Origin of the sequence: Enterocloster alcoholdehydrogenati, assembly GCF_013282095.1 — a bacterium.
In the GTDB taxonomy this organism is placed as follows: domain Bacteria; phylum Bacillota; class Clostridia; order Lachnospirales; family Lachnospiraceae; genus Enterocloster; species Enterocloster alcoholdehydrogenati.
Genome location: NZ_BLTJ01000017.1, coordinates 1 through 57,671 on the forward strand (window position 1 = coordinate 1; position 57,671 = coordinate 57,671).

General features: G+C 48.7%; 53 protein-coding genes and 10 pseudogenes (1 of these 63 running past the window's edge). 6 read left to right on the top strand and 57 right to left on the bottom strand.

Annotated elements, in window-relative coordinates; translation table 11 throughout:
* Positions 1-116: 116 nt before the first annotated feature.
* From HW447_RS15875 to HW447_RS15940, 14 genes and pseudogenes are all read right to left on the bottom strand, one after another.
* Positions 117-668: an iron-containing alcohol dehydrogenase gene (locus HW447_RS15875; RefSeq protein ID WP_176256090.1), complete on the bottom strand. Its 552-nt coding sequence runs from the start codon at positions 666-668 to the stop codon at positions 117-119.
* Positions 669-730: 62 nt separating this feature from the next.
* Entirely contained in the window at positions 731-1,276 is a 546-nt protein-coding gene (locus HW447_RS15880) for a flavodoxin family protein (RefSeq protein WP_207714820.1), read from the bottom strand.
* 212 nt (positions 1,277-1,488) lie between these two features.
* Positions 1,489-1,848, bottom strand: a complete 360-nt coding sequence (locus tag HW447_RS15885; RefSeq protein ID WP_176256091.1) for a MarR family winged helix-turn-helix transcriptional regulator — start codon at positions 1,846-1,848, stop codon at positions 1,489-1,491.
* 108 nt (positions 1,849-1,956) lie between these two features.
* On the bottom strand, positions 1,957-2,787 hold the full coding sequence (locus tag HW447_RS15890) for an SDR family oxidoreductase (RefSeq protein ID WP_330589235.1): 831 nt from the start codon (positions 2,785-2,787) through the stop codon (positions 1,957-1,959).
* Positions 2,788-2,922: 135 nt separating this feature from the next.
* Entirely contained in the window at positions 2,923-3,651 is a 729-nt protein-coding gene (locus HW447_RS15895; RefSeq protein ID WP_176256093.1) for a dihydrofolate reductase family protein, read from the bottom strand.
* 12 nt (positions 3,652-3,663) lie between these two features.
* Positions 3,664-4,617 carry an alpha/beta hydrolase gene (locus HW447_RS15900; RefSeq protein ID WP_207714821.1) on the bottom strand — a complete coding sequence of 318 codons (954 nt, stop codon included), beginning with the start codon at positions 4,615-4,617 and terminating at the stop codon, positions 3,664-3,666.
* Positions 4,618-4,641: 24 nt separating this feature from the next.
* Complete coding sequence (locus tag HW447_RS15905; RefSeq protein WP_176256095.1) at positions 4,642-5,568, bottom strand: alpha/beta hydrolase; 927 nt, start codon at positions 5,566-5,568, stop codon at positions 4,642-4,644.
* 174 nt (positions 5,569-5,742) lie between these two features.
* The gene (locus HW447_RS15910; RefSeq protein WP_176256096.1) at positions 5,743-6,753 is read right to left on the bottom strand and encodes an aldo/keto reductase; all 1,011 of its coding nucleotides are present in this window, start codon (positions 6,751-6,753) and stop codon (positions 5,743-5,745) included.
* A gap of 39 nt (positions 6,754-6,792) precedes the next feature.
* A complete protein-coding gene (locus HW447_RS15915; RefSeq protein WP_176256097.1) occupies positions 6,793-7,179 on the bottom strand; it encodes a pyridoxamine 5'-phosphate oxidase family protein in 387 nt (128 codons plus the stop codon).
* Between the two features lie 28 nt (positions 7,180-7,207).
* A pseudogene (locus HW447_RS18505) lies at positions 7,208-8,643 on the bottom strand (glycoside hydrolase family 1 protein).
* On the bottom strand, positions 8,640-10,565 hold the full coding sequence (locus tag HW447_RS15925; RefSeq protein ID WP_176256098.1) for a beta-glucoside-specific PTS transporter subunit IIABC: 1,926 nt from the start codon (positions 10,563-10,565) through the stop codon (positions 8,640-8,642). The pseudogene HW447_RS18505 and the gene HW447_RS15925 overlap by 4 nt, the downstream one beginning before the upstream one ends.
* Positions 10,566-10,591: 26 nt before the next feature.
* Positions 10,592-11,155: a cyclophilin-like fold protein gene (locus tag HW447_RS15930; RefSeq protein ID WP_207714822.1), complete on the bottom strand. Its 564-nt coding sequence runs from the start codon at positions 11,153-11,155 to the stop codon at positions 10,592-10,594.
* Between the two features lie 12 nt (positions 11,156-11,167).
* On the bottom strand, positions 11,168-12,019 hold the full coding sequence (locus HW447_RS15935) for an aldo/keto reductase (RefSeq protein WP_176256099.1): 852 nt from the start codon (positions 12,017-12,019) through the stop codon (positions 11,168-11,170).
* Between the two features lie 3 nt (positions 12,020-12,022).
* Positions 12,023-12,532, bottom strand: coding sequence for a flavodoxin (locus HW447_RS15940; protein ID WP_176256100.1), 510 nt, complete (start codon positions 12,530-12,532; stop codon positions 12,023-12,025).
* 116 nt (positions 12,533-12,648) lie between these two features.
* On the opposite strand from HW447_RS15940, the gene HW447_RS15945 reads away from it, so the two are divergent.
* Positions 12,649-13,536: a LysR family transcriptional regulator gene (locus HW447_RS15945; protein WP_176256101.1), complete on the top strand. Its 888-nt coding sequence runs from the start codon at positions 12,649-12,651 to the stop codon at positions 13,534-13,536.
* Positions 13,537-13,751: 215 nt separating this feature from the next.
* Here the strand turns inward: HW447_RS15945 and HW447_RS18450 are convergent.
* The 11 genes and pseudogenes from HW447_RS18450 to HW447_RS16005 all read right to left on the bottom strand — a co-directional run.
* A pseudogene (locus HW447_RS18450) lies at positions 13,752-13,877 on the bottom strand (relaxase/mobilization nuclease); the annotation flags it as partial.
* A 70-nt stretch (positions 13,878-13,947) separates the two neighbouring features.
* Entirely contained in the window at positions 13,948-14,568 is a 621-nt protein-coding gene (locus HW447_RS15955) for an RloB family protein (protein ID WP_243176327.1), read from the bottom strand.
* Positions 14,569-14,573: 5 nt separating this feature from the next.
* Complete coding sequence (locus HW447_RS15960; protein WP_176256103.1) at positions 14,574-15,743, bottom strand: AAA family ATPase; 1,170 nt, start codon at positions 15,741-15,743, stop codon at positions 14,574-14,576.
* Between the two features lie 141 nt (positions 15,744-15,884).
* On the bottom strand, positions 15,885-17,300 hold the full coding sequence (locus HW447_RS15965) for a relaxase/mobilization nuclease domain-containing protein (RefSeq protein WP_176256104.1): 1,416 nt from the start codon (positions 17,298-17,300) through the stop codon (positions 15,885-15,887).
* A gap of 369 nt (positions 17,301-17,669) precedes the next feature.
* A complete protein-coding gene (locus tag HW447_RS15970) occupies positions 17,670-17,981 on the bottom strand; it encodes a CD1845 family protein (protein ID WP_176256105.1) in 312 nt (103 codons plus the stop codon).
* Complete coding sequence (locus HW447_RS15975) at positions 17,972-18,283, bottom strand: hypothetical protein (protein WP_176256106.1); 312 nt, start codon at positions 18,281-18,283, stop codon at positions 17,972-17,974. The genes HW447_RS15970 and HW447_RS15975 overlap by 10 nt, the downstream gene beginning before the upstream one ends.
* Positions 18,284-18,433: 150 nt before the next feature.
* Positions 18,434-18,772, bottom strand: coding sequence for a plasmid mobilization protein (locus HW447_RS15980; protein WP_176256107.1), 339 nt, complete (start codon positions 18,770-18,772; stop codon positions 18,434-18,436).
* 2 nt (positions 18,773-18,774) lie between these two features.
* The gene (locus tag HW447_RS15985; RefSeq protein ID WP_176256108.1) at positions 18,775-19,581 is read right to left on the bottom strand and encodes a DUF3848 domain-containing protein; all 807 of its coding nucleotides are present in this window, start codon (positions 19,579-19,581) and stop codon (positions 18,775-18,777) included.
* Position 19,582: 1 nt separating this feature from the next.
* A pseudogene (locus tag HW447_RS18320) lies at positions 19,583-26,128 on the bottom strand (SNF2-related protein); the annotation flags it as partial.
* Positions 26,129-26,281: 153 nt separating this feature from the next.
* Positions 26,282-26,920 (bottom strand): annotated as a pseudogene (locus HW447_RS18455) (MutS N-terminal domain-containing protein); the annotation flags it as partial.
* A gap of 722 nt (positions 26,921-27,642) precedes the next feature.
* The gene (locus tag HW447_RS16005; protein WP_330589239.1) at positions 27,643-27,987 is read right to left on the bottom strand and encodes a TnpV protein; all 345 of its coding nucleotides are present in this window, start codon (positions 27,985-27,987) and stop codon (positions 27,643-27,645) included.
* On the opposite strand from HW447_RS16005, the gene HW447_RS16010 reads away from it, so the two are divergent.
* Positions 27,986-28,822 (top strand): hypothetical protein, encoded by an 837-nt coding sequence (locus tag HW447_RS16010; protein ID WP_176256110.1) that lies wholly within the window; start codon positions 27,986-27,988, stop codon positions 28,820-28,822. The genes HW447_RS16005 and HW447_RS16010 overlap by 2 nt on opposite strands.
* 71 nt (positions 28,823-28,893) lie before the next feature.
* Here the strand turns inward: HW447_RS16010 and HW447_RS16015 are convergent, their stop codons facing one another.
* The 20 genes and pseudogenes from HW447_RS16015 to HW447_RS16110 all read right to left on the bottom strand — a co-directional run bounded on the left by HW447_RS16015 (position 28,894) and on the right by HW447_RS16110 (position 46,875).
* Positions 28,894-29,748, bottom strand: a complete 855-nt coding sequence (locus tag HW447_RS16015) for a hypothetical protein (protein ID WP_176256111.1) — start codon at positions 29,746-29,748, stop codon at positions 28,894-28,896.
* Between the two features lie 150 nt (positions 29,749-29,898).
* Positions 29,899-30,114 (bottom strand): transposon-transfer assisting family protein, encoded by a 216-nt coding sequence (locus HW447_RS16020; RefSeq protein WP_176256112.1) that lies wholly within the window; start codon positions 30,112-30,114, stop codon positions 29,899-29,901.
* Between the two features lies 1 nt (position 30,115).
* A pseudogene (locus HW447_RS16025) lies at positions 30,116-32,509 on the bottom strand (YodL domain-containing protein); the annotation flags it as partial.
* 10 nt (positions 32,510-32,519) lie between these two features.
* On the bottom strand, positions 32,520-32,801 hold the full coding sequence (locus tag HW447_RS16030) for an immunoglobulin (protein ID WP_176256113.1): 282 nt from the start codon (positions 32,799-32,801) through the stop codon (positions 32,520-32,522).
* Positions 32,801-34,901, bottom strand: a pseudogene (locus tag HW447_RS16035) (DNA topoisomerase 3). Before HW447_RS16035 ends, HW447_RS16030 begins: the two are co-directional and overlap by 1 nt.
* 186 nt (positions 34,902-35,087) lie before the next feature.
* Complete coding sequence (locus HW447_RS16040; protein WP_176256114.1) at positions 35,088-35,837, bottom strand: DUF4366 domain-containing protein; 750 nt, start codon at positions 35,835-35,837, stop codon at positions 35,088-35,090.
* Positions 35,827-36,084: a DUF4315 family protein gene (locus HW447_RS16045; protein ID WP_176256115.1), complete on the bottom strand. Its 258-nt coding sequence runs from the start codon at positions 36,082-36,084 to the stop codon at positions 35,827-35,829. The genes HW447_RS16040 and HW447_RS16045 overlap by 11 nt, the downstream gene beginning before the upstream one ends.
* Before the next feature lie 29 nt (positions 36,085-36,113).
* Positions 36,114-37,850, bottom strand: a pseudogene (locus tag HW447_RS16050) (CD1108 family mobile element protein).
* The gene (locus tag HW447_RS16055; RefSeq protein WP_176256116.1) at positions 37,843-38,220 is read right to left on the bottom strand and encodes a DUF3851 family protein; all 378 of its coding nucleotides are present in this window, start codon (positions 38,218-38,220) and stop codon (positions 37,843-37,845) included. The pseudogene HW447_RS16050 and the gene HW447_RS16055 overlap by 8 nt, the downstream one beginning before the upstream one ends.
* The gene (locus tag HW447_RS16060; protein WP_176256130.1) at positions 38,217-40,622 is read right to left on the bottom strand and encodes a VirB4-like conjugal transfer ATPase, CD1110 family; all 2,406 of its coding nucleotides are present in this window, start codon (positions 40,620-40,622) and stop codon (positions 38,217-38,219) included. The genes HW447_RS16055 and HW447_RS16060 overlap by 4 nt, the downstream gene beginning before the upstream one ends.
* Positions 40,534-41,034 (bottom strand): PrgI family protein, encoded by a 501-nt coding sequence (locus HW447_RS16065; RefSeq protein WP_176256117.1) that lies wholly within the window; start codon positions 41,032-41,034, stop codon positions 40,534-40,536. Before HW447_RS16065 ends, HW447_RS16060 begins: the two co-directional genes overlap by 89 nt.
* A 20-nt stretch (positions 41,035-41,054) precedes the next feature.
* Positions 41,055-41,923 (bottom strand): annotated as a pseudogene (locus HW447_RS16070) (VirB6/TrbL-like conjugal transfer protein, CD1112 family).
* A 68-nt stretch (positions 41,924-41,991) separates the two neighbouring features.
* Positions 41,992-42,093 (bottom strand): annotated as a pseudogene (locus HW447_RS16075) (Maff2 family mobile element protein); the annotation flags it as partial.
* 742 nt (positions 42,094-42,835) lie between these two features.
* A complete protein-coding gene (locus tag HW447_RS16080; protein ID WP_176256118.1) occupies positions 42,836-42,967 on the bottom strand; it encodes a Maff2 family mobile element protein in 132 nt (43 codons plus the stop codon).
* Positions 42,968-43,174: 207 nt separating this feature from the next.
* Positions 43,175-44,002, bottom strand: a pseudogene (locus tag HW447_RS16085) (VirD4-like conjugal transfer protein, CD1115 family); the annotation flags it as partial.
* An 86-nt stretch (positions 44,003-44,088) separates the two neighbouring features.
* Positions 44,089-44,496, bottom strand: coding sequence for a hypothetical protein (locus HW447_RS16090; protein ID WP_432633984.1), 408 nt, complete (start codon positions 44,494-44,496; stop codon positions 44,089-44,091).
* A 35-nt stretch (positions 44,497-44,531) separates the two neighbouring features.
* The gene (locus tag HW447_RS16095; protein ID WP_428846520.1) at positions 44,532-44,705 is read right to left on the bottom strand and encodes a transposon-encoded TnpW family protein; all 174 of its coding nucleotides are present in this window, start codon (positions 44,703-44,705) and stop codon (positions 44,532-44,534) included.
* Between the two features lie 64 nt (positions 44,706-44,769).
* A complete protein-coding gene (locus tag HW447_RS16100) occupies positions 44,770-45,633 on the bottom strand; it encodes an ATP-binding protein (RefSeq protein WP_107630811.1) in 864 nt (287 codons plus the stop codon).
* A complete protein-coding gene (locus HW447_RS16105) occupies positions 45,630-46,364 on the bottom strand; it encodes a phage replisome organizer N-terminal domain-containing protein (protein ID WP_107630810.1) in 735 nt (244 codons plus the stop codon). The genes HW447_RS16100 and HW447_RS16105 overlap by 4 nt, the downstream gene beginning before the upstream one ends.
* A gap of 112 nt (positions 46,365-46,476) precedes the next feature.
* Positions 46,477-46,875 carry a cysteine-rich VLP domain-containing protein gene (locus tag HW447_RS16110; protein WP_031475896.1) on the bottom strand — a complete coding sequence of 133 codons (399 nt, stop codon included), beginning with the start codon at positions 46,873-46,875 and terminating at the stop codon, positions 46,477-46,479.
* Positions 46,876-47,001: 126 nt separating this feature from the next.
* Here HW447_RS16110 and HW447_RS16115 point away from each other — a divergent pair, with 126 nt between their 5' ends.
* Positions 47,002-47,280, top strand: a complete 279-nt coding sequence (locus HW447_RS16115) for a type II toxin-antitoxin system RelB/DinJ family antitoxin (RefSeq protein ID WP_005924829.1) — start codon at positions 47,002-47,004, stop codon at positions 47,278-47,280.
* Positions 47,277-47,567: a type II toxin-antitoxin system YafQ family toxin gene (locus HW447_RS16120; protein WP_002596328.1), complete on the top strand. Its 291-nt coding sequence runs from the start codon at positions 47,277-47,279 to the stop codon at positions 47,565-47,567. The genes HW447_RS16115 and HW447_RS16120 overlap by 4 nt, the downstream gene beginning before the upstream one ends.
* A 107-nt stretch (positions 47,568-47,674) precedes the next feature.
* Here the strand turns inward: HW447_RS16120 and mobQ are convergent, their stop codons facing one another.
* From mobQ to HW447_RS16165, 9 genes are all read right to left on the bottom strand, one after another.
* On the bottom strand, positions 47,675-49,120 hold the full coding sequence (mobQ, locus tag HW447_RS16125) for a MobQ family relaxase (protein WP_176256119.1): 1,446 nt from the start codon (positions 49,118-49,120) through the stop codon (positions 47,675-47,677).
* 186 nt (positions 49,121-49,306) lie between these two features.
* The gene (locus HW447_RS16130; protein ID WP_107630807.1) at positions 49,307-49,597 is read right to left on the bottom strand and encodes a DUF3847 domain-containing protein; all 291 of its coding nucleotides are present in this window, start codon (positions 49,595-49,597) and stop codon (positions 49,307-49,309) included.
* Between the two features lie 28 nt (positions 49,598-49,625).
* Entirely contained in the window at positions 49,626-50,087 is a 462-nt protein-coding gene (locus tag HW447_RS16135; RefSeq protein WP_118556432.1) for an RNA polymerase sigma factor, read from the bottom strand.
* A 10-nt stretch (positions 50,088-50,097) separates the two neighbouring features.
* A complete protein-coding gene (locus HW447_RS16140) occupies positions 50,098-50,550 on the bottom strand; it encodes an RNA polymerase subunit sigma-24 (protein WP_176256120.1) in 453 nt (150 codons plus the stop codon).
* A gap of 103 nt (positions 50,551-50,653) precedes the next feature.
* On the bottom strand, positions 50,654-51,067 hold the full coding sequence (locus HW447_RS16145; protein ID WP_176256121.1) for an RNA polymerase sigma factor: 414 nt from the start codon (positions 51,065-51,067) through the stop codon (positions 50,654-50,656).
* 523 nt (positions 51,068-51,590) lie between these two features.
* On the bottom strand, positions 51,591-51,776 hold the full coding sequence (locus HW447_RS16150; protein ID WP_117510411.1) for a cysteine-rich KTR domain-containing protein: 186 nt from the start codon (positions 51,774-51,776) through the stop codon (positions 51,591-51,593).
* Between the two features lies 1 nt (position 51,777).
* Positions 51,778-52,200 carry a YjdF family protein gene (locus tag HW447_RS16155; protein ID WP_176256122.1) on the bottom strand — a complete coding sequence of 141 codons (423 nt, stop codon included), beginning with the start codon at positions 52,198-52,200 and terminating at the stop codon, positions 51,778-51,780.
* Positions 52,197-52,721 (bottom strand): PadR family transcriptional regulator, encoded by a 525-nt coding sequence (locus tag HW447_RS16160; RefSeq protein ID WP_176256123.1) that lies wholly within the window; start codon positions 52,719-52,721, stop codon positions 52,197-52,199. Before HW447_RS16160 ends, HW447_RS16155 begins: the two co-directional genes overlap by 4 nt.
* A gap of 69 nt (positions 52,722-52,790) precedes the next feature.
* Positions 52,791-54,167 (bottom strand): MATE family efflux transporter, encoded by a 1,377-nt coding sequence (locus HW447_RS16165; protein WP_176256124.1) that lies wholly within the window; start codon positions 54,165-54,167, stop codon positions 52,791-52,793.
* Between the two features lie 214 nt (positions 54,168-54,381).
* On the opposite strand from HW447_RS16165, the gene HW447_RS16170 reads away from it, so the two are divergent.
* Both HW447_RS16170 and HW447_RS16175 read left to right on the top strand, forming a co-directional pair.
* A complete protein-coding gene (locus tag HW447_RS16170; protein WP_176256125.1) occupies positions 54,382-54,903 on the top strand; it encodes a PadR family transcriptional regulator in 522 nt (173 codons plus the stop codon).
* Between the two features lie 141 nt (positions 54,904-55,044).
* Positions 55,045-55,413, top strand: a complete 369-nt coding sequence (locus HW447_RS16175; protein WP_176256126.1) for a helix-turn-helix transcriptional regulator — start codon at positions 55,045-55,047, stop codon at positions 55,411-55,413.
* A gap of 27 nt (positions 55,414-55,440) precedes the next feature.
* On the opposite strand, the gene HW447_RS16180 is transcribed toward HW447_RS16175, so the two are convergent.
* The 3 genes in view from HW447_RS16180 to HW447_RS16190 are tightly spaced (at most 26 nt apart) and all read right to left on the bottom strand, a layout consistent with a single transcriptional unit that may run on beyond the window.
* On the bottom strand, positions 55,441-55,740 hold the full coding sequence (locus HW447_RS16180) for a hypothetical protein (protein WP_148336331.1): 300 nt from the start codon (positions 55,738-55,740) through the stop codon (positions 55,441-55,443).
* A gap of 16 nt (positions 55,741-55,756) precedes the next feature.
* Positions 55,757-56,110 (bottom strand): TnpV protein, encoded by a 354-nt coding sequence (locus tag HW447_RS16185; RefSeq protein ID WP_012816186.1) that lies wholly within the window; start codon positions 56,108-56,110, stop codon positions 55,757-55,759.
* Positions 56,111-56,136: 26 nt separating this feature from the next.
* A protein-coding gene (locus HW447_RS16190) for a recombinase family protein (protein ID WP_176256127.1) crosses the window boundary here: on the bottom strand, positions 56,137-57,671 show its 3' portion. 346 nt of this gene lie beyond the right edge of the window; 1,535 of the gene's 1,881 nt are visible here — the last part of the coding sequence; its start codon lies off the right edge, out of view; it ends in the stop codon at positions 56,137-56,139.

Genomic DNA, 57,671 nt, shown 5'->3' on the forward strand with positions numbered 1-57,671 from the left:
TGTCATTTCAACTCTGTGAACCGGTTTCTTTTGTCTTGCCATAGTAAAAAGCCCTCCTAATGATATTTATTTTATCATAGAAGGACCTTATCGTAGTTAATTTTACAGAAAAAGTTTCACATTCTCCTTGAGGAAAATGTGTCAACTAATATTGACAATATCACAATCTCCCCAATCGGCAGACAGGGACGGCCTTCCGATGACAATTTCCATGTTAAAAAATCAAGTACATCTTCTTCCTGCAAAGCAGCAAACGCAACAGCCTTCGCCACATCCATGCAAGTGCCGCCTCCTATGCCAATAACACAACGAATCTTCTCTGTGCGGCAAAGCGCCGCACCTTCTCGTACCTTGCTAAGAAGGGGGGCAGTAACTCCCTTGAAATCCACATAGTCAATTTTCTGTTCATCAAATGCTTCTATCAGTTCATCGTAATATCCATTTTTCTGAAAGCTGCTGCCACCCATAACCAGCAGAACCTTTCCTCCAACCTGCTTGATTTCATTTAAAAATTCTTCCTGCCTGTTCTCACCAAAGATCAACTTTGTAGGCGGCGCTGTATAAATAAAGTCATTCATTCCAAATCTTCCTTTCCCAATCGCATGATGTTTTTCGTTCAAAGCAATTATAAATGCAACAACTTGTGTAATTGGCAGCGCTAACCACACACCTGCCATGCAGATAAATGATAAAAGTTATGTATCTAATTATAATAGTTTAGCAAAACATATCAGTTTAGCGTTTTTCCCATTTCAAAGGCTTTCTTAAATGCTGTCATTTCTGTCACATCGCCTTTTTCTGCCGCTCCACATCCGGCAATAATCCCCGCCTCATTCACATTCTCAAAGCAGGAGATAAATCCCCGGAATCCGGCGATTGCAGTCTGGATATATTCTTCCGTTGGAGCTGCGCTGGCTGTAATGAAATAAGCAGCCTTATTCTTCACTTCCTGTTCCCTGGCATAAAAGCGATCTATCGCTGTTTTCATCTGTGCCGTCAGGCTGTAAAAGTAAACCGGTGAAGAAATCACAAGCACATCCGCCGCAATGACCTTCTGGATCATTTCCTCGAAATCATCCTTCTCCTTAAAAACACAGTTCCCCTCATGGCTACGGCAATAATCGCAAGCTACACAGGGATGGATATTTTTATCCTTCAAATAAATCTTTTCCACCTCATGTCCGTTTTCTCTTGCTCCACGAATAAATTCATCACACAGCAGATCGGTATTTCCGTTCTTCCGGGGACTCCCCTGTAAAATCACTATTTTCTTCATAATTTATCACCTTTCTTTTCTTATTTTATCTGAAATTTTCTCCCCATTATGTCAGTTCTGCAAATGGTTTTTCTTCATTAGTAGTATGATTTTTGTATCGTCCATTTGGGGACTATTTGCTTGAAAAATGGATTACCCATTTTTCATATCCTCCCTACAGCTATTGATATAAGTCCTCGTAAGGGAAAGCAGCATTTCTCGCTGTTCCGCTGTCAGTTTTCCCATCGCATTCCGTTCGCTTTCCTGAACGCGAGATATAATTTCTTCTGCTCTTTTTTTCCTTCTTCCGTAAAATCAACCGTCTTTGTACGCCGGTCTTCTGGCAATTCTTCCAATTTTACCCAGTCTCTCCTCAAAAATGAAGTAATCACCGCATTGACTGTCTGTTTAGGTAAAAAGCAATTTTCTGCAATCTCTTTCTGTGTAGCATTCTCATTTCTACACAACTCGCTGAGAATAGAAAGACTGGTATACGATAGCCCTACTGATTTCGCATATTCTTCGTATGCCGCATTCCACTCATGCAAAAGACCGCAGTATTGTGTAATCTGGCTTTGCACGTCTTTTTTCATAATCTGCCTCCAATAAGTCCTTTTTAGTATAGTCCGAAATAAGACTAATTTGAGTATATCATTTTTGCTCATTTGTCAACGCCAAAATTACATTTTTGTAGTCGGCGCTTACTTTTCAGGTGCAAGCGGTCCATAGAAATAGCTGGCAGTCGCACCACCATCAATCAGGAAATCAGCTCCAGTAATAAAAGCTCCTTTATCGCTCATCAAAAGTTCCGCCACATTTGCAATCTCGTCCGCTGTTCCCGGACGTCCTGCCGTACATTTTGCAAACATATTTTTATAGAAATCTCCCCTTGGGCCGTTAAACTCATCAATGGCAAGTGGTGTTACCACGATTCCCGGCGAAATGGAATTGATACGCGCGCCTTTTTCGCCCCATTTCACTGCTTCCGCCATTACGCGTTTTTCATTGCAGCGCTTTGCCATTTGATACGCATGGAGCGTATCCTTGATATTCTCCGGCTGTAAGATATTGAGACTAAGCAGTTCTTCGGCAGGAGTCACCGCCAGCTGCTCATCCTCCTCCGGTGTAAGGGCAGGCATCCGGTGCCCGGACTGGCTGGAGATGGTAACGCCCACGCCGCCTGCCTGAATGACTTTTCCTACTTCCTCCAAAAGCACAGCTGTTCCGTAAAGGTCTACTTTTAGAATTGCTTCGATTGGAGCCTGACTGGGGGATACTCCGGCTGCATTTACCAGCATGGCAATCTCCCCGTATTTCTGTGCCTCTGCAATCAGGTTCTGAATGGACTTTCTGGAAGACAGATCCATCTCCATGGCGGTTACATCAAATCCTGCGTCCGCCATAATTCTTTCAATGGCTCTGGCATTCTCCAGTTTCTTATCCCCGATCACAATCTTTTTTCCATATCCCATACGGCGCGCGATGGCCATGCCAATCTGGCCTGCGCCTACTAAAATCATTACATCTTTCACAAAAATCACTCCTCTTCTGTTTAATAAGCAAAACTTATCTGGAAACGTTCTATCCATCCTTCCCAAACAAACTGTATTCGTCTCTTCCTATGTCTGCTCATTCATCATAAGGTACAAATTCGTTCAAATTTTCTCCTATACTGACTGTTGAGAAACCTTATACCGCAGCCATACACTGCCGCCATCTTTTACCTCGGCACTTTGCAGTTCAAAGCCTACTGCTTTATTGCAGGATAAGCCGTCACGTACTCCAAAAAGGGACGGCGTATCCAAAGATCCATCTGCCGCTGCTGCAATAACAAGACTCACTTCATCACACATTCCTGCCTGAATGAAAGACCAGTTCAAGATTCCACCACCGCCTAACATCAGTGTTTCAATACCAAATAGATTTTTCAGCTTGCTCATTGCCAGTTCGTAGTCCAGCGCTTCGGCTCCGGCGATAATGTAGGAAATTCCCAGTCTCCGCAGAAAATCCTTATATGCATTGGAAGCCTTTTCTGTCAGTACCTCGATCACATGAGCTGTTGTATCCACATAAGTAAGCGTGCTGTTTTTCCATCCAAGCCTGCCGGACGGATCAACGGAAACATAATACATTCCCGCCTGTTTCGCAATATAATCTCCCTCTGGCACCAAAGGTGCCTGTTCATTCAGCTCCGGCTTTTCATAAAAGGTAAAATTATCATCTGTGGTAATACGCCCCGACAGCCATCCTTGATGTTTATAATAGGGATTTTTGCCAAAGGAAATATGATAAAACACATCGCCCGCTGCATTTCCCTCTGGTGTTTCCATATAAGGCCCCATGATTTTCCCATCAAGGGAAGTCATCATGTGACAGAAAATATAAGGTCTGTTCATCCTGCACTCCTCCTACTTCATTCCATCTGTAAAAAAACGTTCCAACTTATCAAAGGGAATTTTATCCACTCTGTCATACAAATCCACATGATTGCTTCCCGGCACTACGAAAAGTTCTTTCGGCTCCGCCGCCTGTTTATAAGCATCTTCACTAAAATAGCGGGAATGTGCCCGCTCTCCAATGATAAACAAAACCGGCCTCGGTGAAATTCTGTCAATCTTACTAAGCAGAGGGAAGTTCATAAAAGACATGGAACTTGTCAATGTAAACTGTGTGATAGAGTTTGGATGATACCCTCTCGGTGTCGAATAAAACTCGCCAAATTCCCTGCCAATGGGGTCTGTATTTTCGTCAAACCCAATGGGAGCACCACGCATTGACATTCGAGGCTCATTCCCTTCAAAATCAGCATACCTTGCCTCTGCCATTGCTTCCAGTGTTTCGGTCCACATTTCCTTTGTCATAGAATCCCCAAAGCCCTGTGACATATTTCGGGAAATATCATACATACTTACCGTGGCTACTGCCTTAATACGAATGTCCACCTGCGCTGCACTCAAGGCAAAACCACCACTGCCGCAGATTCCGATTACTCCAATTTTATCCCGGTCAACAAAGGAACGGGTTCCCATGAAATCCACTGCTGCACTGAAATCTTCCACAAAAAAATCCGGTGAAGAAATATGTCTCGGCATACCGCTGCTATATCCATTAAAAGACGGATCAAATGCCAGAGCAGCAAATCCTCGTTTTGCCATCTCCTGCGCATAGATTCCGGCTCCCTGCTCTTTTACGCCACCATAAGGAGGTCCTACAATAACCGCCGGATGTCTTTTCTCCATGTTTAGATCCTTTGCCAAATACAAATCAGCAGCAATCGTAATTCCATATCGGTTTTTATAGGTAACCGGCTTTCTCAAAACCTGATTATCCAATTCAAAAATGTAATTATCTTTGTTTGTCATATCCACCATCTCCCTTATCCATTTTTATTCATGTTTCATATTCCTTTCCCAAAATGAAACAGCCTGCTCCATCCATCCTTCTGCCGGTGTTCCTGTCCCAACGCCAAAGCCATGCTGTGTATGCTTCAAAATATGACATTCTACGGGGATTCCTGCCTCTTCCATTTCTTCTGCCCGCTCCCTCACATCACGCCATGGAACAATCCAGTCCTCGGTTCCCACAATAAAATACGCCGCCGGATCGCTGGCTGTAAAATCCGGATTGCCTGCATAATAGGTATAGGCGATCATAGCTGCCGCCGGAGACAAAAGCTCCTGCGGACGGCGGATACCACCTTCACCATAGGTCACATTGCTGCACATTCTTGCCCCTGCGGAACCGCCCCACAAGGAATAATTGTCCTTCGCAACTCCTAGTTCCTCTGCGTGAGACTGAATATAATGCACAGCTGCAATTAAATCCCGGCTGGCAACCGTCTCTCCCTGGCCCACACGGTATTTCAAAACAAAGGCATTATAACCGCTTTTATTCAGCTCCATTGCAAGGGGAAAACCTTCATGCAGAGAACCCACATAATAAAAACCGCCGCCCGGACAGATTACAGCAAAAGGCTTTCCCGGCTCCCCTCTCAGGAAAAATAACCCGGTCAGTTCCTTTGATGGATCATCCTCTTTTTCCTTATCTGTATAAATATCATAGAATACCTGAAAGCCTGCATTCCTGTCGTCAATCATGCGGTTTACCCCATCCACCATAGACTGGGCATCTCTGTTTGTATGCCACAAGTGGAGTTCCGGCGCATCCCGCATGGTCATGTTCCGGGAATATCTGCGGTTCCCATCCCACGGAAAAATCAGATGTCCCCAGTTGTCAAAGGCAGGATGATCCATCACATCATAAATCCGGCTGCTAAGTGTAATATGCTCATATGCTTTATGATCTGTTTTCATTACTGATCCCTCCTCTTCTGCTTGGTTTGCTTTCTTCAAAATAGATTTGTCTGTCTGTATTTTGCAACCACCGAAAACAGGCGTTAAAAATATGAGGATTGGTATGCCTATACCTATTGAAAATTTTTTAACCATATAATTATTCTTTCAAGCACAGCAGACTGCATTCTTATTTTACCGAAGCGGTTTTTTCTTTAAAAAACTTTTTCCTTCCATCTCCACATGGCCCCTATGTCCATAGATGGTGCAACCAGCCAACGCAGTTTCCAGAGCGTTAAATTCTTCCTCCGTAAACATAACCTGAACTGCACTAAGATTTTCTAATATACGGGGTTTGTTTTTGGAGCCTGGAATCGGTACTACATTAGGATATTTGTGTAGCATCCATGCAAGGGAAATCTGTGCGTTCGTGGCATCTTTTTTTCCGGCATATTCCTGAATAATATTGAGGATTGGCTGATTGCCGGCAATATTTTCTTTTGTCAGCTGCGGCACCCAGTTTCTCACATCGTCCACCTTTTCAAATTCAGTATGGACGGTAATCTTACCGGAAAGCAGACCGCTGGCAATCGGAGAAAACGGTACAACACCAATCCCCCGTTCCAGGCAGTATGGAAAAATATCATCTTCACAATCCCGTTCCAGAATATTATAAAGGTTTTGTACAGCTGAAACCGGCGTAACCTGATCTGCCCTTTTTAGGGTATCAGCAGATACCTGCGACAATCCCCATCCGCGAATCAGTCCCTCTTCCATCAGCCGTCCCATAGCCTCCGCTACCTCTTCCACCGGAACCCGGTCGCTGACACGATGCAGGTAATACAGATCTACATAATCCGTCTGAAGCCGCTTCAGTGATTTTATCAAGTGGCTTTTTGCCACCCCATAAATATCCTGTCCTTCCTCAGTTTCTTCTGGTTTGAAATGGAACTTTGTAGCAAACACGGCTCCGCTCCGCACATCTTTTAACGCTTCGCCAAGAATCTCCTCGTTGTGGCCTTCATAATACAGCTGTGCACCATAGGCCTCTGCCGTATCAAAGAAAGTACATCCATAATCAAAAGCTGCCCGAATCGCTTCCATGCTGTACTGCCGTTCCGGAATTTTCCCATAACCGTGGGAAAAAGCCATGGTACCCATTCCTATTTTAGAGACTTCAATCGTTCCAAGTTTTCTTTTTTCCATCTGTATCCCTCCATTTTTCCAGCAATTCCCCAACTGCCATCAATCCTCTAATGTGATTGGTTCCGCATCAAAGGAATATACAACCGATTTCATATCCGCAAGATAGTAAGGCGCCATTTCTTCATAAGAATATACGTCTTTCAAAGCCGGTAATGTGTCAAACATCGCTTTCTTTGCCTCATCGGACTCATCCATTACCGCCTTTCCGGTAATGCGGATCCATTTTCCCTCTGCCATGCCGGAAATTGCAACGCTTGGATTTTCAAGCATCTGCCGGTACATCTCCTTTTGGCTGCTAGTTTCAAAATAAACCTTTCCATGATAAGCAATGACGGAATTGATCGGACGTACTCTTGCCTCAGTTCCGTCCACACTGGCATGATAAAATACCTTTGCTTTCTTTAAGAAATCAATCGTCTGACTCATAGTTTTACCTCCATTTTTTTCAAATTTTTTATAATTCTTCTCCATTGGAACGGATGACCCTCTGATACCAGAAGAAAGAATCCTTCCTGCTCCGTTTCAGACTTCCGCTGCCGTCATCATGTTTATCCACATAAATCATTCCATAACGCTTTGCCATCTCTCCGGTAGACGCGCTGATCAGGTCAAGGCAGCCCCAGGGCGTATATCCCATAAGCTCCACACCATCCTCCACTGCCAGCTTCATCTGCTGGATATGACTTCTTAAATAGTCAATCCGGTATGAATCATGGATGGAGCCGTCCGCTTCCACCGTATCTTTTGCTCCAAGTCCATTTTCTACGATCATAAGGGGAATCTGATACCGGTCATAAATTTCATTGAGGGTATACCGCAGTCCCTCCGGATCAATCTGCCAGCCCCACTCGCTGGCCTCCAGATAAGGATTTTTCAGTCCGCCTGCAATGTTTCCTCCAATTTTTTCTCCTTCATTCCCAGCACCGGTGCAGGAGGTCATATAGTAAGAAAATGTATAAAAATCCACTGTGCCATCTCTGAGAATGTCCCTATCCTCCGGCTCCTCCTTTAACTGAATATGGTGCTCCTTCCAAAAGGTCTCCGCATAAGAAGGATACTTCCCTCTTACCTGAACATCAGAACAGTACCAGTTCACCGTCCGCATTGCCTTCTGTGTTTCAAGAATGTCCTCCGGCCTGCAGGTGCGTGGATAAGTAGTCAGAAAGCAGATCATATTTCCCATTTTAAAATGCTTATAGTTCTCATGGGCCAGCTTTACAGCCATGGCAGATGCTACCAGCTGATGATGGAGAGCCTGATACCGGTCCTGCATGGTATTGGAAATCTCATTGACAGGCCCGCTGTAATCTTTCAAAAGACCCGTAGACACCAGATCCCCCACATGGGAAGTGTCCCCGCATTGATCTCATTAAAGGTAATCCAATAGGTTACCAGATGCTGATACCGCTCAAAGATGACCTTCACATAATTCATAAAATAGTCAATACATTTCCTGGACAGCCACCCGTTTCCCTCTTCCACCAGCGCATAGGGAAGTTCATAATGGGAAATGGTTACCAAAGGCTCAATGCCATATTTTCTGCACTCCAAGAATACGTCCTCATAGAATTTCAGCCCTTTTTCGTTGGGCTCTGTCTCCTTTCCCGTAGGAAAAATCCGGGTCCAGTTAATGGAGGTGCGAAAGCACCGAAAGCCCATTTCCGCAAACAGCGCAATGTCCTCTTTATAGTGATGGTAAAAATCTACCGCCTCGTGACTGGGATATAAATATTCCTTTTGCAGCTCTTTTGTAATTCGTTTTGCCTGTTCCTTTGTTCCATTGGTACAAAGATCGGGGACAGATACCCCTTTTCCATCCAGATTCCATCCGCCTTCACATTGGTTGGCCGCTACCGCGCCGCCCCACAAAAAATCTTTTTTCAGCATCATTTATCCTCCTCCTGATTCATCCCTCTGATGATCCTGGTACTTTTATCTGCATTCCCTGATTCCGCAAGAAGCTCCAGCCTCTGGAATGGCTGCATATCGGTCACGATAACCGACGTTGTAATATCATAGCCTTCGTCCATGAGCAGTTTCCTGTCAAAGCGAAGCAAAAGTTCCCCGCGCTTTACCTTTTGTCCTGCTGCCACAACAGGTTCAAACCCTTTACCATTCAGCTGAACCGTATCAAGACCAATATGTATGATCATTTCCATTCCTGAGTCCGCCTTGAATCCGATTGCGTGCTTTGTATCAAAAATCATAGTCACCGTTCCGTCACAAGGTGCATAGACCTCATTTTTATCCGGCACCACCGCAACTCCCTGTCCCAATACGCCGGAAGCAAAGGTTTCATCCTTTACCTGGGAAAGTGGTATCAAGGTTCCCTCCAGCGGGCTTGTAAACGTATCCTGAGGAATCTTCTCTGCTTCCTCCCTGTCATCCTTTTCCGTATCTGACGCTTTTTCCGTATCTGCCGCTTCTTCCGTATCTGGCGCTTCTTCCGGGTCCTCCCAGCCAAGCACCAGAGTCATCACTGCTGTCACCACCACAGAAATTACCGCAGTAATACCGGCATAAAAAATATTTTGCGGAATATCCGGCGAAATAAATTGAACCATGGAAACCAATGCCGGCGTTACCAGGGCATAATTTCTCAGTCCTACAATCCCTGCAAACAGCCCTGCTGCTCCTGCTCCTATCATGCTGGCAATAAAAGGCTTTTTCAGCCGGAGCGTAACACCATACAAAGCCGGTTCTGTAATTCCGGCTACTGCCGCTGACACGGAAGAGGTAGTGGCAAGGGCTTTCAAATCTTTGTTCCTGGTCCTCCATGCTACCATTGCCGCAGCGGATGCCTGAGCCAGATTAGACGCCAGCATGATAGGTCCCAAAATCGTATCAAATCCTATGGTTCCCAAATTCGTCAGACAGGAAGGAACCAGAGCATAGTGGATTCCTGCCATAACGATCAGCGGAGTGAGCGCAGACAACAGCATCAATGTCACGCCGCCCATTGTTTCCTGCATCCATGCCATAGAATATGCCAGTCCATTTCCAACAAAGGCTCCCGCCGGCGCTGCCACAACCAGCATAAGAGGCACACCGATCAGAAGAATCAGCGTGGGCTTAAATATCGTTTTTACCCAGCCCTTCATAACCCGGTCAAAAAATGGCTCTGTCTTACTCAGCAGCCATGTGGTCAAAAGTGCCGGAACCACTGTGGAGGAATAGGTCGTCGCTGTTACAGGAAGTCTCAAAAAGCTGGTATTCCCCTGGGCAAACATTCCAATGAGATTTGGATGGACAAGCACTGCCGTCAGCGCCATCGCCAGCCCCGGGCTGCAGCCAAACTTAGCCGCAGCTGACGCTGCCAGAATAATGGGGAGGAAATAAAATCCTGCATCTCCGATGATCTGAATGATCTGAAAGGTGGGCAGCGTATCCGAAACACCGAAAAGCTGCAGGATCGTTCCCAACAAACGGATCATACCACAGCCGATGATCATGGGTAGGATCGGTGCAATGGAACCGGAAATTGCATCAATGATTCCATTCACAATGGTTTTTAGCGTAACCTTTCGATGAACAGGCTGCTCTTTTTCCATTCCAGCCCCTGACCCAAAGGCGCCCAGTTTCATAAATTCCCGATAGCAGATGGGTACATCATTTCCAATGATCACCTGATACTGTCCGCTCTGCCTGGCCACACCAAGCACGCCTGGAATGGATTTTACGGTTTCATCCTTTGGTATCGTTTCATCATAGAGTACAAACCGCATCCTGGTCATACAATGGGTTACCGTTTTGATATTTTCCTCATTTCCTAATGCCTTTAATAATGCCTCAGCTGTTTTCGCATAATCCATAAAGATTCACCTCCCCAGTATGTTCATCACTCTGCCAGTTCAATCAGAACATCATAACTGCCGTCCAAATCGGAAATCTGTGAAAGTTCGCAATCAATCACTCCGATATTTACAAGATTTCCATACTGTTCAGAGATTTCTTCATCATCAAACAGAATGGTAAACCATGGAACATCTGTACCAATCGCAATATCGCCGTTCAGCCAGCCGTACCGTTCATCTTCTTCATCAAAAGGAAGGTTTTCTCCCATTGAACCGCAGAAATCATGAGAATATCTGCTTTCATGTACCGTCAGCGGCAGCATTTCGATAAACGCCTTGGCTGTTGTGCTGTCATTCAGGATTCCCGGAATCACCGTATCTCCAAAGTGCATATTGATTCTTGTACCCTCTTCCAAAACTCTGGTAGGCATAAACTGGTCATCCGTCTGCATCTGCGCTCCATCGGAAGCTACTCGTTTTATTTCTTTCATTTCCGTATCCTCACTTTCCTCATTTTCTGTTTCTTCGGTTCCCGGAGTGCTGGTTCCGCAGGCTGCCAGAGAAAGCGCCATAGCACACACCAACAACATTGATAAAAATTTTTTCATCTTCATCGCCTCCTATTCATGGATCTTCCATCCGTTCAGCCACTTTGCTGTTTCAGCCGCACTGTGATCAATGATCTCACTGTGTCCCAGATCCAGGCTGCTGATTGCTGCCATATCCTCCTCACTCAAAGAGAAATCCCAGATCTGTAAATTCTCCTCTATACGCTCTTTATGGATAGATTTTGGAATGATTACCACCCCACGCTGGGTATTCCAGCGGAGAACCACCTGTGCCACCGTTTTTCCATATTTCTGCGCAATCGAAGTTAAGATTTCGTTGGTAAAGATCCCATGCTTTCCTTCTGCCAATGGTCCCCAGGCTTCCGGCACTACGCCAAATTCCTTCATATTCTCCAGCGCCTCTGTCTGTTGGAAGAATGGATGCAGCTCCACCTGGTTTACCATAGGCTTAATCCGTGCATTAACACAAAGGTCAGCCAGACGCTCCGGATAAAAGTTGCATACACCAATGGCGCGAATCTTTCCTTCTTCATACAATTCTTCCAGGGCACGCCAGGAGCCATAGTAATCATTCATAGGCTGGTGAATCAGATACAGGTCGAGATAATCAAGCCCCAGCTTGTCCAGCGAAGTCTGGAACGCCTTTTTGGCATTTTCATATCCTGCATCCTGAATCCAGAGCTTTGTGGTAATGAACAGCTCCTTGCGGGGAATACCGCTTTTTTTGATTGCTGCTCCCACTGCTTCTTCATTAAAATAAGCGGCGGCTGTATCAATCAGACGGTATCCTGCTGCAAGCGCATCTCTGACTGCCTGCTCACAAACCTCTGCTTCCGGTACCTGAAAAACACCAAATCCCTCCATCGGCATTTCTACACCATTCCTTAATTTTCTTGTTTCCATTTTTCATTCTCCTTTCAACCATTCTGTTATTGCTTCTTTTGCAAAATGAACACCTGCCCCTGAAAGCGCCAGTCCATTTTTTATCTCGGAATCGGGACACATCCGTTTTATATCCTCCAGGCTGTGTCCCATGCCACTGCCTTCGTGGGTGCAAAAAGGATAAATCCTTTTCCCTTCCAGCCTGCACCCTTCTAAAAAGGTAAATACCGGCATCGGCATGGTTCCCCAATAATTGGGAAATCCTAAATAAATAACCTCATATTTTTTTACATCCGGAAGTGGATGCTTTAATGCCGGTCTTGCCTGCCTGCGTTGATCTGCTTTGGTTTCTTCCAGACATTCTGAATAATCCCTGGAATATTCTAAAAGCGGTTCTATCTTATACAGATCAGCGCCTGTAATCTCCTGTATCATCTTTGCTGCTATTTCTGTATTTCCCACTTCCAGATTGACAATGTTTCCATTCACATAATTTTCACCTGGCCGCGAGAAATACGCGATCAATTCAGCCATTTTCTATATCCCTCCTTCCTTTCTATGCCCTCATTATAATCCATCTATCCTTGACAGAGAATTTCAAAAAAGGTAGAATAGTGTCAACCAACAGTTGATACTAAGGAGGGATCATCATGCATAATGCAATGCTGGAGGTTTTTGTAGAGGTTGCAGATCGGGGCAGCTTTACAAAAGCAGCGGAAACCTTATACATATCTTCTACCGCTATTATGAAACAGATGAATATTTTAGAGGAACATCTGGGATTGCAGCTTCTCATACGGACCCCGCGGGGCATCCATTTGACCGAAGCAGGCAAATCCATTTATAAAGACGCAAAATTTATGATACAGTATTCCAAAGAAGCCATTGATCGTGCTTATCAGGCACAGGCCGCAAACCGGCAGATCATCCGAGTAGGAACCTCCGCTTTATATCCATGTAAAAATCTGATGGATCTGTGGAGTCAGATAAGCGATGAATATCCTGAATTTCGGCTGAAGGTAGTTCCTTTTGAGGATACAAACACTGGAACCGCTTACCGGGATGTGGGAAAAAAATTTGATTTAATAACTGGCAGCTATGACCCTTTCGCTGCGGATAATCGCTGCCAGTTTCTTGAATTGGGAAAACACCGTTTCTGCCTTGCTATGTCTAAAAAGCATCGTTTATCCCAAATGGAAAGCCTCTCTATGACAGACCTGTACGGAGAAACATTGATGATCATGAAACCAGGAAACAGTCCGATCAATGATCAGGTCCGTCACGATATAGAAAAAGAGCATCCACAAATTAATCTTGTAGATGCTCCACACTATTACGATATTGAAGTATTTAATTATTGTGAAGAAAATGACTATATACTGCTGACATTGGAAGGCTGGAATGATATTCACCCCTCCTTAATTACCATTCCTTTTCAGGTTCCCTATTGTATCCCATATGGCATTGTTTATTCCACGGAACCAGGGGATGGGGTACAGCATTTCTTAGATATTGTGTCATCCATTCTTCACAAGTAGACTCGTGGTTATCCCAAAGTCGGGATAATCATGGCAAGCAATGCCGGTGTTAATACACACCGGCTCGCAGAGCAGAAAATCCCTCCGTGATTTTCCGCTCCGCTTGCTTGCCTGGGGCAGCGCCCCCAAGCCCCTTTGAACACAGAATTTCATTCTGTGGCCGCGCGTTCTTACGAACGCTTTGGACCCGGATTAGCTCACCGCTGGCCGTGGTCTTTTTCTTCCAGTAATTTTGCATACTCCGTCTGCAACTCTTTGACCTTGGGCAATTTCTTAGAGTATCCTGCTTTGCGGTATACCACATAAACCTCACGGGTCTTGGCATAGTTTTCGATATAAGTGCCATAGGTCAGACCCCCTCAAAAGGAAAACGGCCTGCCGAAGCAGACCGCCTTGTACTAATTATCTGTTTTATGTTCTTTTACTGTTCAAAAACTCAACCAACTCATAGACCGTTGTTACCGGATTACTATCCCGGCAAATCACAGCAACATGATCTCTGCTTAACCGCTGAACCCGTTCTTTTGCACGTTGAATGGCCTCTGACTGATGTCCCTGCAATTCTTCAAAAACATCCTCGCTTTTTCCGTAATTCTCCAAATATCCTTTATTCTTCAAGATGTCGATCACCGCAGCAGAGTCCTTCAAATATCCACTCCGCTTTTCAAAATGGAGTAGATACCAATATTCAAATGCCGGATTGGAATATGCGATTTTATACCCGTGCTTCTTGGCATACAAAATTGCTGCCTGAAGCTCAGAATCTTTATTATCATCGCAGTCAAATACGCACCACAGCTGATCTCCGTCTTTCGGATAATAATCCGCTTGAGAAATCAAAGACTTCGCGTGTTTCACCAAATGTTCAGCTGCCTTATGCTTCGATGAAATCGGTATAATATCAACCAGGCAATTCCGTGAACGGAAATGTTTGAAATAAAGCGTTTCCGTTTCTTTACCTTCACAAATGATATAAATAATCGGTTTACGCTTACGCCGGGTAACTTTATTGGGATCATACTCTTTCCTCATCTTACTCACTCGGCGTCACCTCCGATAAAAGGGATCGCACCAAACCGTCCCTGAAGATAACCCTTGCGCACATTTTCTCCTTTTCTTGGCGAAAAAGAAGCAAGTGAATAAAGCTCTGTTGCACAAGTCCTGTCATTCTTTTCGGCAAACCAAATCTGATCTCTTCGGAAAAAATTCAAGTCGAGCAGCATTGCGTCATGTGTTGTAAAAAGCAACTGTGCGCCCTTTGTATTGATGCTCTTATCCTGAACCATTTCAATGAGCCGCCTGGTCAAAAGAGGATGAAGGCTATCTTCAATTTCATCTACAACCAAAAGCGCGCCATTCTCAAGTGCCTGCAGCCAGCCCCCGATTCGGGCAAAAAAGTGTTGTGTACCAGCAGACTCCTGCTCCATGAAAAGCTGGAAATATTCTGTTGTTCCATCTTCGTTCATGATTCGATGGGTTGTCGTAATAACCGGTATCTTTCCTTGACTATTCTTGATTGCAACATCAGTGATTCCAAGATCGGCAAACAGCAATTCTTTTAAGATACGCGCCTTCTTATCATCGCCGCTGGCAATCTGGGCAACGGTTTCTGAAGCAGCTGGTTTTTCATCCATCAGAAAGGTCAGCTTTTCGAGAAACCACCGATAAGCATTTTCCGTCTCTGGCAGATTCCAGTCATTAGAGGATACCAGATAGAGCTTGTTATCCGGCGTCCGGTTGCTCAGAGTCATTTGCTCATTTACATTTTCCCGGAACTCATATACGCCATCTTCTCTGGAAAAAATCAGAGCTTCACGGCCATTCGGCCAATGGAAAAGGTATTCTTTGTAAATCTTTTTAGCATCAAAAGAGAAACCATATGCGTAACGAACTCCTTGAAAAATAAACACGATCTCAAAAGTTGTCGCTTCTTTCATGCCGCCAAATGGCTCCCACGGCAGCTTTTGCCCCTTAGATGCCTTTGCCGCATTGCCTGCTACCATTTCCCTCATGGTCATCATTGCGTGTAGCACATTGCTCTTTCCAGCAGCATTGGCACCGTAAATCGCAAGTGCAGGCAGCAATGCTTTCTTTGCGTCTGGATGAAGCAAATATTCTTCAAATGATTTATCCTTGGAGGCCGCAAAACTGATCACGGCACTGTTTTTTATGGATCTATGATTTTCAACTGTAAACTGTATCAGCATAAATGAATACCTCCTATGCTCAGTATCCGCATTTTCAGTAATCATTATAACAGTAAAAAACGTTCAAGTCAATTTTTATAGATTGATTACGCATTTTTTCTGCAAAAATATCAATTAAATTTTCTTTTGACCCAGACCAGCTTACCGCTGGCCGTGGTCTTTTTCTTTTTCAGCATCCTGTTCTGCTTCCATTTTCAGTATCCGATCCACATTAGCCTTTGCCATTAAACGCTCCCGCATTTCCTCACGAGAATGCCGGTACTCGGCATAGATCTTTTTCTTTTCTTCCAGTAATTTTGTATACTCCATCTGCAAATCTTTAACCTTGGGCAGCTTCTTGATGCCCATCTCATCAAAAGCATTTTTGGCAGCCTGATGGAGCAGGATTTCCTCCTCGTGTTCCTCCCTGAATTTCCTAGAGTAGCCTGCCTTGCGGTATGCCACATAGACCTCACGGGTCTTGGCATAGTTTACGATGTGAGTACGCAGAACGGCAATCTCTGCCATGCGTTTCTCCGCCGCCTTGATCTGAGCCGAAAGCTCATGGTGGTGTGCCGTGGCAGCCGCAGCCTTTTCTTCCAAAACCGCGTACTCCAGCAGGTCATGCTCTGACAGGTAATTCATGGTCTGTGCCATCTGCTTCAGATTGAAAACCTTGGCCCACCTTGCATAACCAGCACCTTTTCCGGCCTGCAATTTTGCCTGAATATCCACCAGTAGATTAACCTTCGGCGGCTCTGCCTGTGTGGCCGTTTTCTTTCGTGGTGTATGCTGTTTTTTACCAGCCAGCACCGCACGGATTTCCGCTTCACTATACCCGTCTCCCAGCCGCTCGTCCATACGGGCTACATTCTTCCAGCCAGGTGCTTTCAGGCGAATGGCTTTCCCACGTCTGGATACTTCACAGCCCATTTCTATAAGCATTTTTAATAGTTCTTCAAAATCAGCAGGTTTCTGCTCCAATGCCAGGTCGATCATCATCCTGAGCTGTTCTCGATGGGATGGCTTTGCCTGATCTCCCAGCCACTTGTTATAACATTTTCCGTGGGGTTTTGGATTCTCTACAATCGACAATCCATTTTCAACGCAGATCGTATCACTCAACTTCCGAACCGCTTTGGTACTGCCCCAAAAGTTACGGAACTTCCGGTCACAGTCCGTATTAACCGCCGACCAGATGATGTGATTATGGATATGGGATTTATCAATATGCGTGCAGACCACAAAGGCGTGATTACCCTTGGTGAACCGTTTGGCAAATTCTACACCCAATCGGTTGGCTTCTTCCGGTGTGATCTCTCCAGGCTTAAAAGACTGGCGAACATGATAAGCGATCACATCATCTGCTCCTCGCGTCCGTCCGGTGGCAGCAATGTACTGGCGCTTTGCCAGCAGAAACTCTGCGTCAGCAGTCCGGCTGTCACACTCATATCCTGTGATGAGTCTGCCGTTGTCTGTCTTTTGCGGATTTGCTGCATAGTCAATGATGTCGCTGATTGCCTGGCTTTCTGTACGGCCTTTGCCAGTATGCAGCGGCATGATGCGTGTGGTTGCCATAGCAATTCTCCTCTCGAAATGTTTTTTCTAAACTCTTTGCTCCTATCGTTGAAATAAGTTCTCCAAATGGGTATAATATAGAGAAACTACCAATACCCCAAAGGAGGGATTTTATGATAGAACAACTAATTACTGAAAAATGTAAATTCCATCATGTATGGTAATACCACACATGAGACCATACATGAAACCGCACATGATGAACTTATGCCAGGCAAACATAGTCAGCTGTTAGAGTTTTGTTTGGAAGCCAAATGACAATCCCAGACAAACCAAAGAGCAGAAAACAAAAATATATTACTGTTTATTCCGAATAAACAAAGGCGCAGGATCTTGGTACACCCCATCGTCCTGCGTCTCTTTTACTTCCTATCCATACACTCTGTCCTGAATTGCAAATTTTAAATCCTGAACCTTTCCAAGCAGCCAAATCGCCGCCATCGGCAGTCCAAAAGGAGAAATCAGAAACGCCATCACCAGTGCGATGATTCCATTCTGTCTGGGACCTACAATCAGCATTACCACGCCCAAAAAGGCAATGATCGTGCTGACCAGTCCAAGCACCAGCCCGGATAAGTAAACAATCCCCACGCAAATCCAGATAAACAAAGTCAGTGCCAGAAGCACCGGAGCCATCAAAATTTTCAACAGCAGTTTTAAAAAGAACAGGACTATCCGCATTGTGATTCCTCCCTCCATCGTTCCCGAAGTTTCTGGCAGAACACTTCCACCTGTATTTCATCTTCCTTTGTCAGTTCCCGGCGCCCCTTTGTCAGCCGCAGTTCCTCACAACCCCGATAATCGGCAAGCAGAATTTCAAACAGTTCTTCCGGTGTCCGGCCAAGAATCCCATCTGCACAGTACATGGAATCCCCGTTCCATGCCACACGAAGATACCCCCGGCTGCATTTCAAGACTTCTTCCTCCGGATCGCAAGCCAGATAATCCCGGAAGATCTTCAATACCTTTTCAAAGGTCTGCATCTATTCTCACTCCTTTGCGGCAATCTATTTTCTATCTCTATTATCCGATACACACCTGCAAAACACAAGGATACGGGCAAAAAGAAAAAGCGGGGAAGGTGCAGCAAAGAAATGCCGTCCCTCCCTCCGCAAATGGGGTACAAATCCCAGTCAGGACAGTTTTGCAAGCTGGGTCAATATCTTGCTAAGCCCCTCCCAAATCTGTTCCTGTCGTTTGGATATTTCCTCCAGATCAGCATCATAAATCCGACCGGTTTCATGTACTCTGCGCGTCAGCTGATTGAGGTTATTGCTGGAGTAACGCATAAGAGAACGCAGTTCCTTTAATTCTGGCAGCTCCAGTGTTACCACATACCCATCAATGGCCATCTTCCGCAGATACGCACTCAGATTTTTCGTTCCATATTGTGCCATCTTCTCCTGAATGAGTTCCATTTCTTTCGCAGACACCCAAAACAAAACCGGCACATCCCGTTTCCGCTTCGCCATACTTACCGCTCCAGTTCTCGTTTTTTTGGAGCAGCAGGCTTATGGGCTGGTGGTTCCTGCTTGAGTTTTTGGAGGATGGAATGTTTCTCTGGCTTCTGGACAGCTTTTCTGACCTGATTTGTAAACAAGTCAAGCAATCCAGGGTTGACTTTATCCACCACCAGATAGACATTGCGGCGGAACGTTTCTTCGTCCTGCGGCATGGGAATGTTTGCCGCCCACGTCCTGTTAGCAGAGGAAATACGCCCATCTCTGTGTTTATGTGAAATCGTGTTGGCAAGGATAAACTGCACCCGCTCTGCTCCAAATTTCTCCATCACTTCTTTCACCGCAGCTTCTGTATTCAGCCGGTTGGCTCCATAATGGCCGTTGATGGCCTGTTCAATGGCAGCTTTGCAGGAAAAATTCGCCTGGTCGGACAGCCAATATGCGTCTGTTTCTCCATGCTCGGCAGCGTATGCGGCAGAATGAAGATAAACGAACAGCGGATTGAGTTCCTCCGGCTCCCTGCATACCTCATTGGCCCGACTTTCAATGCTGTCCCGGATCACATCCATATAGCCGGTCTCCAGCTTTTCAAAATAACGGTACACATCCTCCAGCGGTGAAAGGGATTCCAAGAGAGCCTGTGCCTGAGCATCGGTCAGCACCAGTTCCTCCATCGCCATCACGATGTCCTCGCGGATGGTGTACTCATAGGCATGGTTTAAGACTTCTTCCGGGGGCTGGCTTTTCAGCCAGTCCCGGAACTTGTCCTGTTCGGTAGCCATCTTTTCATAAAGGGCTGTATTCAGATCGTTGGTATTCATGTTATCGCACCTCCTCATGCTGTTTTGGTTTCTTGTCTGTACTGCGGGGCGGCACCGGGCGTTTCAGGCTGTCCAGCACCGAAGGCCGTGTGCTTTTGGCAACAACAGCTTCAGCGTGTGCCGGTCCCTTTCCGTCGATGTTGAGCAGGGTATCCAGCTCTACCAGACGGGCGTTTTTGCTTCTCAGTTCTTCTTCATAAAGGAATGGCTTTCCGACTTCCTCCTTTGCGGCAGCCTGCTGCTGATAGAGGTTATCCAGCTGAGCTTTTGCCGCCTCCAGACGCTGCGGCATCTGGGCAAGGGCATTGTCGATACGGGTAAGATTTCCGCGAGGGTCTGTACCAAGGGTTGCCCGGTGGGTCATCTGTCCTTTCAGCAGGAGCGTATATTCCTGTTTCCAAGCAGAAAATTCCACAGACATGGCATAGCCCCGGTAGCTGCCGATCTGCACCGGATCGGAAGTTTTGACCTCCTTGCAGGCATCCAAAAGGGCTGCACCGGCATTTTCCTTATCGGTCAGCAGGTCTCCACGGATCTCCATACCGGCAAAGCCGTCCTCCGGGTGCGGGTGAGCTGCCAAAACCTCCAGGTCAGATTCAAAGCCCTTGATAAAGCCCTTGTGCTTTTCAATCTCCTCCGGAAAGTATTTGAGCAGCTGGTCCTCCAGGCGGTACTGCTTGCTCTGGTGGTCAGCTTTCATCAGCTTCAGTCGGGATACCTCCACATCCAGATCCATACGCTCTTTGATACGGGGGTCTCCGGCACACAGAGCCTTGATCTCGGCAAAACTGAGGGCTGTTTCATCCACATCATCGCAGGAGCGCACCGGCGATTTAGAAGTCATGATCTGGGAGATGAATTTTTGCTTATTCTCCACCGTCTGCCAGAGGTATGCGTCAAAGGTTCCCTCGGTCACATAGCGGTACACATGGACAAGGGGGTTCTGGTTGCCCTGGCGCTCGATACGCCCCTTGCGCTGGGCAAGGTCTCCCGGTCTCCACGGACAGTCCAGATCATGAAGTGCCACCAGACGATCCTGCACATTGGTGCCTGCGCCCATCTTGGCGGTACTGCCCATAAGCACACGCACCTGACCGGTACGGACTTTAGAGAACAGCTCCTTTTTCCGCACTTCGGTGTTGGCCTCATGGATAAAAGCAATCTGGTCGGCAGGCATCCCCTGGACAATGAGCTTCTGACGAATATCGTCATATACCGTAAAGGCCGGTTCCGGTTCCTGCTCCGGCAGAGGCACAGCGTCTTCCAGTGCGTGAAGCAGTGGATTATCCAGCGTTTTCGCCGCCTTGCTTGCAGGAGCTTTTGCCTGCGGTGTAGAAATGTCGCAGAACACCAGCTGGGTCAGCTTATCAGCTTCACCATCCCGCCAGATCTGCATGATGTTGTCCACGCACTGATTGACCTTTGTGCCGGGTTCGTCCGGCAGCATCTGGTTGACGATTCTCTGATCCAGCCCCAGCTTGCGGCCATCGCTGGTAATCTTGAGCATATTATCCTGGGACGGGTCAACTGTTCCGCTGTGTACCAGCGATGCGCGCTCCGACAGGACCTTGACCATTTCCTGCTGATGTTCGGTAGGCTGAGCCACGATGTTGTGGTATTCCACTTCCGGGGTAGGGAGATTTAACTGGTCGGCGGTCTTAATGTCCGCCACTTCCTTAAAAAGATTCATCAGCTCCGGTAAGTTAAAGAACTTGCTGAATCTCGTTCTTGCCCGGTAGCCGGTGCCTTCCGGTGCCAGCTCCAATGCTGTGACGGTCTCCCCAAATCGGGAAGCCCAGCAGTCGAAGTGGGTCATGTTCAGCTCTTGCAGGCGTTCATACTGAAGGTAACGCTGCATGGTGTAAAGCTCGGTCATGGAGTTGCTGACTGGGGTTCCGGTGGCAAAAATCACACCACGGTTTCCGGTGATTTCATCCATATAGCGGCACTTGGCAAACATATCGGAGGATTTTTGCGCGTCCGATGTGGATAAGCCTGCCACATTCCGCATTTTTGTGTATAGAAACAGGTTTTTATAGTTGTGGGCCTCGTCCACGAACAGCCGGTCCACACCCAGCTGCTCAAAGGTTACCACATCGTCTTTTCGCCCCTCGGCTTGCAGCTTTTCCAGTCTGGCTTCCAGAGACTTTCTGGTACGCTCCAGCTGCTTGACGGTAAAACGCTCGCCGCCGCTGGCCTGCACCTCTGCGATGCCCTCGGTGATCTCGTCGATCTGTTCATAGAGAAGCCGTTCCTGACGCTCCCGGCTGATGGGGATACGCTCAAATTGGCTGTGTCCCATGATGATGGCATCGTAGTCACCGGTCGCGATACGGGCGCAGAACTTCTTGCGGTTATGGGTTTCAAAGTCCTTTTTGGTGGTAACTAAGATGTTGGCAGAAGGATAGAGGCGCAGAAACTCCGACGCCCACTGCTCGGTCAGGTGGTTTGGAACCACAAAAAGAGATTTCTGGCACAAGCCCAGGCGTTTGGCTTCCATCGCAGCGGCCACCATCTCGAATGTTTTTCCCGCTCCCACCTCGTGTGCCAGCAGGGTATTCCCCCCATACAGCACATGGGCAATGGCATTCAGCTGATGTTCTCGCAGGGTAATTTCCGGGTTCATGCCGCCAAAGGTAATGTGGCTGCCATCATACTCACGGGGACGGGTGGAGTTCATTTCCTCGTTGTACTGGCGCACCAGAGTCTGGCGGCGCTCCGGATCTTTCCAGATCCAGTCCTTGAAGGCTTCCCGGATAGCCTGCTGCTTTTGGGCAGCCAAGGTGGTCTCCTTGGCATTGAGAACCCGGCGTTCTTTTCCATCCGCATCCTCAATGGTGTCATAAATCCGCACATCCCGCAGGTTTAAGCTGTCCTCCAAGATCTTGTAGGCATTGGCACGGCTGGTTCCATAGGTGGTATTGGCAGCTACATCGCTATAAGGAACAGAAGTTTTTCTTGTGATCTGCCATTCAGCGGTAAAGGACGAGTAATTGACCTCAATGCTGCGCTGGAGGTAATACGGGGTACGAAAGGTTTCATACATAAACTGCTGAATATATTCCTTGTCGATCCAGGTAGCACCCAGACGCACCTCAATCTCCGACGCATCCAGGTCTTTGGGCCGGGCGGCGGTAAGAGCTTCCACATTGACTGCATAAACCGGGTCCTGTTCTGCCGCCCGCTGCGCCTGACGCAGTTTGCGGCGAACATTGCCGGAAAGGTATTCATCGGCAGTCACATAATGGGGCGATCCGTCCTGCTCCAGCTGTCCCGGTACACGGAAGATCACGCCTTGCAGTTCTCCGGCCAGTTCTTCTTTTGTTTTTCCGGTAAGCCGGCTCATATAGCCCATATCCACGCAGGCTTTTTCCGAGATGGACACCGCCAGCGCTTCGCTTGCCGTATCCACAACAGCAACCGCCTGATGAGGCTTGATGGTCCGTTTGGTAAACATATCCGCCTTGCGCTCCAGCTTTCCGTCCTCGTCGATGACTTCCAGCGCACAGAGCAGGTAATAGGAAGAATCATCTGCATAGGCCAAACGGTTTGCACGGTCATTGATGAGACCGTATTTGGCGGAAAAGCTGTCATAGAGGCTGTTCAGTTCCGCCTGCTTCTGGGTAATAGTGCTGTCCGGGACCGCTGCGTCCATCTGAAGGTCGATCAGTTCCTGCACACAATCCCGCAGTCCCACAAGGCCTTTCACGCGGGCTTCGGCAGTGGTGTTGAGGTCAGGGCGTACCATGCGGCTGTTTTCCCGGTAGTACACCTGCCCATCCACAATGGCATAGGAATAGTTCTTCACATTGGGGTCGGCAGGAATGGAAGTGTCGATGGCTTCTCCTTCGCCCAGCTCCGGCAGTTCTGCCTCCTGATAAGTGCCATGAATGTACTTCACAGCATCATGCAGCTGGTCGGAAAGCTCCAGTCCCTCGATAGGGTTCACGGTGTAGTCCATACCATGAGCGGTGCTTACCGGCTCCTGCCTGCCCAGCACCATTTCCGGGTGGTCGATAAAATACCGGTTAATGGCAAACCCGTCCTGCGTCGTCGCGGACTGCGCCTGCTCGTTTCCGCCTTGCGGCGAAAAGCTCGCTTGCTCCGTCGCTCCTCCTTCTCCCACAAAGTCTTGCGACTTTGCGGGAACCCTGAGAATGCCGGTCTGGGTCCATTCCGGCACGATGTCCAGCGGGCGGTCCCGCTTTTGGAGGAAGATGATGTCCGATACCACCTCGGCACCGGCATTCTTTTTGAACGCGTCATTGGGCAGACGAATAGCTCCCAGCAGCTCGGAGCGCTGGGCAAGATAGCGGCGCACGGTGGAATCCTTGGCATCCATGGTATAGCGGGAGGTTACAAAAGCCACCACGCCGCCGGGACGCACCTGGTCGAGTGCTTTGGCGAAAAAGTAGTTGTGAATACTAAAGTTCAGCTTGTTGTAGGCTTTGTCATTGACCTGATACTGACCGAAAGGTACATTGCCGATGGCAAGGTCAAAGAAGTCACGCCTGTCGGTGGTCTCAAAGCCGCCTACTGTGATGTCCGCCTTGGGATAGAGCTGCTTTGCGATGCGCCCGGAAACTGGGTCCAGCTCCACGCCGTATAGACGGCTGCTTCTCATTTCCTCCGGCAGCATACCGAAGAAATTGCCCACACCCATAGACGGCTCCAGGATATTTCCAGTCTCAAATCCCATACGGCCCACCGCTTCATAGATGGCCTGAATGACCGTAGGGCTGGTGTAATGGGCGTTTAGGGTGGAGCTTCTGGCGGCGGCATATTCCTCCGGGGTCAGCAGCTCTTTCAGCTGGGCATACTCGGAATCCCATGCCGGTTTCTCCGGGTCAAAGGCGTCGGCAAGACCGCCCCAGCCCACATAGCGGGAAAGAACCTCCTGCTGTTCGGGACTAGCCTGCTGTCCGGCAGCTTCCAGTTCTTTCAGCAGACGAATTGCATTGACATTCCCTTGAAACTTGGCTTTCGGTCCGCCCTCGCCCAGATGATTGTCAGTAATACGGAAATTTTGGGCGTTGCGGCGGAGATTGTCTTTATATTCCTCAAAGGCAGCTTCTTCCGCAGCTTTTACATTGGGGAAGGTCTGCCACTGGCCATTGACCTGAATGGAAACCGGGTGTTCGTCCAGCACTTCCTCAAAGGTTTTTTCCGGCTCTGTCACAGGGGCAGGCGGTTCCGGCTCCTCGATATGCAGCCGTTCCACTACCACATCATAAGGCAGGTTGTTTTTCTCGCCGGGATAAACTGTTTCTGTTTCGGTTTGAAAAACAGGACCCGTTTGGGCAGGCTCCAGGTGTTCCTGTTCCGCCATTGGCTGTACCGGCTCATGGGTCAATCCATCCTGTCCCAACTGATATACCGTCCTCAGAGTGGCGGCAATATCTGTCCAGCCCTGTTCCATTGTAGTGCCGAATTTATCATGGATATTGATTTCAAGCCCTGCGGCAGAAGCAAAATAGTCAGCCGTATCACCGGTCTGAAGTTCCATGGTCTCTGCTGCACCGGCATAGGTCTTTGCCAACTGTTCTGCAATTTCGGCATTGCCCTTACCAGAGCGGAAATATCCGGCAACCGTTTCACGGTCCGTCTGCTTCAGCAGGCCGCCGTCCCCGGTTAAAATCTCCCTCAGATCGTCATCGACATCTGCCAGCGATACAGAGAGATAATCCGTAATTGCCCTGTTTCGGCTGTCCTGTTTTAATAAGCGTTCAAATGTCTGGACGCTCTCTGTGCGGAATATGGGATAAACTAACCCCTGAGGGAGAAGCTCCACGCTGTACAATCTTATCCCGGTAATCTTATAGGAGTCCCCTTCCAGATAAACCGTATCGCCCACCTGATAGGCAGGGGACAGCGTATCCCTGATAGGTATTTGTGTCCTTTCGGATTCTTCCAAAGCAGCAGGCTGACTGTTTTCCGGTTCCAGACGGGTCAGATAGCTCTGTGCGGATTCTTCATCGGGAAATGTTTGTACCGTCCCATCATCATCGGCATAATAATTGTCGCTTTTCCTGTCCCAGACAGCAAAAGCGTCCTCCGGGTCCAGGAAAGCATCGCTGGTCATCACCACGGAAAATCTGGGGGCCGTTTCTTCTGCGATCTGCTCCGCATCCGACATCACTCGCTGAATAAACGGGTCGCTGCCCAGCTTTTCCGGGTCTGCAACCTGTCCGTTGACAATCCCTCTCTCGGCCAGAGCCTCCTGGATCACAATGGGGTCGATGTTGTCAAAACGGTTCTGTTCTTCTTCGGTATAGAACCGGTCCTCCTGAATGAGCTGGGCAATCCGGCGCTGTACCTTCGGCCAGGGCAGCTCCATTTTCTCCGGGCTGCCAGTGCGGACAACGAACAAGCTGTTGCTGCTGCCATATTCCTGGGCCAGCCATGCGGAGGTGTCTTTCCCCCTGGCGTGGTCTTTCATATAGCGGGCTACGGCGTGCTTACTCTCAATATTGCCGTTCCACGCACAGAGGGCGGCGTCGATGTCCGCCTGGGAAAGCGGGCGCAAAAGTTCGTGGAGCTTTGGTGTGTTTTCCTCTCTGTCACGGAAAACACGGCGTCCATCCGCACCAAATTCCGCTTCATGAGCGTCAATGTGCTGTTCCGCTTCATGGTCGATAGAGGGCATGGAGAACTCCTGGCGTTCCCTGCCTCCTTCCGGGACAGCGGAAATGGTCACATCGTGCTTATCGCGCAGCTGCTCCACAACCTGCTCCAGCCGGTTTGCGGGAAAACCGCACATTTCCACACGGCCACCTCCCGGAATAGCGCGGGTAGTCAGGTTCAACTCCAGTTCCACAGCGGCGGTTTTGGCGTCCTCGCCATACAGTTCAAAGAAATCGCCCATCTGATACAAAATCAAATCGTCCGAGTGACGTTCCTTAACGCTGTTATATTCCCACACTGCCGTTTCCGGCTGCTGAGCATGGATAGCGTCTGCTTCTGCCAGCGCCTTTTCCGCCTGGATTTTGTCATACTCCGCCTGTTCCTGTTCAGTGAGATAGCGGCCTTTCTGAACCAGACCGGTGATCCGTTTTGCAGCCTTTTCCCAGCTTAAGTGAACATCCGGGCAGTCCTGCTTTTTATAATGCAGTCCTTTCCCATCGTGATCTTCGCCGCTGTATGTTGCACCGTACAGGGCGTGGGAACGTCCGCCTGTACCGTATTCTTCCCTAAGAAACTTTTCCTTTTCTTTGTCCGTATGGTTTTCACGAAAGAAAGCATAGATACGGCCTTTTCCACCAGAGAAACCACTGCCGCGGGTCATGGCGGCGTTGATCTCGTCCTCCGTGATAAAGTGCTGAACGGTTGGCACTTCCATAAGGTCGGAAGAAAAAGTCCTGCGGGGCAGGTCAAGGTCCTTCAGATTCTCCCAGATTTCCCTTGTTCTATGGTAGTGAAACCGCAAAAGGTCACGGTCCTGCTGATAAGCAGTCCAGAAGGCGGCGTATTCTTCTTTGAGAGTCTGCCGGAAATCCGGGTCACTCAGCTGCCCGGTCAGACGGCGGGTCTCCTCCGGGAATCCATTGCCTTTGATTTCTGACAGGCAGGACAAATATCCGGCATCTCTGGCGTCCTCGCTGAGATCGTGATACAGATGCCAAAGTTTTTCTGCAAGAAGGGAGCGTTCATAGTCCGCCGCTTCAGCCAGTTCCACATTGGAGGCAAACTGGCCGTTTTCCAAAAGCTCCCCGATACGCTCTGCGGCGCTCTCCCAGGAAATGACTTGGGCAGACCTGTCATAGCGAACAGACTTCCCGTGGGAAAGATGGATACCGTCCTCGGCATACCATGCACTCACGCTGCCAAGACCGTTGCCGCCGTGATACAGCTGTTTCAGTGCCTCGGCAATCTCAGCGGTGGTTTTCTGCTTTTCAAAGGCGGAAACAACACGCTCTCTCTGGCGGTCTGTGTTGCCGCCCAAACGCAGCACATGGTCGATGTCCTTTTGGGCAAAAGAAAAAGCAGAGGATGTATGCGCTACATTCTCTGCTTCATCTATGGATTGGATCTGTTCCGCTTCGGAAAGGAACAGGTTTAGGGTCAGCTGTTGATAAGTTCCGCCATCAGAATCTCCTCGGCCTGGGCTTTGCAGGTGTTCATCAGTCCTACCCACTTCATGGGATCGCTGGCTTTCAGTTCCTCGGTGGCTCCCGCTTCTTTCGCCAGCCGGGGCATCATCTGCTCCAGTCTGCTCTGGGCGGTCTCGTCGATCTCGATCAGGTGCGGGTACAGCTTCTCGCTCAGTAACATCTGGTTGTAGAGGATGGGACGGTGTTCCTTCAGATACGCCTTTCTCATCCTGCCGTACTTGCCCAGAGGTTTGTCCGGCTGCTGGCTCAGCTTCAGGTCGGGAATCAGATAGTCTCCGTTCTGGATGTAGTTCATGGGATTGTTCATGCTGCTTGCTCCTTTCTTGGTTGGCTTCGCGTTCTGCATTTCGGACAGTGACGCCGATCTGCCGCAGTACCTGCTGGTTAATCTGGCTGACCGCTGTTCCCAGCGCCCCGATGGTGGACGGGGTGTTGAAATCAAAGATCGCCATGAAATCTTCGTGGTCGAAGTAGCGTTCCGGCTCCAGTCCGCAGCGGGACATCAGGGCGTAAGTGATGCTGACGGTGGCGGCTGCCTTAAACTGCACTCCGATGTTATACTCATCATATTCCTCCAAAAAGGAACCGTCAACGATGTAGAAGAAGTCCTGCTGATGTTCTCTCCAGTATTCCTCAGCCAGTTTCCCGGCTGTCTCGGTGAGCTGTCCAGCAAGGTCATCACCGGAAACATCATAGGTACGCTCCAGCATGGCCTGCACAGAATCCAGATGGCGCTCCTCCAGCTGCCACAGCCAGGGAGTGCGGGAATATTCACGGGTTCCGGTGTCAGAAATATCAAAGACATAGCGCAGGCGGGGCCTGTCCCCGGAATCGTCCACCAGGGCGATCCCTTTGGAGCCGCGCCTTACATACCGGCCCATTTTTTCATTCCACAGGTCATACTCTGCACAGGCGGTTGCATCCGGGCGCTGGGCGTAGATCATCATCTGCTCATGGAACGGATATTTGTAAAGGCGGGAGGCGATGGTGAGAAATCCCGCCCATTCCTGCCAGCTGCTCGTGAGCTGGGTTGTCACCTGTTCTGCCATCTGTACATACATTTCGGCTTTGGTTGGCATGGTGTTCTGTCCTCCTTTCGGTTTTGGGTAAAAGAAAAGCAGGAAACCTAAAAGATTCCCTGCCAAGTGAAACTTTGAATATTAAGTTTTAGTCAGTCTGTCAGCTAAATTCTATTACTTGCTTATAAAACTTCCACCTCATAGATTTTAATTATTTGATCTATAGTTTCTTTCAAAGATTGAACGATTGCTTGACTTGTATAAATAATTTCTTCACGCAATTCATACTTCTTTTTAATTCTTTCATCATTATTATAGATTTCGAAAAATTCATAATGAAGTGCTATGTATTCTTCCGGCAATATTTTCAACTCTATCACTGGCTTAGGTTTTATATATTTTTCCCCATTAACAATGACATTCAACGCCAAATGATATATCCTTTTCAATTGCAAATAAATTGGCAAATATAAGGTATTTTCTTCATCGACACAAACTTCGTCCGAATACATTCCTTCATTTAACAACAAACTCTCTATTTCTTTTGAATAGTTACTTTGTCGTATCACCTGAACTGGCTCTGCTATAACCTCTTCTTCCCATTCATTCCCATCTCTATCACTATGATATGAAATTCCATCAATAATACTTCCATATATTTCAGCATAACCCTTTTCAAAAATATCTGCGATTATTGAATGTGCTACTCGTATTGAATCGACACTGTTATATTCATTTACCGTTTCAAATAAATGATTACATTGATTTAGAATCTCATCTTTAATTCCGTACTTATAAGAATTGTTTACAATGTCTCTTAAAAAAGAAATTTTTACTTTTTCTCTAATAGACCAATCAAAATCAGAGTATTTTTCTATTTCGTCAATTAACGGCTGATATATTTCATTCTTTCGTTCAATTGCTCTGGAAGACTCCTTTTTTCCTTTAAAAAGACCTCCGAACCATCCTGCAACACCACCCACAGCAATTAATATACTTCCAGAAATAACTTCTTTCAATATTTCATTCCAATCCATAACAATTCACTCCAACACTATTAATTCCAATTTGTTGCTTTCATTATACTTCATCTATCCCCTCAAGTATAGTTGGCTTTGCAAAAAAGTGAGAGAAACCACTTATAAGTCGGACAGTTTCTCTCACCATGTCATCCTGACACGATAAATTTACTGATCGAAGTCCGGGTACAGCCCCAGCTCGGTAAAGTCCTCATCGGTCATTGTGCAGAGCTTATCAAGAGTGCTGTCAGTCAAATCCCACAGTTCCGTTTCCTCCGGCGAAAGCTCGCCGCGCATCTCGGTCAGAGCGTCAATCAGCCCGATGCGGCTGCCGGTATTGTAAATGCACATCAGGTTCATTTCCTCAAAAGTGAAGTTTCCCATATCAAATCTCCCTTTCCGCACTCTTTTTGGGTGCTGTCTTTTTGTGTTCTGCTTTAGACTGGCTTTTCAGCTGCTCCATGACAGATTTTTTCTTTTCTCGTTCCTCCCGGTGGGCGGCAGCTGCCAAGCCCATCAGGGAAATGGGCTGACCGCTTCGAGCCTGCTGTTCCAGCTCTGCCACCGTAGGTTCTTTTGCGCCATTATTGATGATACCATCGATCATGCCGTAATCGTCCTCCACGGCCATCTCCGCATTTTTCAGCGGATTGTCCGACAGAAAACCGGAAATCTGGGTAAAGCCAACACTGGCGCAGTAATGACAGGATACCTTACCGTCCTGTTTGATGGCAACGATGTCACTGACGCTCATGGAAGGATGGTGGTAATCTGCCGGATGATCGTTGTTGAACTGATTATAAAGCTGTTCAACAGCAGCCTGCGGAGACTTGCAGGGTTCCAGCGGTGCAGTATAGACCAGATCATAGTTTTCACGCTTTACTGCCTGCCCGATGGATCGGAGCCATTCCATCCCTTCATAGCGAATGTCGCGCAATTTATCAGTATGCTTCACCTGATAGATAGCAAAGCAGTCTCTGTTCTGAGCGAGAAATGCCTGTTCTCGTTCCTGCTGATGCTCCTGGCGCTCCATGACCTTTTCGTGGAACTGAGGGCTTTCCTCCCATTCCTCATGGTCCACACCGAAAAGACCGCCATGATCCATGATTTCCTGCGGGTCAAACACCATGCTCTCCGTATTATCCTCATGCAGCACATAGACAGTCAAACCAGCGGCATCCAGTTCCAGCGCCCGTTCTCTGGTCACAGGGAGCATCCCATCATAGGAGTAGCCGTATTCCTGCATATCCGGTGTAGATACCTGTTCATCCGGCATGGGGTATTCATCCAGCGCCTGCTCCAGTGCCTCCGGCAGTTGAGCAGAAACGGCCATCCGGCTGACCTCTGCCTGCGTCTGCTGACAGGCAACATACTGCAAGGTCTCAATCATGGACATGGGAGCATACTTTACCGAATCGCTGCCCAAATCGTTGTCATCACAAATCTGAAAAACTGCCTTCATGCGGGGAAGCTCCGGAGCATCCAGCTGACCTCCATCCAACTCTTTCATGGACGCGGCATCGTAAAGGGTGTAGTCCCAGCCGCTGTCACAGGGCTGAATATGGAGATAAGTGGCATCATCAATCAGGAATAAAGCCTCCTGCTGGTTAGTATCTGCCCTAAGCACCTCCATTTCCGGCCCAGCTTTTGCATTGGGGTCAATTCCACGCTCTTTGCAAATTTCCTTATAATGGCGTTCAATATCGGAGATCAGCGCACCGGAAGTCTTGTTGATGGTCTCCAGACTGGCTCTCAGTTCTTTCAGCTCCTTGCCCTGACTCCAGCTGGCAATATAGCCAAAGCTGTTTTCGCCGGTCTGGATACCAAAATACTGACAGACTGCATAAGAAATGCTTTCCGCCTCCACTTCCTCGGTGTAACGATTTTTGACTGCCTGTTTTTCTGCGGTCAAATCTTCTTCAACTGCAAGACGCCACTCAAACTGATTCTCGTCTACATAGCGCCAATCCATATCGGCAGCAAACTGCCCGGCCTCAGCTTCTGTGGCAAAATCCAGCTTAAAATCATGCTTGGTTCCGCCTTCGCTCTCTAAGATGACCTTCCACAACTGCATGGCTTCATATTTTTTCGGGTCATGGAGCTTGCTGTGGGCAATCTCATGGACCGTGGCCGAAACCGTCTGCACCTCGCTCATGCCCTGGCGAATGGCAATACGCTACCGGTCAGAGGAAAAATAACCGTCCGTATCGGCGGCCATTGCTTCAAAAATGATTGGCACCGGCGCGCTGCGGTGCAGGGCTTCCATAAATACCTCATAGTTCTGCACCGTGCCGGAAAGGGATGATGCCAATTCCGGCAAAGGTTTTCCATCAGTCTGGCTCAAATCAAAAACCTTGACCAGGCGGAACATGGGAATCTCGATTTCTTTTTCCTCTGTGACAATCTTCCCGTCCTGATCCAGAATCGGAGCCTTGGTATCCGGGTCCAGTTTCTGTTCCTCGATTTTCTTTTTGTACGGTGTGGGGGCGATGATGGTAATGCCGTGCTCGCCCTTTTTTACATGACGCTCAAACTGGTCTTTCCACTTATTGTAGCTGGCAACCAAAGTGGCATCCGGCTTCTGCATATAAATGAGCATCGTATTGTTTACCGAATAGCGGTGAAAACGGGACATGACGGACAGGTAGCGCATATACTTTTCGCTCTCAAACAGTTCCTTGATGCCCTGCTCGATGCCATCCGTGATCTCCCTTAACCGTTCTCGGTTAGTCGGTTTATTCTCAGCCATAATCTGCAATCTCCTTTCCAAGTGTGTGATCTAACCATCGTCAATCAGCTTTGGCTTTGGGAACAGGCGGCTTGTAACCGGCTGCTTTTGCCCGTTCACTGGCAGCTTTGCGGCGTTCTGCACTGTACGGCTCCCGAACCGATACACACCGCTTGGGAACAATAAAGTTATGTGTGTCCTTTTGGGTAATCTGATCCGGGTGCTTTTTTGCCAACCGCTCCAGTTTCCCCATCAGCTGGGGATCGTGGGTATAGACCTCCGCTGTTTTCTCTGCCTGGTTGTAAAGCAGAATGGTCTCCTGTTCCACTAAAGACAGTTTCATCATTTGCCGCCTTTCCGCTGTTCAAACTCCAGCTTAAAGTTTGCGTACTGCCCATCGTCCTCCAAAACCACAGTGGCGTCGTAGGTCTTGCCGGTTTTCTCAGAATACAGACCGGTCACACGGACGCGGCCATCCTTGAGCAAAGCAGAGACCATTGCCTTGGTTGGCTGTTTTTTCTTGGCAGACCACCATTTGCTGTTTTTCCAGATTGCAAATTTACAATCTTCATTCTGACAAAAGAACCCTTTTTTGCATTTCTGCAACTTCACCGCCACAACGGGGACATTTGCCCACTGCCTCACGGGGCGGCGAAAACAGGTACTCGGTTCCCTTTATGACCTGATAGGTTCCCACCAGTTCTCCCAGCATGGCGCTGATTCCGGCCATAAAATCCTCTGGGGACAGCTCGCCGCGCTCGATCTGACCCAGCCGGTACTCCCACTCCGCCGTCAAAAGCGGCGATTGCAGCTGCTCCGGCAGTATCGTAATCAGAGACACCGCATAGTGAGACGGTATCAGCTGCACGGTCTTTTTGTTTTTTCTTCTTTCCAGGAATCCGGCTGATACCAGCTTTTCTAAAATACCGGCACGGGTGGCCGGAGTGCCCAATCCTTTCCGCTCAGCGTCCTCCGGCATATCGTCTTTTCCCGCAGTCTCCATCGCAGATAAAAGAGTATCCTCTGTGAAATGTTTCGGCGGACTGGTCTTTCCCTCTTTTTTCACAGCTTCTAAAACAGAAAGGCTCTGATTTTCTGTCAGTTCCGGAATGACTTTCTCTCCAGGCTCCTTTTCTGTCTCCGCTGCACCTTTCAAACTGGTCTGATAAGCAGCATCCAACGCTCTCCAGCCAAGGCTTTTCACAGTGCGTCCCTTATCGGAAAACTCTGCACCAGCGCACACCACAGTAACAACGGTTTCCGCATAAGTATAAGGTTCTGCCACAGCACACAAAAGGCGCAGTGCCACCAGCTCCAGTACAGCTTTCTCACCCACCGGCAAGCCGGATAAATCCGTTTCCCGAAGATTGCGCGTGGGTATCACAGCATGATGATCGGTCACTTTTTTGTCATTGATCACCGACTGTGGATTACAGGTAATGGCAGTTCCTTTGCAAAACGGCATTGCATTGGCTGTCAGGTTCACCAACACAGGAAGCCCCTCTGCCATATCCGAAGTCAGATAACGGCTGTCTGTACGAGGATAAGTACAGAGTTTCTTTTCATAAAGATTTTGGAGATAATCAAGCGTCTGCTGAGCAGTAAATCCCAGCAGGCGGTTAGCATCCCGCTGGAGAGTGGTCAGATCGTAAAGGGCAGGCGGCTTTTCCAATTTTTCTTTATGCTCCACTTTTTTTACTGTGACCGCCGCTCCCTGACAGGACTGCCGCAGCTGCTCAGCGGCCGCTTTCTCCTTCATCCGTTCCCCGGAAACAATAAAACCCGGCAATTCCAATGCCACTGTATAGAAAGGCTCCGGCCGAAAGCTGTCAATCTGCGTCTCCCGCTGTACAATGAGCGCCAGCGTAGGGGACATGACACGCCCAATGTTCAGCGTGCGGTGATATAACACGGAAAACAGCCTTGTGGCATTGATCCCTACCAGCCAGTCTGCCTTGGCACGACAGAGCGCCGCATCCCGCAATCCGTCATAATTTGCGCCAGGCCGCAGATGTTCCAAGCCCTCCCGGATCGCAGAATCCTCCATTGAGGAAATCCACAGCCGCTTCATCGGCTTTTTACAGCCAGCAAGTTCATATACATTTCGGAAGATCAGTTCTCCCTCGCGTCCGGCATCACAGGCATTTACCACCTCTGTCACCTCCGGGGCATTCATCAGCTTTTTCAGCACATCAAACTGCTTTTTCTTATCTTTTCCCACAACCATCTTCCAGTCTGCTGGAAGAATCGGCAGGTCATCATAACGCCACTTAGCGTAGTCTGGATTGTAAGCGTCAGCATTTGCCAATCCGGCCAGGTGTCCCATGCACCAGCTGACCTGCCATCCGTTCCCTTCCAGATAACCGTCCTTACGTGTAGTTGCTCCGATTACAGCGGCAATGCTTTGGGCAACAGACGGCTTTTCAGCGATTACCAGTTTCATGGTGTTTTCTCCTTTCTTTGAGCCAGCGGGCCATTTCCCGATGGCAGATACCCACACAGGAGCGTCCGTCATTCTTACAGCCATAACAAGGATGCCCCTGTGGGAAAGAGGGAGGACGGAAAGTTTCCTTCCCGCCCTCCGGTTTGCTTGTCATCATGCGTTCATAGGGACTGTCTGTAAAGCGGGTCATAGCGTTTCTTCCTCGCTGTCTCCGTCATCATCCCCATCCATATCCGGCTCGTTCGATTCCTCCGTCTCCCATGCTTCCTCTGTTTCTTCTTCGTCCTCGCCGTAGTCATAATCATCCAGATTATCCTTGCCCCTGGTTTTCGGCTTGTTCTTACTGAGCTTGAAGTAGACAAAAGCCCCGATACCCAGCAAAGCCAATACCAGAATCAACACAGCCGGATTCATACCCGCAGGCTTCTTTTCCTCTGGCTCCGGTGTTTCTGAAGGTAGTTCTGGCGCTTTTCCTGTACAGGCGAACCGGTTCACGACACACACCTCACAGTTTGTATTCACGGCTCTGGTTTCGCATTTTTCCGTACAAGTGCAGACAGCAGGCGGTTCTTCAACCTTTCCATCTTCGGTCAAAGCAACAAGGTCAGCATCGTCCACCTGGTTCAAAAAGTGTACCGCCGTCTCTTTATCCTCATTGGCCCGGTCAATCAAAATATAGAAGTAGTTTCCTGCCTTGGTGGTAACGGTGATCAGCTGCTTGTTGCCGCCAAAATCATCCACCAGAGCTGCATTTCCCTCTGGGGTCAACGATGGTGTCGCTTCCATTTCCTCTACCACCACATTGCTGTCATTGGTTGTATCCTCTGCCGGAGGCGGCTCCGTTCCCTGTGCAAAAGCTGAAACAGGAAAGCCTGCCATCAGGGCAAGAGACATACAGATTGCTGAAAGTGTTTGGAACATCCTCTTATGCTTCATGGGTATCGTCCTCCTGTTCGTTCTTTTCTGTAAAAGAAGCAGCTTTACCGGGAATCATGCCACCGGACAGCATGGTATTCAGTTCCTGCGGGGTCATACGCATGGCACGCACCATCTGAACGATTTCCATGTTTTCCGCTTCTGTTTTCTGCGCTTCCAGGGCTTTCAGCTTTTCCTGATACTCCGCAATCTTCTCACGGGTTTTCCGAATCTCCAGGTCAATACGCTCGATTTTATTCTTAGCCATCTTAAGATCACTCCTCTCAAAAATTTTCATTACCAATTCATAAGACCATAGCCTTTGATACACTCATAATTCAGATCATAACTTTTGATTTTGCAGGCATCACCGGAATTTCCCTCCACAGTGTAGACCCGGCTTCCATCCGTACCAATGACAATCCCCACATGGTCGGCAGTTCCATCCTGATTCCAGTCAAAGAAAATCGCATCACCGGGAGCAAGATTATCATAACCACGCGCACCCCACTGGCCATGAGACTGGAACCAGGGAACACCCTCCCACTCACAGCCTGCAAAGCGCGGTTCGCTTTTTCCAGCTTGGTTATAGCACCAGGATACGAAACAAGCACACCATTCCACCCGGCTGTTAAAACCATACCAGCTCCAGTAGGGTTGCCCACCCACATTGCCCACCTGCCGTTTTGCCAGTTCCACCAGTTCAGGGTTGCCGGGGCGTGTGCCATTGATAAATTCTACACCGGACAAGTCCTCAGAACCGCCGGTATCAGGAGACCCGCCGCCAAACAGCAACGGTTTATTGCCAAGGGTCTGACGGTATACCTGATACATTTCCAGCTGCTCCGGCGTCAGCAGTTCATTGACAAGTGCGGCGATGGAACGGCTCTCCAGCTTCACATTCAAAATGTAATACTCATAGGGAACTTCTTCTGTGGTGCTCTCACCGGTTTCCGGGTCCGTAGAAGTTTCGGTACGATACCGGATCTCTACTTCCTCTCTCAGCGTGAGTGTATATTGGGCGGCAAAAACACGCTCCCATTCTGCCTGTGCGCTCTGTCTGGTATATCCCTACAAAACAGCGGACAGATACGCCGCCAGTTCGTGCGGATCATGCCCGATCATATCCAGATCATAGCGGTATTCGTCATATCCGCTGTGAGTGCGTTCGATGTTGTCGATTTCCGCCTGCAACGCTGCTTCTCTTGCGGAATACTCCGCTTCCACCGCCAGCATCTCCGAATCCTCGGAAGGATAGGTTGTACCAGATATAACAGAACCAATGCTCTGAGCCATCATGGAACAGGAGGACATGGAGTTCATCAGCAGACAGACGACGAAGAACAGTGCCATGACCATTCCAAATCCTTTCTTATGCTGCATCACAAATGCCCCTGCTTGCTGTGCCTTTTCCTTTACCGTCCGTGCGGCTTTTCCGGTCTTAGACGCGACTTGAGCGGTGTTCCCGGCAGTCTGACCAGCTCTCTTTGCAGCGGCATATTCCTTTTTAATCGCCTGCTTTTGCTGCCAGCGGGATACGGGATTGCTGGAAAACTGCGGATTCTCCTGCAAAGATTTTTGGTACAGCGCATTTACATTGGCTTTCTCCAGCTTTCTCTCGGCCTGGGCTGCTTTGCGGTACGGCTTCAACTTGTGGCTTCGGTATCCCTCCCGCATAAGCCTTGCACCAGTCTCAGCTGCCTCCTCAGACTTATGGGCGCTTTCCACGCCCACATTGTCCTGTTCTGTTTCCCGGATTTCCTTATGAATTTTTCCTGCCGCCACATTGGCCGGGGTATCCCGCAGCGTATAGGACAGCCTGGAAGGAGGTCTTTTCTTATCTTCCAAAACCAGTCTCGTTGTTACTTCTCCGGTATCCGGGTCAATCACCGCCCGCCTGACCTTCTTTTTCGGGATTCTTTCCTGGGCTTTATCCGCTCTGGCAGCGGCCTTATCCGCCTTATGGATGGATTTTTTCAGCGCCGGATCTGTACGTTCCTCCTCGGTAAAGTGCAGGCGCGGTTCCTTATTCATACCATTCTCCCAGCATGAGGGATGCCATCATAAAATGTAACTCCACATAAATAGCCATCCCCACAGGATCGCTGAACTTAAATCCCGTCAGATACGCATAAAACTGTGCCACTACATCTGAAAGGATCTGCGTTTCTGTCCCCTCCAGCACCAGACCGCCCTTGCCCTCCTTGGCCCGGATGGCACTCCAGAGTTCTGCCAGACGGAGCAGACCGATCTGTCCGGTTTCATTCAAAGTGGCTGCCTGGTCTGCCGCTGTACGGCATTCACTGACTGCATCCGCCATTACGGTGAGCAGCTGGCTGCGCTGGGTTTCCAGTGCCTTATCAAAGAAAATCAACGGATTCTTATTTAAAATATCAGGTCTCATGATGATTCCTCCTCCTTTTTCAATTCCTGTGGTTTGGTGGTCATAATACGGTAAAGTTCGGTATCCTTCGGAAAGCGGTCCACAAAAGGCAAAATCGTGGAACCGTAAAACAGCAACCCCTCGCCCTCGCCAGAATGGGTCACATAGGACAGCTGATGGGGCGAAATACCCAGCTGCTTTGCAAGAATCTGCCGGTCTCCCCCAGCCTGGTTGAGCATATACACAAAGTCTGAGTTCTCAAAAATGTTCTCCACCTCGCGGGAGGAAAGCAGATCCTTTACATTCTGAGTGATACCTGTCGGGATTCCGCCCCACTTACGGAAACGCTTCCAGATTTCCACCGTATAGGCGGCAGTCTGTTCCTCCTTTAAAAGCAGGTGCATCTCGTCAATGTAGTAACGGGTAGACTTGTGAGCCGCCCGGTTAATGGTAACCCGGTTCCACACCTGATCCTGAACCACCAGCATCCCGATCTTTTTCAGCTGCTTGCCCAGTTCCTTAATGTCATAGCAGACGATGCGGTTGTCGATGTTTACATTCGTCCGGTGATTGAACACATTCAGGGAGCCGGTCACATAGATTTCCAGAGCCGTAGCAATGTACTGCGCCTCCTTTTCTTCCTGCTGCCGGAGCAGAACATACAAATCTTCCAAAAGCGGCATATTTTGCGGAATGGGATTATTGAGATAATCGTTATAAACCAGCCGCACACAGCGGTCGATGATGGTTTTCTGTACCGGCTGCAAGCCCTCTTTGCCGCCTACAATCAGCTCACACAGGGACAGGATGAAATCCGACTTCAAAGAAAGAGGACTTTCATCATCCGAGTAATCCAGGTTCAAATCCATCGGGTTAATAAAATCCCCGGAAGTCGGAGAAATTCTGATCACCTGCCCATGCAGCCGCTCTACCAAAGGTGCATACTCCGATTCTGGATCACAGATGATAATGTCATCACCGGTCAGCAGAAAACCGTTGGCAATCTCCCTTTTGGCACTGAAAGATTTACCAGAACCAGGGGTTCCCAGGATCAGACCATTCGGGTTCTTCAGCAGCTTCCGATCCACCATAATAAGATTGCTGGATAAGGCATTGATGCCATAGTATAGCGCCTCTTTTCCGTTTTGGAACAGTTCCTGTGTGGTAAACGGCACAAAAATTGCAGTGCTGGAGGAAGTCAGCGCCCGCTGAATCTCAATCTGGTTGAATCCCAGCGGCAGGCAGCTCATCAGCCCTTCTTCCTGCTGGAAGTCAAGCCTTGTCAGCTGGCAGTTATATTTCTGCGCGATACTGGATGCCTGGAACACGTTGTTGCCCAGCTGACGGGACGTATCCGCTGTGTTCAATACCAAAAATGTCACAAGGAACATCCGCTCGTTGCGGCTCTGTAAATCCTGTAAAAGTTTTTTCGCCTCACTGCCATATGTGGCAAGATCAGACGGAATCAGATCCATATCATATCCTGCATGGACCGCCTTTTTCTGCTCCTCGATTTTGGCTCTATCCAGGTCAGTAATTTTGCGTTTCACCGTTTTGATCGCCTTCACCTGATCTAAAGACTGAATGTGCAGGCTGACGATCAGGGAGCTTTCCATATCGAGAAACTCAGCCAGCAGACGGTCATTCAATTCCGGGGCAAGAATCTGCAAAAAAGAAACAGCCCCGTATTTTTTCCCCATACGGAACTGTCTGCCGGTGCGGAACTCAAAACCGGACGGTGCAATAAAGTCTTTGGTAGACAGGCCGGAAGAAGCCAGCCAGTCCCACGAAAACCGAAACGGAATCTGCTCATCCATGTGAAAAATCCCATGCAGCTGCTCCAGACGCGCCTTGCCGTCCAGCGGCTCTGCCAGAACGCCCAGACGCTTGAAGTTATTTAAAATATCCGTTTCAATCCTTTCTAACCTGGGCTTTGCTGCTTTGATGCTGTCTGCGTCAATCCCAAAGGTCAGGTACTTGGTTTTAATCAACCCATTATTTCCTCTTGCCAGCTGATTCTGGAGCATCTGCGTGTATTCATCGCGGATACTGTCAAAATCATCCCCTTGCAGTGGAATGGAAATGGTGCTGGCAAAAGTCTCTTTCGATGCCGCAAGATTCAAAAAAGACAGCTGGAACCGAATCGAGCTGTCAAAGTAGTTGAGGAAATCACACCAGCCCTCGAAGATCGCGGTCTTGTCCTCATTCTGGGAAAGCTGATAATTGATGTCCTGAAACTGTATTGTTTTGGTATAGTGGCTGTCGGACACACGGCAGATACCGTCCGGCCACATCCGTTCATAAGGGATGCTGTCCTGAACTGATTTTTCTTTCTTATCCGTGCGGTTTGCACGGGCAATCGCCGCTTCGATCTGCTTCTTGTCTACGCGGGACAGCTTTTTTCTGGTCATTACCGGCTGCACAGGCATCTCCTCGTTTTTCCCGAACAGACGGCGAAGCCAGTTTTTGATTGCTGCAAACAATGTGATACACCTCCTCGTCAAGATCTGCCTGCCGTTCCAAGACGGCATAGAAATTATTGGTCCGATATGGGCGCTGCTTAGGACGGAGAACCGTCACTTTGATGATATTGCCGACAATCTTCTCCAAAGGCTGGCCGTGTTTTTCGTACATTGCAAGCAGGAAGAACGGCAACATAACTAACATCATACACATGGCCGCCGAACTGTTTCCAGCAGAGCCACGGAGCAAAAAGAAAAGCGGCACTCCAACAAGCGCCCCACCGCTAAAGCAGACAAGCTGCCTTCTGGTCAGATTTAACATGACCTTGGTTTTCACTTTGGTTAGATCTTTGGGTACAGGTACATAAGCCAATGAACTCTCCTCCTCCCGCCTTAGTGTGCCTGGAACAGAGCTTTTGCAAGGCTTCCGGTCTTAAAAAGCGTAAAGCATAAGAGAACCGTATAACCCACGCAGCTCCAGATTGCCATGATAATGTCCTCCTCCGTGGCGATGTTCTGCACTAGCACTGCATAGATCGCCACGCACACAATGATAAGGAATGCCTGGAATCCCAGTGCAAGCAGAGAGCGCAGGTAGTTCTGCCCCATGCCTCCCCATTCCTTTCCCATCATTGCCGCCAGCGGAATCGGCGCAACCGATACGGCCATATATATCTCAATCATACGGCCGTAAATGACAATGAAAATACAGATATACAGTGCCCACATGGTAATGCCGATGAAAATACTCTGGAACCATAAACCAAACAGCGGTCCCAAATCCATCTCCAGCAGGCGTGGCTCCATATCCGCCATAACAGAGGAAATGTCGATGGAAGCATCTGCCCCGATTATGCCGGACGCCTGCGATACAACGCTTTGTGCCATATCAAACACGCCCATCACGATATTCCAGGATTGGTTACAATGAGAATGGCGGCGGCGCTTTTGAACGCCCATTTGAAAAACATCCAGGTATCCACATCATGCAGGTTATTTTTCTCTGCCACCATCTGAATCAGTTCCAGTGTCATCACAAAAGCCAGAATCGCTCCGGCGATTGGGATCATAATGGTCTCAGACAGGCTTTGAATCATGCCAAAAATACTGCTGTTCCAGCCCTGCGGGGTCTGACCGACCTGCACAGATATATCTGCCACCTGTTGGTTTACGCTGTCGAACATCCCTGAAAGGTTGCCCATAATGCCGCCCACCAGCATTTCTTTCAGCCACTCAGTAATGACCTCCAGTAAGAAATCCATACGGTGTCACCTCCTTTTGGCCCCTCCCGCATCCAAGCGGGAAGGGCCGGGATTTCTACCGGGCATCATCAGGCGGCAAACAGCCCGGCAAGCTGCGGCACCAGGAGAATCCCTACCAGCGCTACCCCAGCGCCCGCCATAAGTTGTTTCATTCCTTGTGATTTCGCACCTGATAGCGATAGGTAATCCTTTGATGTTATCGCCAGATTTTCCCCCGCTCCGCACCGTGCGTGCGGCTTTCACCGCACACGGCGCTCCATCGGAAATCCGTTCATTTCCGACTTGGGGCCGTCCCTCCACAGACTTATTATTTCTGCTTCATCGGTACCATGCCCCTGCTCTCACTGGGATTAAGTACGGTTATACCGGTTTTGCCCGACTTTCCCGCCCAACGGCCTGCAACGGCTTGTTTCATACGTTCCCAGCTTTCCACGTTCCGACAATCCTATCATTCGATACTTTTAGGTGCTCCCTCTAAGCCTGTGCCCAGTTCCAATCGAACCTCGCCGCCTGTAACGGCACGTGGAGTTTCATAACAACCAATCTTACTAATCCACGGACACACCATTTCAATGGCCTTGTGCCTTTCGACACACTCTCAACATTTAGACCCGTACATTCGGGAGTAGTCAGTGCGGTCAGCCGCACATTCTCACCATGAGTATCTGACACCCGGCATATAGGTGACGCCGCCCACCTCTGGGCGGGTTTCGTGCGGATTGTTCCGCTTACGGCCACTCTCTGCCGACTTCACCGAGCTTTTGACCCTGAAGCAGCTGCATACTTCAAAGCCAATCGGAGTATCAGTGTGGGCGTTTCCAGGCGTTACCCCTTCATTCCACCCATCGGACTGTCAGTTCTCCTAAGATTTCGGGCTTTCTGACCCTTTTACTTAGTGCCTGACCTTTTCAGTCAGGAACGTGTCGCACGGTTATCATTTCCGTAACCTTCCAACAAGTTGATAACGCCCCACACGCCAAGACCAGCGCCAAGAGCGATCACGAGAGTCTGCAACACATTGATAGCTTCATTAAAAAATTCCATAAATCATATTAGCCGGAATCATTTGAAAGATTTATTCGTCATTCATAGGCATACAAAAGCCGGACAATCTGCCGCCCGATCTTCGGGGGCTGATTCCGGCTGTCCTCCTTTTTCATTATTTTTTTGTAATTGTCCGCTTTGTACACCCATGCCCCATACAGGGCAGCTGCGGTGAATAGATATGATCACTCCTTTCCTAGCGGAACATCATTCATCGCCTGTGGTGTCTACTTCGTATACATCGCAGACTTCATCAGGCTTGAGTTTGAGCCTTGCAGAAAGAAATGCTTCAATGTCAAAAGCATTTTTCTTATCCGCATCAGCCGTGTATTTGAAATTGGGGTGCTTGGTGATGTCATACTTATCCGAAAGGAACGGACGCACACCGCGCAGCTGAAGAATGCACTTTCCGCCGTCCATGACTGCAAGTTCATCCTGGCTCATCAGCTCTTTTCCCAATTTTTGATAATTGAGCGAATGGGAGGTTTCCCGCCCACGGCTCTCGCCGGTGTTATAGGTGTCGATGGTTTCTTTCCCCAGGACAGCCGCTAATTCTTTCAGTGTGGTCGGCTCCTTGCCGCCCAGGAATATGGAAGTATCCATATTGCCGATAATGGTGTCGGCATTGTCCTTATAGATCGCCTTCAGCTGAGACTGTGCCTGCAACACCAGACAGGCAGAAATCTCACGGCTTCGGATGGTAGCCACCAGCTTTTCCAGCCTGGGAATCTGCCCGATATTGGCACACTCATCAATCAGGCAGCGTACATGGACAGGCAGCCTGCCGCCATATACATCATCCGCCTTTTCACACAGAAGATTGAAAAGCTGGGTATAGCACATGGAAATCAGGAAGTTAAAGGAATCGTCTGTATCACTCATAATGAGGAACAGCGCTGTTTTCCGGTCTCCCAGAGTGTCCAGCTCCAACTCGTCATAGGCGGTAACTTCCCGCAGTTCTGCAATATCAAATACGGCAAGCCGCGCACCACAGGAAATCAGGATCGACTTAGCGGTTTTTCCAGAGACAAATTGTCAAGGACTTTTTAATCAAATTCACAAAAAATCTACAAAAAAGGTGCCAGAAGCACTGTATGGCTCCTGACACCTCGTTTGATAGATTACATTTTTCCGTTCAGCAGGTCTTTGCAGAGATACGCATAGTCTGGCAGTTGGTTGATATATGGCTCCCAGCGCCGCTTGATTTCGGCCAATTCCAGCGGATCGGCTGCTTCCAGTGCATGATCGTTGCCTGTCATATATAAAACATCCGTAGCAACATCATCCAAACACCTGCCGCAGAGATCGGCGGCAGATTCTATCCTGATACCGGTATCCACATAGACTGGATTGACGCCAATCGTCAGCCAGACATAGCCTACCTTGTCCGACCAGAGCAGTTCAAAATCAGGGCTTTGCCGCAGATGTTCCGCAAAGACTTCCTTTACTCGCTCAATTTCATGTTTCTCTTTTTCTGTGTAAAGCATTTTCGTGTCCTCCTTGACAAAAATTTTGGTGCGTACCATCATCAGTTTAGCACAAGGCGGCTTCGTTTATCAGTCTGTCACATTTGCTGAATTTCATTTTTGAGCATACGCTTGATTTTATCGCTCATGGTTTCTGTGCTGGTATTGCTGAAATGGACATGAACCTTGTAGGTTGTCTTTCCGATTTTCTTTATCATCGCCGGCGTGTTTTCCGGCGCTCTGGACGCAGTAGCGGCGTCTGACACCTGCATAGTACGGGGTTCTTTGTTCATGGCGCTCCTTTCTCCGAACGGGTCTGTGCCGCCCGGTAAAAAATCAATCGTGCTTACTGTTTACAATGTCTTTTGCTGCCTGTCGGGTAGCACCGGCATTTTCTTCCCGGAAATTCTTCCCGTCAAAGAGAATCGGCGCACACCGTTCCAGAATACGGTCATAGATACGGGCGTGAGCCAGATCGGGCGGGTTTTTTAACTCGGACAGTTTCAAGTTTGTTGTGATAATCATGGGTCTGCGGCTACGATAGCGGCTGTCGATGACGAAAAACATCTGCTCCATAGCATATTCTGTACTGCGCTCTACACCCAGATCGTCAATGATAAGCAGGTCATACTCGTCAAAGCTGGCAATAAACTCCGACCTGTCCTCAGAGAACATCCCGGTCAGGCGGTTCAGGATGGTAGGAAAGTTCGTCATCAGCACCGGCACATCCCGGTCAAGCAGGGCGTTGGCGATACAACCGGCGAAAAAGGACTTGCCGGTTCCCACATCCCCAAACAACAGCAGGCCGGTGTTGTTCCTGTATGCCTCCTTCCAGTTCTCCACATAGGCGCGGGCCTTGTCCATCAGGGGATTTTGGCCGTTGTCATTGGAAAATGTGTAGTCGTACAGATAACGGTCTTGCAAACCCTGTGCCTTTCGGCGTTTGATACGCTCCATGCGGCGCTGCCGTTCTTCAGCAGCCTTGCGCTGCTCCTCAGCCTCCCGCTGGCACTGGCAGATGCAGCGCGGCATAAAGTAGCCGGATTTCCCGAAGCATGGCACAACAGTCTGCCTCTGGCCGCCGCATTTCTTACAGTGGATGAGACCGTCTGACAGGTCTATACACTCGTCCTCAGCCAGTTCCACACCGGCGGCTGCCTTGTCAATCAGCGCCCGGATTTCTGCGGTAATCTCAATCATACGGTTTCATCCTCCTTTACGCTGTAATCCCGGTTGCGAGAGGGCGGGGCTGCTTTCTTCGCGTCCTCACCGGCCCAGCGCCGGATGGTGGCGACATGGCTCTGATAACGCTTGCCGGTAGAAGCCATGTACTCGGACAGCTTTTCGATGTACTGGCCCCATACAGTGGGAAAGCTGGCCTGTAAGTCTGCCAGTTCCCCGTCCGTCAGGAAAACATTCTGGTAACGGCCATAGGCGTGGGCGGGGTGTCCCTTCTCTATCTCTCTCTTTATCTCTATCTCTTTCTCTAACTCTATCTCTATCTCTGGTGGACGAATGTCGGACAAATGTCCGCCGTTTGTCCGGGCCGCGGAAAGAGCCTTGTTTTGGAGCCTCGCAGCCCGCTTTCGCTCAGCCTCGGTAGAGGACTGGCCGATTAAAAGTTCGATGTTGCTCATGTAGAATGTGCCGCTGTCCAGCACTTCCACAAGACCCAGCTTCAAAAAGATCTGCAAGGCTCTCTCCACAGTGCCGATCTGCTGGCGGGTAATGGTGGCGATCATCTGCGCCGTGTAAGGGATGTCCTCGTCAAGCTGGAGCCGCCCGCCATGTTTCAGCGATTTCAGATACAGCTTGAGCAGAATGTTAGAATACAGCACACCGTCCTGCATACTTTCCAGCAGCACGATGGAATCATCATCAAAATAGTTTTCTTTGAGTTTCAGGTAATAATATTTTCGATTGTCTGACATAGGGTTCCTCCTTGTGGTTCTCTTGGGATTCTGTACGCATTTTAAGGCTATTTTAGGGGGCAGAGGATAAATCTATCAGACTGCCTTTGACACCCCCGAAAAAAGCCTTGATTTACAAGGGTTTTTCAGCCCCTAAAGCGTGACATTTCTCCCGTTGTTTCCGCTTGCGCTTTGCGGCGTTGATCCGCTTCATGCGTGCGGCACATTCCGGGCAGTATTTGGCCCGGTTGGAACCGGGGGTAAACAGCGCCCTACATACGGAGCATTTCTTAGCATTCAGCCGGTGGAACAGCGCCGTTTCCAGTTCCTTATCCTGCGGTAATACCGCCGCCCGAAACCACCTGCACAACAGGGAGTAGGAAATAGACTGGACACAAACACATTCCTCCCCATCGTCCAGAGCGATACAGTTTCCGTCGATGTAGTTACAGCACTCATGCACCAGTTTCCGCGCTCTGCGATACTGGCGGTAATCCATGACAGGGATAGGTTCAGTCTTGTTGTTCTTCATAAATGATTTCTTTCATAAAGCAGGTATCCTCCTTGAATGAATTTATTGTTAAATATTCGTGCAAAGTATTGTTTTCTTCGTGCAAATGGCATATACTATAATTGCCAGCAGAAAGGGGTTGATCGTATGGCTGGAAATACCACAAACATCAGTATCCGCATGGACGCAGATTTGAAAGCGCAGGCGGACGCACTGTTTACTGAACTTGGCATGAACCTGACTACGGCGTTTAACATCTTTGTGCGCCAGTCGCTTCGTGAAGGCGGCATTCCCTTTGAGGTAAGGCTGGAACAGCCGAACAAAGAAACGGTTGCTGCCATGCTGGAAGCGGAAAGGATTGCAAAAGACCCGTCTGTAAAGGGCTACAATGACCTTGACGAGTTGTTTGCTGACCTGAAAAGATGAAAGAAACCAAATATACCGTCAAGTACACGACCAGTTTCAAAAAAGACTACAAACGAGCCATAAAGCGTGGCTTGAAGATTGAGCTGCTGGAGCAGGTCGTAGCATTGCTGGCAATGGGCGAACCGCTGCCGGATAAGAACCGCGACCATGACCTGTCCGGCGATTGGGCGGGCCATCGGGAATGTCATATTCTCCCGGACTGGCTGCTTGTCTATCGCATAGAGGATGATGTTCTGGTGCTGACGCTGGCCCGCACCGGCACACACAGCGACTTGTTCGGCAAATAAACAGTCTGCCGCCGTATGGGGAAACCTGTACGGCGGTTTTTCTGTATGCAAAGGTATGTCGTGAAACGCGACGCACTTGACAGAGGTACGCCAAAACGCGGTAGCCTTTACCGCTCCGGCCCACGGTCGTGAGACTTGTCCCGTTCCTGTCGGGACAGCTGCTCGGCGGTTTTGCGGAGCCGTTCCACTGCTTTCAAATCCTCCCTCATGGATTTCATGGCAAGCGTGTCCGTCTGCTTTCCGGCGGTCAGCTGGTCGATCTCCCGCTGCCATGCCTTCGGGGTGATCCCCTCGCCGCTATCTTTCAATTCTTTCAGATACCGGGCTGCTGCGTCATACAGGATCAGTTCCCGGCTGTGGCGCTGCTCAAACTGTTCCCGCTTTTCCGGCTTTACTTTGGCAAGCTGTTTGTGGATGGACTTGTACTGGTTGTATTGTTCCCACATCTCCCCGCGTTCGGTAAGAATGGCGATCCGGCGCTCAGCCTTGACGATCTTTCCCCGCAGGTCATAGTAACGGCTGTTCATATCAGCGATTTTTTCATGAAGCTGCTGCATAGACTGGATGCCGTTTGCCTGTAAAAAGCTGAATAGTGCAGCGCTTTCCTGCAAAGCCCGGATTTTTCCGGTGCGGGTGCGGGGAGTGTTCAACTGCTGCTGGGCCTCCCACAAAGCTGTCAAGCTGCTTTGCTGTGTTTGTGGTTTTTCCGCTTCGTCTTTCGACCAGCGATAAAGACGGGTAATGCGGGCTTTAATTTCTTTCAGCAGTTTGTTGTCGGCGGCGATCTGCCGGTTTACTTCTCCCTTGTCGGTGCGGATACCGCGCTTTTCCATTTGGCTGGCGGCTGGCCCCAGATGGACAGAGGGAATTTTATCAATGCCCTGCCGCTTGTAACTGCGGTGGTCAATGCGCTCCGATCTACCGGCAGATTCCAGTGCCCGGTTGGTGTAGGCTGCCCACGCTGCCCGCCAAATCTCCACATTTCCTTTATCGTTCCAGTCGGTCGTATCCTCCCGATGATTTTTCCAGCCGCCTTTCCCATCCGGGATACGCTGTCCATTCTCGTCCAGATCGTATGCCTTGCGGCACTTTGCGCCCCACTGTCCATTTTCTTTCAAAGGCCGGAGTGTCAGCATGATATGGACATGAGGGTTGCCGGTTCCCTTGTCATGGATAGCAAAATCGGCGCACATTCCTTTGTCTACAAAGTTGTCCTTCACATAGGCACGCACAAGGGCAAGCTGTTGTTCGCCGGACAGTTCACGGGGCAGGGCTGCTTCAATCTCGCGGGCAAGCTGGCTGTCTCTTGCTTTCTCGATTTGCTCCACACTGTTCCAGAGGATAGAACGGTCTGCAAATTCCGGCGGGGCGTGGGCGGGCAGCATGATCTCCGCATGGACAATGCCGCCTTTCCGGGTGTAGTCGTGGGTCATTCCATCCCATTCATTTGTCATCTTGGTTCCGCTGCGGTAAGCAGCTGCGGCAACGGCAGAACGGCCTGCGCTGCGCTTGATGATACTGACGGGGATATGACAGAAATCTATGGGGAACACCTCCTTTCAGTGAGGGGATAACAGGCTCTGTGGAGCCGGACAAACGCAAAGCGGGTGTTTGGCTGTGCAGAGCGCACAAGGGGTTTGGGGAGCGTAGCTTCCCATCGCGGACGAAGTACGCAATGTCCCCGGCAGGGCGCACAGCACCGGCAACGGTGTATAAGTGCGCCCTTGTAAACAAGGGACTTATGGCGTGTCCCCGGATTTTGGAAGGATTGCAGTCAATTCCACAGCCCCCGGAAGGTGGGACAGGGCAATCAGAAATGCTTTGACCTCTGCGCCGGAAAGGTTAGGAGCCAGCGGGAAAATCCCCTCTAAAATGGCTCCGCGCTCAATCAAGCGGCGGGTGCGAACCCTGCGTTCTTCATTCCGCTGCTTGTTCTCTAAAATCTTCTTGCGGTTTTCAAGCTGCCAGATCTCCTTCAGGACTTTCTCCCGTTCTTCTTTTGAGGGGTGGGCTGTAATTTTTTCGTTCATGTCATGCACCTCTTTTCTTTGGAAACGCTCATAGATTGACCGTCCATTTCTGACGCGCAAAGTACCGGCGTAGCCCCCGCAGTGCAGCGTGGATGGATTTTCCCGCCTGCGATGGTGTGATACCCTCCATTGCGGCAATATCTTTCACTTTCATACCCAGCATATAGCGGGCATGGACACGGCGGGCCTGCATAGGCGGCAGAGAGGAAATGGCTTCGTACAATCGCCGTATCAGTTCTTCGTATTCGGCTAATTCCTCTTTTTCTATCAGATGATCCTCTGGCGATGGCTGCGCCCAGCCGATTGCAGCATTTTCGATTCCGTCGTTACAATCGAGGGAGTAAAACGCCTTATATCGGAACATCTTGCGCTCTCTGGAAGCCTCGGCCCTCTTATCCAGAAGAAACGCTTCGACGATCTCATCGGACACCTCCACAAAAATGTCCTCTTTGCAAAATGGATAATATTGTTTGAGATTGATGGTCTGCATAGGCACGCCCTCACTCTGTTTGAAAAAGGTCATCATAGCAGCGGCGCATATTCCGCAGACCTCGACGGATGGCAACGCTGACCTTGCTGCTGTGGATGCCCTCTCTCCGGGAGATTTCCGGCTGCTTGATACCGGCAATGTAGTAGGCGTGAACACGGCGGGCCTGTGTCGGAGTGGCATGAGCCAGAGCCGCAGGCAGAGCTGCAATCAGGTGCAGGCGGGTGGTCATTTCTTCTCGTTCCAGCAAAATATCTTCCGGCGATCTGCTGTGTTCCAGTGCGTAATTTTCCAGCCAGCTGTATGCGTCCAGAGAGTAGTAGGCGCGGTGGTAGACTTTCCGACGCTCATAGTTCTCCATCTCCCGCTGGGCCTGATACATCGCTGCCCATACCTCGTCCGTAACATCCACAAACTCGTCATGCCGGTAGTGGGGATACATCCACCGCAGATTGATTGTTTTCATAGGCTTACCTCCTGAAAATTGGAGAGGCGGGCAGCTCGTCCGCTGTCCGCCCCTCGCTGAGATAAGGGAAATGATCCCTTTCACTTGGTAGCCAGAAAACAGGTCATTCGTTAAGCCTGTTCCCAAAGAAATTTATAAATTTTTTTCTGACCGCCTCCACACTTTGATACACAGCCACTTTGGAGCAGCCGCACAGCACACCGATCTCTGCAAGGCTCAGTCCGTCAAGCGCGTAGAGCAGGAACCGGCGGCGCTGGGCCTCGGTACAAGTGTCCAGAACTGCCATCAGCTCATGCAGCGTTTCCATGCGGCAAAGGTATTCTTCCGGCGTTTCGCCGTAGGCTCCTACGCCCTCGGTGGTAATGATGTACTCGTCAAACTCCCGGCCATCCCAATGCCGCCGCTGTTCATGGAACAGGTTCTCCGTTTTGTGATCGGCCCGGTCAAGAAATTCATAGACTTCCAGCGTGATCTCCACGGTCACAGCTTGTCCGTTATAATTGATGGTAACTTCCATCTGCCTTTCCTCCATTCAGATTTTTTCGGGAAAATCTGAATGGGGTGGTGGAGAACGGCACCGGGGATAAAGTTCGGGCCATGCTGACCCGATGTTCCGGCTCCATAGGGACAAAAAAGCGCCCGGACGGCATAAAGCCATACGAGCGTCATGGAATATATTTTGCTGTTTAATTACATGGTATAGTGCATACCACCGGCCGCATTGCTCCGCTGCTGGGAACAGGCTTTTTTTAGCTGGTGCAGGTCATGGGTGCTGTGAAAATAGGCAAAAATAGACACGGCGGCAATCCTCCTATATGCCGCCGTGGATTTACACGGTGTTAGGTCGTCGTTGGTTTAGGATAGGCGAAAAGAAACGGCGGCTCTGATTTCTCAAAACCGCCGCCAGAGTATGTAGAGTAAGCGCACAAAATCAACCTGCCCAGCTACGGTTTTTTTCTTTCCCCGTTGGGCGGGGCAGGCTCTCGTCGTATATTGAAATAAAAAAGGACCGATAACCACAAGTGAATTTACCTTGTGTATTATCGGCTCTGCGTCTGTGCGTCTGGCTCTTGAACGATGGATAAATTTAGTTTTCTTACTGTAATCAGGGTTTCATGTTTGCATTTAGGACAATATAACGGAAAGTTTTCCAGTACTGTATCATCGCGGATTTTCAATCGCGTTTTGCTGCCGCAAAAGGGGCATAAAATCCATTCTATCTTCATGTTATCTTCCTCTGTGCTTGGCTTTCTTCTTTTCCTGCCGTATGGCAAACTGACGGTCTTTCTCAGCCTCTTTCTGCTCACGGCTCTTGGTTTTCCGTTCCAGCTTACATTGCTCATGCTGGAGTTTCAACGCCTGCTGTGCCTTTGTGCCAATGCCTTTATCTTGCAGTTGACTTTGGATTTCGCGCTGCATTCGTTTGGGATTGATTTTTCGCTCTATGGCTACTTCGGTCTGGATCGGGGGACTGAATTTCAATTTATGCCAATTCTTCAGCAGAAACTCATAGACCTCATAGTCTTTGGGCTCTGAACCAAAAGTGATTTTACATACCTCGTACTTACCGTTATCCGTTCTTTCGTATAGACCAATCCAAAATGGAGCTTCAAACAGGATGGTCAAACTGCTTTGGGGGACTGTGCTCATTCTTTTAAGAACTGCCCTTCAAAGTGATCCAGCCATTCCAAAAGGGCGCGATAGAGAAACTGCTGCTGCTCAAAAATCGTTCTCCCAACCAAAGGAATGTCTGTAAATTCCCGCGCATAGCCCTCGTTGGATTCAGCCGAGGACTGTATGCTCCGGCGCAAAGCCGAAACCAGCTCCAACGCTTCGGCCTTGTCCATCTTGTTCAAATTGGTAATAACCACATTGAAATCGAATAGCAAGGGTACTGGGCCAGCGGCATAAGAGGCCATCAGCTCCTTGAAATACGCTCTGCCCTGATCGGTAATAGAATAAATAGCTTTATCCGCAAACTTATCGCCCTTGACAATATCGCTTTGCAGATAACCCTTTTCGCTCAACTGGAGAACCTTGCGATAAATAGAAGGTACGCTTATTTTTGTCCAGCGGGAAAAATGGTGGTACTCCACATCCTTTTGAATGTCATAGGCGCTTTGTGGTTTTTCCAATACAATACCAAGTATGACTAAATCGATTGACGACATAACTACACCTCCAACTTTTACTATTATCAATAGTACTATTGTTGATAGCAAAAGTCAAGGGGAAGTACTTTATATTTCCGAATTGGACATAACCTGTTTTTCAGCCATAGACAATTCCCGATGAAGGTGTAACGCCATAAATACAGTGATTACTACGGAAATTACATCCGCGATGGGTTGGGCATATAGGATTCCGTTCATTCCCCATACCATAGGCAGCAGCAAAATGACAGGAACAAAGCAGACACCTTGTCTACATGCTCCCAAAAAGAAACCTGCCGCACCTTTGCCCAAGGCAAGGAACAAAGAGGAGTAAACCGTGTAGAAACCAAAAAGAATGAATGTGATCCCATTTGCAAACAGTGATTTTTGACCTGCTAAAATCATTTGAGTATCTCCCTCAGTAAATTGAGAGATAATCTGCGTAGAAAAAACGGCCATCACCAAGCCCACAACTAAGCAGAAACTTGTAGACCAAATGATTGAGGTTTTGATTGCTTCGCGCAGGCGATCAAACTTCTTTGCCCCATAGCTGAATCCAGCAATAGGCTGGAACCCTTTCAGAAATCCAAAGACAACAAGAGTTCCCATAGAAGTAATTCGCGTAACCGCCCCCATGCCTGCAATGACCGAATCGCCATAATTGCTGGATGCGCGGTTAATTAGCGCAATCGAAAGACTTGTCAGCAGTTGGAACACCAAAGTGGGAACTCCAATTTTCAAAATTTCCGCCATCATTTGCCTCGTAGGAGAAAATATTTTTATACTGAACGAAAATACGCTTTTTTTTCGCAGAACATAGGTAAGATAAACAAGCGTGGATACCATTTGCGAAATTGCTGTGGCGATTGCTGCACCTTCTACTCCCATGTCCAAAGTATAAATGAAAAGAGGGTCTAATCCGATGTTCAATACGGCTCCCAATAGCAAGGCACACATGGTCGTTTTTGCTGCCCCCTCGCTACTTACAATATTGTTCATTGTTACATTAAACACATTGAAAATACAGGACAGCACATAAATTCTTGCGTATGTCAAGGCATACGGCATAATTGTTTCCGTCGCGCCCAACATTACCAAAATTGGTTTAAGGAAAATCGTAGAAAGTAGGATGATAATAGCACCAATCAGAATACTGCTATACAGTGCGGTGCTTGCCACTTTATCGGCGGTATCTTTATCTCCGCGCCCCAATAGTCTTGACAGATAGGATGCGGCTCCGTTACCGAACATAAGGCCTAAACCAACCACGACTTGTCCCAACGGAAATACGACAGAAATAGCACCCATTTGACTTTTGCCCAAGCCACTCACAAAATAGGCATCCACCAGATTATAGAGTGCATTGATCAACATCCCAATCATAATCGGTATGCCGAGAGCCATCAGAGCTTTGGGGATAGGCGCACTGCCCAAAAGCTCAAGTTTGTTGTTGCGTTCATTCATTGTTAATTCTCCTTTCGCTTCTTTAAGTATAATTTACAGTAGTATAGATTATAGTATCATACCACATAAATCATAGTACTATAATTTATAGTATATGTCAAGAGAAGCGAGGCGATTTGTCTTGACAAAGAGTATAAAATCTAATACTATATTTTATAGTAAATTTGACAGTATTCTTTCATGCAGAAAGCATAGTGAAAGGGCGTGATTCCACATGGCGACCATAGATTTAATCGTGTTGGGAATATTGAAAAAGGAGCCAATGAGCGCCTACGATATTCAAAAGTTAGTAGAATATAGAAACATATCCAAATGGGTAAAAATCAGCACTCCATCCATTTATAAAAAAGCCATTCAGTTAGAAGAAAAGGGGCTAATCCGAGGCGAAATCGTAAAGGAAGGGAAGATGCCAGAAAAAGCGATTTATTCCCTGACGGAAGCCGGAGAAGCAGAATTTGAACGGCTCATGTTTGAGATTTCTGGAAAGCCTATTAACATTTTTCTGGACTTCAACGCTGTTATTGTGAATTTGGATTCCTTGCCACCTGAAAAACAAAAATCGTGCATAGCAGAAATTGAGGAAAATATTAGTACTTTAAAATCCTATCTGGAACATAATATACAGAAAAAAGAAAATGAGCCCAGTATTCCCGCAACAGGTATGGCTGTTTTGCGTCAGCAGTATGTACTGGTGGAAGCAATCCAAGCATGGATTGCTTCATTAAAAGAGAATTAACAATAAATCATTATGCGAAAAGACCAGCAACTTTGTGTGACGCTGGTCTTTTATATATGAATTATAAACTTCAACTAACCTGCATATAGTAACATTCCACGGGCAAAGTATGAATTATACAATGTAACTGGGTGATATTATATGGCGAAAGTTGAAGATTGTCCCGGTTTTGAAACCTTTGGTGCAGATGTCAAAGCCGCACGAGAGGTAAAGCGTCTTGCACGAAAAACATTGGCAGAAATGGTTGGGATTGAATGGCGGTATCTTGCCAACATTGAGAATCAAGGTGCGATTCCGAGCCTGCCTGTGATGATCCAGTTGATTAAGGTCTGCGGACTTCCCGTAGAGCGGTATTTTAACCCGGAGATCATGCGGGAAGAAAGCGATCAGCGGCAGCGGGTCAGCCACAAGCTGAAGCTCTGTCCTGAACAATACCTGCCGATTATCGAAGGTGCCATAGACGGGGCGCTCAAAATGGAACAGACTGCGAAACAGAAGGAGGACGCATAATCGCGGCCTCCTTCTGGCGTTTCTGTATCATGTTTCCCTGCACTTTTCCAAAAGTTCCCGGCACCTCTGCTGGATTTCTCCGGTTTCTGTCACAGTCAGTTCACGCTTGTTTCCGGTAATTTTATCTTCCAGAAAGTTAGCGTATGTACTCAACAAAGCGTTCCGTAAATCCTCCGGGGTTTTCTGTATCTCGGCGCTGTACCAGTCATTCCGGTGGGGCTCCCATGCCATCAATGTATAACCGAGGCTGGTCTGAACCACCTCATACAAAGGGTCATCATCCAGATATGCCTGAAACACTTTCAAAACCTTTTCAAAGGTCAGCATTTCCCGCACCTCCCATTCAGCTGCAAATCAGTTCCCTGATTAAAATTTCCTCAATCTGTGCCGTTAATGTGTTCATCAGCCCCACCCAACGCATAGGGTCACAGGCTTTCAGTTCTTCCGTGACACCCGCAACTTCCATCATGTGAGGCAACATGGTTTCCACACGCCCCTGTGCTGTCCGCTCAATCTCTAACAGGTGTGGATACAGCTTCTCGCTCATCAGCAGATGGTTGTAGAGAATGGGGCGATGTTCCTTTAGGTAGGATTTTCGCATTCTGCCGTACTTGCCGATAGAAGTTTCCGGCTGTTCAGAAAGTTTTAGGTTGGGTATATCATAATCTCCACAACGAATGTAAGTCAACTTACTCATATTCATTCTCCTTTGCTTCGTGATGATTAGACTGCTGCGCTGGCTGCTATGCTGCCTTTGCGTGGTTCTTCTTTCGGCAGCTGTCCGACAGTAGAAAAAACGCCTTTTTTCATATCCTCAGCCCGGATCAGGGCTTTCTTAGCGTCCATTTCCGCTTTTTTCTTCGCCTTGATTTTGTCCTCATACCGTTTCTGTGCGCCGCTGGCTTTCCGCTTCAAATAATTCTGATGAAGCCTGTCCTTGCGTTCTTCTTTTTTCCGCAGTTCTTCCTGTTCCTCCGGGGTTAAAGGAACCGGCTGTAAGGATGGTGGGATATAGCGTCCTAAAAAATTGAAGTAGATTTCAATTTCCTGCGTGGTGTCCTGACTGCCTTTTCGGGCGCGTTCGTGGACAAGGATTTTCTCTACAAACTCATTGAGCATGGTGTTTGTCAGCGTGTCAAAATTCTCGTATTTATCAATCAGGGCTATAAATTTCTCCGCTGATTTCTGGCTTTGCTCGTAGCCGGTAACAGCCTTTTCCAGCTCCGCAATTTCAATCTCAAGTGCGTCCTGCTCTTTGGCATACTGTGCATCAAGTGCCCTATATCGTGCATCCGGCAGCTTGCCGAGGGCATTGTCCTCATAGATTTTGCAAATCAGTTTTTCCAGTTCTCCGGCTCTCTTTTGAGCAGCGGCCAGACGCCTGCGCTTTTTCGCTATATCGGCACTCTGTTGGGCAACCTGCGTTTCCTGAACGGTGTGAATAAATTCCTTCCGGTCATTTCTGGAATATTCAGCGATAGCCCGGAGCGTGTCGGAAACCAATGTCAGAACAGCACTCTCATTGATACGGTGTTGTGTAGGGCATAGTGTCCCACACGGAACTTTGGTATAATTGGAACAGGTATATTGAGAAATCCGCTTGCCATTGTTGGTGCGGTGGACATACATCTTGCCGCCACAATCGGCACAATAGAGCAAGCCTGTGAGGGGAGCCGCTTCGCCCCAGCCGTTTGGATAACGCCGTACATTGCTGCGGATTTTCTGCACCAGATCAAAGGTCTGCTGGTCGATAATGGCTTCATGGGTATTCTCAAAGATCGTCCACTCGTCCTCAGAAACATAGTGGCTTTTCTTGTCCTTAAAGTGCTTGCGGGTCTTGAAATTGATGGTGTGCCCTAAATACTCTCGCTTTTTCAAAATGTTTACGATGGTAGATGATCCCCATCCATAGGGGTCTTTGACCGGCTTTGAACGGTTCACACCCTCGTTGAAGCGGGCAAGGTGTACGACAGGAATTTCAATCCGGTCTGCGGATAGTTTGCAGGCGATCTGATAAGGCCCATATCCCTCCAGCGTGAGGGAGAAGATACGGCGTACCACTTCGGCAGCTTCCTCATCTAACAGCCAATGCTCCCGTTTTTCGTCCCATAAATAGCCGTAAATCACGGTGCCAGTCAGGTGCTTGCCACTCATGCCTTTTGACTTAAACACAGAGCGGATTTTCCGGCTGGTATCACGGGCGTAAAATTCATTCATGATGTTGCGGAACGGGGTAAAATCGTCATCGCCTTTCAGAC

What these genes read in the sequence shown, in the direction of transcription:
- HW447_RS16020 (WP_176256112.1), bottom strand. Translation starts at nt 30,114, where the DNA reads ATGGGAAACTTCACTTTTGAGGAAATGAACCTGATGTGCATTTACAAT.
- HW447_RS16140 (WP_176256120.1), bottom strand. Translation starts at nt 50,550, where the DNA reads ATGAAAACAATCAATCTGCGGTGGATGTATCCCCACTACCGGCATGAC.
- HW447_RS16105 (WP_107630810.1), bottom strand. Translation starts at nt 46,364, where the DNA reads ATGTCAGACAATCGAAAATATTATTACCTGAAACTCAAAGAAAACTAT.
- HW447_RS16080 (WP_176256118.1), bottom strand. Translation starts at nt 42,967, where the DNA reads ATGGAATTTTTTAATGAAGCTATCAATGTGTTGCAGACTCTCGTGATC.
- HW447_RS16110 (WP_031475896.1), bottom strand. Translation starts at nt 46,875, where the DNA reads ATGAAGAACAACAAGACTGAACCTATCCCTGTCATGGATTACCGCCAG.
- HW447_RS16115 (WP_005924829.1), top strand. Translation starts at nt 47,002, where the DNA reads ATGGCTGGAAATACCACAAACATCAGTATCCGCATGGACGCAGATTTG.
- HW447_RS15900 (WP_207714821.1), bottom strand. Translation starts at nt 4,617, where the DNA reads ATGACAAACAAAGATAATTACATTTTTGAATTGGATAATCAGGTTTTG.
- HW447_RS16135 (WP_118556432.1), bottom strand. Translation starts at nt 50,087, where the DNA reads ATGCAGACCATCAATCTCAAACAATATTATCCATTTTGCAAAGAGGAC.
- HW447_RS15925 (WP_176256098.1), bottom strand. Translation starts at nt 10,565, where the DNA reads ATGGATTATGCGAAAACAGCTGAGGCATTATTAAAGGCATTAGGAAAT.
- HW447_RS16015 (WP_176256111.1), bottom strand. Translation starts at nt 29,748, where the DNA reads ATGGATTGGAATGAAATATTGAAAGAAGTTATTTCTGGAAGTATATTA.
- HW447_RS15965 (WP_176256104.1), bottom strand. Translation starts at nt 17,300, where the DNA reads ATGGCAACCACACGCATCATGCCGCTGCATACTGGCAAAGGCCGTACA.
- HW447_RS15955 (WP_243176327.1), bottom strand. Translation starts at nt 14,568, where the DNA reads ATGAGGAAAGAGTATGATCCCAATAAAGTTACCCGGCGTAAGCGTAAA.
- HW447_RS16095 (WP_428846520.1), bottom strand. Translation starts at nt 44,705, where the DNA reads ATGCAGGTGTCAGACGCCGCTACTGCGTCCAGAGCGCCGGAAAACACG.
- HW447_RS15895 (WP_176256093.1), bottom strand. Translation starts at nt 3,651, where the DNA reads ATGAACAGACCTTATATTTTCTGTCACATGATGACTTCCCTTGATGGG.
- HW447_RS15960 (WP_176256103.1), bottom strand. Translation starts at nt 15,743, where the DNA reads ATGCTGATACAGTTTACAGTTGAAAATCATAGATCCATAAAAAACAGT.
- HW447_RS15975 (WP_176256106.1), bottom strand. Translation starts at nt 18,283, where the DNA reads ATGCAGACCTTTGAAAAGGTATTGAAGATCTTCCGGGATTATCTGGCT.
- HW447_RS15935 (WP_176256099.1), bottom strand. Translation starts at nt 12,019, where the DNA reads ATGGAAACAAGAAAATTAAGGAATGGTGTAGAAATGCCGATGGAGGGA.
- HW447_RS16175 (WP_176256126.1), top strand. Translation starts at nt 55,045, where the DNA reads ATGGCGAAAGTTGAAGATTGTCCCGGTTTTGAAACCTTTGGTGCAGAT.
- HW447_RS15940 (WP_176256100.1), bottom strand. Translation starts at nt 12,532, where the DNA reads ATGGCTGAATTGATCGCGTATTTCTCGCGGCCAGGTGAAAATTATGTG.
- HW447_RS15880 (WP_207714820.1), bottom strand. Translation starts at nt 1,276, where the DNA reads ATGAAGAAAATAGTGATTTTACAGGGGAGTCCCCGGAAGAACGGAAAT.
- HW447_RS15885 (WP_176256091.1), bottom strand. Translation starts at nt 1,848, where the DNA reads ATGAAAAAAGACGTGCAAAGCCAGATTACACAATACTGCGGTCTTTTG.
- HW447_RS16180 (WP_148336331.1), bottom strand. Translation starts at nt 55,740, where the DNA reads ATGCTGACCTTTGAAAAGGTTTTGAAAGTGTTTCAGGCATATCTGGAT.
- HW447_RS15915 (WP_176256097.1), bottom strand. Translation starts at nt 7,179, where the DNA reads ATGAGTCAGACGATTGATTTCTTAAAGAAAGCAAAGGTATTTTATCAT.
- HW447_RS16150 (WP_117510411.1), bottom strand. Translation starts at nt 51,776, where the DNA reads ATGAAGATAGAATGGATTTTATGCCCCTTTTGCGGCAGCAAAACGCGA.
- HW447_RS16130 (WP_107630807.1), bottom strand. Translation starts at nt 49,597, where the DNA reads ATGAACGAAAAAATTACAGCCCACCCCTCAAAAGAAGAACGGGAGAAA.
- HW447_RS16045 (WP_176256115.1), bottom strand. Translation starts at nt 36,084, where the DNA reads ATGGCTAAGAATAAAATCGAGCGTATTGACCTGGAGATTCGGAAAACC.
- HW447_RS16055 (WP_176256116.1), bottom strand. Translation starts at nt 38,220, where the DNA reads ATGAGACCTGATATTTTAAATAAGAATCCGTTGATTTTCTTTGATAAG.
- HW447_RS15980 (WP_176256107.1), bottom strand. Translation starts at nt 18,772, where the DNA reads ATGGCGAAGCGGAAACGGGATGTGCCGGTTTTGTTTTGGGTGTCTGCG.
- HW447_RS15945 (WP_176256101.1), top strand. Translation starts at nt 12,649, where the DNA reads ATGCATAATGCAATGCTGGAGGTTTTTGTAGAGGTTGCAGATCGGGGC.
- HW447_RS16090 (WP_432633984.1), bottom strand. Translation starts at nt 44,496, where the DNA reads ATGATGGTACGCACCAAAATTTTTGTCAAGGAGGACACGAAAATGCTT.
- HW447_RS16040 (WP_176256114.1), bottom strand. Translation starts at nt 35,837, where the DNA reads ATGAAGCATAAGAGGATGTTCCAAACACTTTCAGCAATCTGTATGTCT.
- HW447_RS16005 (WP_330589239.1), bottom strand. Translation starts at nt 27,987, where the DNA reads ATGAACTACATCCAGAACGGAGACTATCTGATTCCCGACCTGAAGCTG.
- HW447_RS16010 (WP_176256110.1), top strand. Translation starts at nt 27,986, where the DNA reads ATGGGATTGTTCATGCTGCTTGCTCCTTTCTTGGTTGGCTTCGCGTTC.
- HW447_RS15985 (WP_176256108.1), bottom strand. Translation starts at nt 19,581, where the DNA reads ATGAATACCAACGATCTGAATACAGCCCTTTATGAAAAGATGGCTACC.
- HW447_RS16170 (WP_176256125.1), top strand. Translation starts at nt 54,382, where the DNA reads ATGGCGACCATAGATTTAATCGTGTTGGGAATATTGAAAAAGGAGCCA.
- HW447_RS16160 (WP_176256123.1), bottom strand. Translation starts at nt 52,721, where the DNA reads ATGTCGTCAATCGATTTAGTCATACTTGGTATTGTATTGGAAAAACCA.
- HW447_RS16120 (WP_002596328.1), top strand. Translation starts at nt 47,277, where the DNA reads ATGAAAGAAACCAAATATACCGTCAAGTACACGACCAGTTTCAAAAAA.
- HW447_RS16030 (WP_176256113.1), bottom strand. Translation starts at nt 32,801, where the DNA reads ATGAAACTGTCTTTAGTGGAACAGGAGACCATTCTGCTTTACAACCAG.
- HW447_RS16155 (WP_176256122.1), bottom strand. Translation starts at nt 52,200, where the DNA reads ATGAGCACAGTCCCCCAAAGCAGTTTGACCATCCTGTTTGAAGCTCCA.
- HW447_RS15905 (WP_176256095.1), bottom strand. Translation starts at nt 5,568, where the DNA reads ATGAAAACAGATCATAAAGCATATGAGCATATTACACTTAGCAGCCGG.
- HW447_RS16100 (WP_107630811.1), bottom strand. Translation starts at nt 45,633, where the DNA reads ATGATTGAGATTACCGCAGAAATCCGGGCGCTGATTGACAAGGCAGCC.
- HW447_RS16165 (WP_176256124.1), bottom strand. Translation starts at nt 54,167, where the DNA reads ATGAATGAACGCAACAACAAACTTGAGCTTTTGGGCAGTGCGCCTATC.
- HW447_RS16185 (WP_012816186.1), bottom strand. Translation starts at nt 56,110, where the DNA reads ATGAGTAAGTTGACTTACATTCGTTGTGGAGATTATGATATACCCAAC.
- HW447_RS15970 (WP_176256105.1), bottom strand. Translation starts at nt 17,981, where the DNA reads ATGCGGATAGTCCTGTTCTTTTTAAAACTGCTGTTGAAAATTTTGATG.
- HW447_RS16145 (WP_176256121.1), bottom strand. Translation starts at nt 51,067, where the DNA reads ATGGAAGTTACCATCAATTATAACGGACAAGCTGTGACCGTGGAGATC.
- HW447_RS15910 (WP_176256096.1), bottom strand. Translation starts at nt 6,753, where the DNA reads ATGGAAAAAAGAAAACTTGGAACGATTGAAGTCTCTAAAATAGGAATG.
- HW447_RS15930 (WP_207714822.1), bottom strand. Translation starts at nt 11,155, where the DNA reads ATGAAAAAATTTTTATCAATGTTGTTGGTGTGTGCTATGGCGCTTTCT.